This window comes from Microbispora sp. GKU 823 (assembly GCF_002027145.1).
GTDB lineage: Bacteria > Actinomycetota > Actinomycetes > Streptosporangiales > Streptosporangiaceae > Microbispora > Microbispora siamensis.
Window position 1 is genome coordinate 1 of sequence record NZ_MWJN01000062.1, and the last position, 53,013, is coordinate 53,013.

Annotated in this window: 53 protein-coding genes and 2 pseudogenes; 24 read left to right on the forward strand and 31 right to left on the reverse strand. The window is 72.2% G+C overall.

The window, feature by feature from the left end; all coding sequences use genetic code 11:
• A partial coding sequence (locus tag B1L11_RS27850; RefSeq protein ID WP_256862947.1) for a sensor histidine kinase occupies window positions 1-910 on the reverse strand: 910 nt, incomplete at its 3' end.
• A gap of 738 nt (window positions 911-1,648) precedes the next feature.
• Between B1L11_RS27850 and B1L11_RS27855 the strand changes: the two genes are divergently transcribed.
• The 4 genes from B1L11_RS27855 to B1L11_RS52105 all read left to right on the forward strand — a co-directional run bounded on the left by B1L11_RS27855 (window position 1,649) and on the right by B1L11_RS52105 (window position 4,927).
• Window positions 1,649-2,587, forward strand: coding sequence for an ABC transporter ATP-binding protein (locus B1L11_RS27855; RefSeq protein WP_079317632.1), 939 nt, complete (start codon window positions 1,649-1,651; stop codon window positions 2,585-2,587).
• Window positions 2,584-4,134: an ABC transporter permease subunit gene (locus B1L11_RS27860; RefSeq protein WP_079317634.1), complete on the forward strand. Its 1,551-nt coding sequence runs from the start codon at window positions 2,584-2,586 to the stop codon at window positions 4,132-4,134. The genes B1L11_RS27855 and B1L11_RS27860 overlap by 4 nt, the downstream gene beginning before the upstream one ends.
• 13 nt (window positions 4,135-4,147) lie before the next feature.
• Complete coding sequence (locus B1L11_RS52100; RefSeq protein WP_256862948.1) at window positions 4,148-4,393, forward strand: hypothetical protein; 246 nt, start codon at window positions 4,148-4,150, stop codon at window positions 4,391-4,393.
• Between the two features lie 216 nt (window positions 4,394-4,609).
• Window positions 4,610-4,927 (forward strand): hypothetical protein, encoded by a 318-nt coding sequence (locus B1L11_RS52105; protein ID WP_256862949.1) that lies wholly within the window; start codon window positions 4,610-4,612, stop codon window positions 4,925-4,927.
• Here B1L11_RS52105 and B1L11_RS27870 read toward each other — a convergent pair.
• The 4 genes from B1L11_RS27870 to B1L11_RS27885 form a co-directional block, all read right to left on the reverse strand.
• Window positions 4,924-6,672, reverse strand: coding sequence for an NAD+ synthase (locus tag B1L11_RS27870; RefSeq protein WP_079317744.1), 1,749 nt, complete (start codon window positions 6,670-6,672; stop codon window positions 4,924-4,926). The genes B1L11_RS52105 and B1L11_RS27870 overlap by 4 nt on opposite strands.
• Window positions 6,673-6,723: 51 nt before the next feature.
• Window positions 6,724-8,220 (reverse strand): BTAD domain-containing putative transcriptional regulator, encoded by a 1,497-nt coding sequence (locus B1L11_RS54185; protein ID WP_079317636.1) that lies wholly within the window; start codon window positions 8,218-8,220, stop codon window positions 6,724-6,726.
• A 92-nt stretch (window positions 8,221-8,312) separates the two neighbouring features.
• Window positions 8,313-10,337: a sensor histidine kinase gene (locus tag B1L11_RS27880; protein ID WP_079317650.1), complete on the reverse strand. Its 2,025-nt coding sequence runs from the start codon at window positions 10,335-10,337 to the stop codon at window positions 8,313-8,315.
• Window positions 10,338-10,408: 71 nt separating this feature from the next.
• Window positions 10,409-11,614 (reverse strand): MFS transporter, encoded by a 1,206-nt coding sequence (locus B1L11_RS27885; RefSeq protein WP_218671353.1) that lies wholly within the window; start codon window positions 11,612-11,614, stop codon window positions 10,409-10,411.
• A 72-nt stretch (window positions 11,615-11,686) separates the two neighbouring features.
• Here B1L11_RS27885 and B1L11_RS27890 point away from each other — a divergent pair, with 72 nt between their 5' ends.
• Window positions 11,687-12,649, forward strand: coding sequence for a DUF5937 family protein (locus tag B1L11_RS27890; protein WP_079317652.1), 963 nt, complete (start codon window positions 11,687-11,689; stop codon window positions 12,647-12,649).
• Between the two features lie 14 nt (window positions 12,650-12,663).
• On the opposite strand, the gene B1L11_RS27895 is transcribed toward B1L11_RS27890, so the two are convergent.
• On the reverse strand, window positions 12,664-14,718 hold the full coding sequence (locus B1L11_RS27895) for a histidine kinase (protein WP_256862950.1): 2,055 nt from the start codon (window positions 14,716-14,718) through the stop codon (window positions 12,664-12,666).
• Window positions 14,719-14,997: 279 nt separating this feature from the next.
• Between B1L11_RS27895 and glnA (B1L11_RS27900) the strand changes: the two are divergent.
• Window positions 14,998-16,358 (forward strand): annotated as a pseudogene (gene glnA, locus B1L11_RS27900) (type I glutamate--ammonia ligase).
• 159 nt (window positions 16,359-16,517) lie between these two features.
• A complete protein-coding gene (locus tag B1L11_RS27905; protein WP_079317673.1) occupies window positions 16,518-17,288 on the forward strand; it encodes a hypothetical protein in 771 nt (256 codons plus the stop codon).
• A gap of 68 nt (window positions 17,289-17,356) precedes the next feature.
• Here B1L11_RS27905 and B1L11_RS27910 read toward each other — a convergent pair whose 3' ends face one another.
• A complete protein-coding gene (locus tag B1L11_RS27910) occupies window positions 17,357-18,775 on the reverse strand; it encodes an MFS transporter (RefSeq protein WP_256862952.1) in 1,419 nt (472 codons plus the stop codon).
• Between the two features lie 82 nt (window positions 18,776-18,857).
• Here B1L11_RS27910 and B1L11_RS27915 point away from each other — a divergent pair, with 82 nt between their 5' ends.
• The gene (locus tag B1L11_RS27915; RefSeq protein WP_218671354.1) at window positions 18,858-19,340 is read left to right on the forward strand and encodes a MarR family winged helix-turn-helix transcriptional regulator; all 483 of its coding nucleotides are present in this window, start codon (window positions 18,858-18,860) and stop codon (window positions 19,338-19,340) included.
• A 27-nt stretch (window positions 19,341-19,367) separates the two neighbouring features.
• Here B1L11_RS27915 and B1L11_RS27920 read toward each other — a convergent pair whose 3' ends face one another.
• Both B1L11_RS27920 and B1L11_RS27925 read right to left on the reverse strand, forming a co-directional pair.
• Window positions 19,368-20,558, reverse strand: coding sequence for a MalY/PatB family protein (locus B1L11_RS27920; RefSeq protein ID WP_079317675.1), 1,191 nt, complete (start codon window positions 20,556-20,558; stop codon window positions 19,368-19,370).
• Entirely contained in the window at window positions 20,555-21,055 is a 501-nt protein-coding gene (locus B1L11_RS27925) for a DinB family protein (RefSeq protein WP_079317751.1), read from the reverse strand. Before B1L11_RS27925 ends, B1L11_RS27920 begins: the two co-directional genes overlap by 4 nt.
• 83 nt (window positions 21,056-21,138) lie before the next feature.
• Here B1L11_RS27925 and B1L11_RS52125 point away from each other — a divergent pair, with 83 nt between their 5' ends.
• A complete protein-coding gene (locus B1L11_RS52125; protein WP_256862953.1) occupies window positions 21,139-21,459 on the forward strand; it encodes an ABATE domain-containing protein in 321 nt (106 codons plus the stop codon).
• A gap of 61 nt (window positions 21,460-21,520) precedes the next feature.
• Entirely contained in the window at window positions 21,521-21,697 is a 177-nt protein-coding gene (locus B1L11_RS52130; RefSeq protein WP_256862954.1) for a CGNR zinc finger domain-containing protein, read from the forward strand.
• A 4-nt stretch (window positions 21,698-21,701) separates the two neighbouring features.
• On the opposite strand, the gene B1L11_RS27935 is transcribed toward B1L11_RS52130, so the two are convergent.
• Window positions 21,702-22,559, reverse strand: a complete 858-nt coding sequence (locus B1L11_RS27935) for an alpha/beta hydrolase (protein ID WP_079317677.1) — start codon at window positions 22,557-22,559, stop codon at window positions 21,702-21,704.
• Between the two features lie 69 nt (window positions 22,560-22,628).
• Here B1L11_RS27935 and B1L11_RS27940 point away from each other — a divergent pair, with 69 nt between their 5' ends.
• From B1L11_RS27940 to B1L11_RS27955, 4 genes and pseudogenes are all read left to right on the forward strand, one after another.
• Entirely contained in the window at window positions 22,629-23,330 is a 702-nt protein-coding gene (locus B1L11_RS27940; RefSeq protein WP_079317679.1) for a type 1 glutamine amidotransferase, read from the forward strand.
• Window positions 23,331-23,596: 266 nt separating this feature from the next.
• Window positions 23,597-26,604 (forward strand): annotated as a pseudogene (locus B1L11_RS27945) (bifunctional [glutamine synthetase] adenylyltransferase/[glutamine synthetase]-adenylyl-L-tyrosine phosphorylase).
• A 125-nt stretch (window positions 26,605-26,729) separates the two neighbouring features.
• Entirely contained in the window at window positions 26,730-28,043 is a 1,314-nt protein-coding gene (locus B1L11_RS47170) for a hypothetical protein (RefSeq protein WP_179155356.1), read from the forward strand.
• Between the two features lie 79 nt (window positions 28,044-28,122).
• Window positions 28,123-29,361: an MFS transporter gene (locus B1L11_RS27955; RefSeq protein ID WP_143737606.1), complete on the forward strand. Its 1,239-nt coding sequence runs from the start codon at window positions 28,123-28,125 to the stop codon at window positions 29,359-29,361.
• 48 nt (window positions 29,362-29,409) lie between these two features.
• Here the strand turns inward: B1L11_RS27955 and B1L11_RS27960 are convergent, their stop codons facing one another.
• Together B1L11_RS27960 and B1L11_RS27965 are read right to left on the reverse strand one after the other, a co-directional pair.
• Window positions 29,410-29,850 carry a nuclear transport factor 2 family protein gene (locus tag B1L11_RS27960; protein WP_079317685.1) on the reverse strand — a complete coding sequence of 147 codons (441 nt, stop codon included), beginning with the start codon at window positions 29,848-29,850 and terminating at the stop codon, window positions 29,410-29,412.
• A 79-nt stretch (window positions 29,851-29,929) separates the two neighbouring features.
• Window positions 29,930-30,811, reverse strand: a complete 882-nt coding sequence (locus B1L11_RS27965) for a LysR family transcriptional regulator (protein WP_256862955.1) — start codon at window positions 30,809-30,811, stop codon at window positions 29,930-29,932.
• Between the two features lie 108 nt (window positions 30,812-30,919).
• Between B1L11_RS27965 and B1L11_RS27970 the strand changes: the two genes are divergently transcribed.
• The 3 genes from B1L11_RS27970 to B1L11_RS48680 are packed head-to-tail and all read left to right on the forward strand — an operon-like array spanning window position 30,920 to window position 32,913.
• Entirely contained in the window at window positions 30,920-31,327 is a 408-nt protein-coding gene (locus B1L11_RS27970; RefSeq protein ID WP_143737607.1) for a hypothetical protein, read from the forward strand.
• A 54-nt stretch (window positions 31,328-31,381) separates the two neighbouring features.
• Window positions 31,382-32,449: a multicopper oxidase family protein gene (locus B1L11_RS27975; protein WP_218671355.1), complete on the forward strand. Its 1,068-nt coding sequence runs from the start codon at window positions 31,382-31,384 to the stop codon at window positions 32,447-32,449.
• A complete protein-coding gene (locus B1L11_RS48680; protein WP_218671356.1) occupies window positions 32,365-32,913 on the forward strand; it encodes a multicopper oxidase family protein in 549 nt (182 codons plus the stop codon). Before B1L11_RS27975 ends, B1L11_RS48680 begins: the two co-directional genes overlap by 85 nt.
• 50 nt (window positions 32,914-32,963) lie before the next feature.
• On the opposite strand, the gene B1L11_RS27980 is transcribed toward B1L11_RS48680, so the two are convergent.
• Window positions 32,964-33,734: a neutral zinc metallopeptidase gene (locus B1L11_RS27980; protein ID WP_179155357.1), complete on the reverse strand. Its 771-nt coding sequence runs from the start codon at window positions 33,732-33,734 to the stop codon at window positions 32,964-32,966.
• Between the two features lie 111 nt (window positions 33,735-33,845).
• Between B1L11_RS27980 and B1L11_RS27985 the strand changes: the two genes are divergently transcribed.
• Window positions 33,846-34,139, forward strand: a complete 294-nt coding sequence (locus B1L11_RS27985) for a GNAT family N-acetyltransferase (protein ID WP_079317691.1) — start codon at window positions 33,846-33,848, stop codon at window positions 34,137-34,139.
• 50 nt (window positions 34,140-34,189) lie between these two features.
• On the opposite strand, the gene B1L11_RS27990 is transcribed toward B1L11_RS27985, so the two are convergent.
• The 3 genes from B1L11_RS27990 to B1L11_RS28000 are packed head-to-tail and all read right to left on the reverse strand — an operon-like array spanning window position 34,190 to window position 36,098.
• On the reverse strand, window positions 34,190-34,546 hold the full coding sequence (locus B1L11_RS27990) for a hypothetical protein (RefSeq protein WP_079317693.1): 357 nt from the start codon (window positions 34,544-34,546) through the stop codon (window positions 34,190-34,192).
• A 60-nt stretch (window positions 34,547-34,606) separates the two neighbouring features.
• Window positions 34,607-35,221 (reverse strand): bifunctional 2-polyprenyl-6-hydroxyphenol methylase/3-demethylubiquinol 3-O-methyltransferase UbiG, encoded by a 615-nt coding sequence (locus B1L11_RS27995; protein WP_079317695.1) that lies wholly within the window; start codon window positions 35,219-35,221, stop codon window positions 34,607-34,609.
• Between the two features lie 4 nt (window positions 35,222-35,225).
• Window positions 35,226-36,098, reverse strand: coding sequence for a LysR family transcriptional regulator (locus tag B1L11_RS28000; protein ID WP_079317753.1), 873 nt, complete (start codon window positions 36,096-36,098; stop codon window positions 35,226-35,228).
• Window positions 36,099-36,181: 83 nt separating this feature from the next.
• On the opposite strand from B1L11_RS28000, the gene B1L11_RS28005 reads away from it, so the two are divergent.
• Entirely contained in the window at window positions 36,182-37,420 is a 1,239-nt protein-coding gene (locus B1L11_RS28005; RefSeq protein WP_218671357.1) for an MFS transporter, read from the forward strand.
• 172 nt (window positions 37,421-37,592) lie between these two features.
• On the opposite strand, the gene B1L11_RS28010 is transcribed toward B1L11_RS28005, so the two are convergent.
• The 3 genes from B1L11_RS28010 to B1L11_RS28020 all read right to left on the reverse strand — a co-directional run bounded on the left by B1L11_RS28010 (window position 37,593) and on the right by B1L11_RS28020 (window position 40,354).
• Entirely contained in the window at window positions 37,593-37,991 is a 399-nt protein-coding gene (locus B1L11_RS28010; protein ID WP_256862956.1) for a hypothetical protein, read from the reverse strand.
• Between the two features lie 241 nt (window positions 37,992-38,232).
• Complete coding sequence (locus tag B1L11_RS28015) at window positions 38,233-39,351, reverse strand: SGNH/GDSL hydrolase family protein (protein ID WP_218671358.1); 1,119 nt, start codon at window positions 39,349-39,351, stop codon at window positions 38,233-38,235.
• Between the two features lie 85 nt (window positions 39,352-39,436).
• On the reverse strand, window positions 39,437-40,354 hold the full coding sequence (locus tag B1L11_RS28020; RefSeq protein ID WP_079317702.1) for an NADP-dependent oxidoreductase: 918 nt from the start codon (window positions 40,352-40,354) through the stop codon (window positions 39,437-39,439).
• A 173-nt stretch (window positions 40,355-40,527) separates the two neighbouring features.
• Between B1L11_RS28020 and B1L11_RS28025 the strand changes: the two genes are divergently transcribed.
• On the forward strand, window positions 40,528-40,911 hold the full coding sequence (locus tag B1L11_RS28025; RefSeq protein ID WP_079317704.1) for a helix-turn-helix domain-containing protein: 384 nt from the start codon (window positions 40,528-40,530) through the stop codon (window positions 40,909-40,911).
• 383 nt (window positions 40,912-41,294) lie between these two features.
• On the opposite strand, the gene glnA (B1L11_RS28035) is transcribed toward B1L11_RS28025, so the two are convergent.
• From glnA (B1L11_RS28035) to B1L11_RS28045, 3 genes are all read right to left on the reverse strand, one after another.
• On the reverse strand, window positions 41,295-42,719 hold the full coding sequence (gene glnA, locus B1L11_RS28035; RefSeq protein WP_079317708.1) for a type I glutamate--ammonia ligase: 1,425 nt from the start codon (window positions 42,717-42,719) through the stop codon (window positions 41,295-41,297).
• 169 nt (window positions 42,720-42,888) lie between these two features.
• Complete coding sequence (locus B1L11_RS28040) at window positions 42,889-43,509, reverse strand: hypothetical protein (RefSeq protein ID WP_079317709.1); 621 nt, start codon at window positions 43,507-43,509, stop codon at window positions 42,889-42,891.
• Window positions 43,510-43,511: 2 nt separating this feature from the next.
• Window positions 43,512-43,922, reverse strand: a complete 411-nt coding sequence (locus B1L11_RS28045) for a hypothetical protein (protein WP_079317711.1) — start codon at window positions 43,920-43,922, stop codon at window positions 43,512-43,514.
• Window positions 43,923-44,056: 134 nt separating this feature from the next.
• On the opposite strand from B1L11_RS28045, the gene B1L11_RS28050 reads away from it, so the two are divergent.
• Window positions 44,057-44,512, forward strand: a complete 456-nt coding sequence (locus B1L11_RS28050) for an RDD family protein (RefSeq protein WP_256862957.1) — start codon at window positions 44,057-44,059, stop codon at window positions 44,510-44,512.
• Window positions 44,513-44,531: 19 nt separating this feature from the next.
• Here the strand turns inward: B1L11_RS28050 and B1L11_RS28055 are convergent, their stop codons facing one another.
• The gene (locus B1L11_RS28055; protein ID WP_372974738.1) at window positions 44,532-44,930 is read right to left on the reverse strand and encodes a LuxR C-terminal-related transcriptional regulator; all 399 of its coding nucleotides are present in this window, start codon (window positions 44,928-44,930) and stop codon (window positions 44,532-44,534) included.
• A 26-nt stretch (window positions 44,931-44,956) separates the two neighbouring features.
• Between B1L11_RS28055 and B1L11_RS45690 the strand changes: the two genes are divergently transcribed.
• Window positions 44,957-45,232, forward strand: coding sequence for a hypothetical protein (locus tag B1L11_RS45690; RefSeq protein WP_256862961.1), 276 nt, complete (start codon window positions 44,957-44,959; stop codon window positions 45,230-45,232).
• Window positions 45,233-45,250: 18 nt separating this feature from the next.
• On the opposite strand, the gene B1L11_RS28060 is transcribed toward B1L11_RS45690, so the two are convergent.
• The 4 genes from B1L11_RS28060 to B1L11_RS28075 form a co-directional block, all read right to left on the reverse strand.
• Window positions 45,251-46,045 carry a class I SAM-dependent methyltransferase gene (locus B1L11_RS28060; RefSeq protein ID WP_079317713.1) on the reverse strand — a complete coding sequence of 265 codons (795 nt, stop codon included), beginning with the start codon at window positions 46,043-46,045 and terminating at the stop codon, window positions 45,251-45,253.
• Between the two features lie 5 nt (window positions 46,046-46,050).
• Complete coding sequence (locus B1L11_RS28065) at window positions 46,051-46,722, reverse strand: DUF4191 domain-containing protein (RefSeq protein WP_079317715.1); 672 nt, start codon at window positions 46,720-46,722, stop codon at window positions 46,051-46,053.
• Between the two features lie 29 nt (window positions 46,723-46,751).
• Entirely contained in the window at window positions 46,752-47,693 is a 942-nt protein-coding gene (gene lipA / locus B1L11_RS28070) for a lipoyl synthase (RefSeq protein WP_079317717.1), read from the reverse strand.
• 135 nt (window positions 47,694-47,828) lie between these two features.
• Window positions 47,829-48,557: a hypothetical protein gene (locus B1L11_RS28075; protein ID WP_079317719.1), complete on the reverse strand. Its 729-nt coding sequence runs from the start codon at window positions 48,555-48,557 to the stop codon at window positions 47,829-47,831.
• Window positions 48,558-48,814: 257 nt separating this feature from the next.
• Between B1L11_RS28075 and B1L11_RS28080 the strand changes: the two genes are divergently transcribed.
• Window positions 48,815-49,468 (forward strand): TetR/AcrR family transcriptional regulator, encoded by a 654-nt coding sequence (locus B1L11_RS28080; protein ID WP_079317721.1) that lies wholly within the window; start codon window positions 48,815-48,817, stop codon window positions 49,466-49,468.
• Window positions 49,465-49,752, forward strand: coding sequence for a DUF6204 family protein (locus B1L11_RS28085; RefSeq protein WP_256862958.1), 288 nt, complete (start codon window positions 49,465-49,467; stop codon window positions 49,750-49,752). The genes B1L11_RS28080 and B1L11_RS28085 overlap by 4 nt, the downstream gene beginning before the upstream one ends.
• A 3-nt stretch (window positions 49,753-49,755) precedes the next feature.
• Here the strand turns inward: B1L11_RS28085 and lipB are convergent, their stop codons facing one another.
• The 4 genes from lipB to sucB all read right to left on the reverse strand — a co-directional run.
• Window positions 49,756-50,427, reverse strand: coding sequence for a lipoyl(octanoyl) transferase LipB (gene lipB / locus B1L11_RS28090; RefSeq protein ID WP_239108042.1), 672 nt, complete (start codon window positions 50,425-50,427; stop codon window positions 49,756-49,758).
• Between the two features lie 2 nt (window positions 50,428-50,429).
• Window positions 50,430-51,170: a peptidase E gene (locus B1L11_RS28095; RefSeq protein ID WP_079317738.1), complete on the reverse strand. Its 741-nt coding sequence runs from the start codon at window positions 51,168-51,170 to the stop codon at window positions 50,430-50,432.
• Window positions 51,171-51,204: 34 nt separating this feature from the next.
• Window positions 51,205-52,095: a TIGR01777 family oxidoreductase gene (locus tag B1L11_RS28100; RefSeq protein ID WP_079317740.1), complete on the reverse strand. Its 891-nt coding sequence runs from the start codon at window positions 52,093-52,095 to the stop codon at window positions 51,205-51,207.
• Window positions 52,096-52,205: 110 nt separating this feature from the next.
• Window positions 52,206-53,013: 2-oxoglutarate dehydrogenase, E2 component, dihydrolipoamide succinyltransferase (gene sucB / locus B1L11_RS28105; RefSeq protein ID WP_079317742.1), on the reverse strand; the 808-nt coding region annotated here is incomplete at its 5' end.

Consider the following 53,013-nt stretch of genomic DNA (forward strand, 5'->3'; position numbering starts at 1 on the left):
CCCGGCCAGTCCGTGACCGGCCGCGCCCCCGGACATGCCCGCGCCTCCCCATGTACCGCCACCGCCGGACCCACCGCTCGGACATGCCCGCGTCTCCCCATGTGCCGCCACCGCCGGACTCGCCTCCACCTCCCGGTACGCCGGTGCCGGTCGCGGCGCCGGGGGAGAGCGGGATGCCGGGGCCGTTGTCCCGTACGCGCAGCCGCAGCGCGTCGCGGGTGTAGTGCAGCTCCACGTCGACGGCGGCGCCCGGCGCGTGCCGCCGGGCGTTGGTGAGCCCCTCCTGGACGATGCGATAGGCGGCGAGTTCGACCCCGGGGTCGAGCACGGCAGGGGAACCGCTGAGAACGAGGCGGACGGCCGTTCCCGCGGCGTCGCGCGCCTCGTCGAGCAGCGCGTTCAGCTCGGCCAGCCGGAGGCCGGGCTGCGGGCGAAGGTCCGCCGCCCGTTCCCGGTCGTCCTCGCGCAGCACGCCGAGCAGGCGCCGCATCTCGGTCAGCGCCGCACGGGCGGTGTCGCCGATCGCCCGCAACCGCTCCGCCCCCGCGGACGGCATGCCCGGCACGGCGACACGGGCCGTCTCCGCCTGCACGGCGACCATGGAGATGTGGTGGGCGACCACGTCGTGCAGTTCCCTGGCGATGCGTGCCCGCTCGCCGCGCGCGGTGTGCTCCAGCAGGGCGCCGGCGATGACCTGCCGGGCGGCCAGGTTGTCCGCGGCCTCGCCCGCGGCCCGCCGGGCGACTCCGGCCAGGGCCGCCGCCGGGGCGGTGCAGGCCAGCAGCAGGACGAGGACGCGCGTCTCACCCTCGACAGGGACGAGCGTCTCCATGCCGCGGGGCAGCGGCCAGGCGGGCAGGCCGAGCAGCGCCGCCACGACGTACGGCGCGGCGAGTGAGGGCCTAGCCACCGCGCTGCGGTGCGACCGAGCCGGTAGACGCAGACCACCACGACGGCCGCGCCCGCCACGGTGAGCGTCCGGAAGGCCGTGAGCGACAGCAGGCCCGCCGCGCAGACGACCACGGCGGCGGCCGGCTGGGCCGGCAGGAACACGGCCGGCAGCGTGGTGGCCAGGCCGAGCAGGGCGAACGCGACCAGACGCAGCGAGGCCCCGGCGGGATCGGCGCCCGAACCGGCGGGCGGTGTGATCGTCGAGCCCGCGGCCGTGCCCACCGGCAGGGTCGCGCCGTGCCCGAACACGGGCGGCGCCGTCGCGCCGTGCCCGAACATGGGCGGCGGCGTCGCGCCGCGGGCGTGGGCGACCGATTCGGCCAGCGCGAGCAGGGCCGCGAGCACGCCCAGCACGACGGGCGCGTGCGAGGCACGGAGGCCGGACGTCCAACCATACGCACGGAGGACGGACGTCCGGCCATACGCACGGAGGACGGACGTCCGGCCATACGCACGGAGGACGGACGCCCTGTCATATGCCCGGCCACGCATGCGGAGTGCGGATGTCCGCGTGCGCGGGGCCCGCACCCGCATGTTCCTCCGGCCGTCCGCTCGCTCCACGGGAGGTCATTGTCCCAGGCATTCCCTTTCCGGACATCCCTCACAAGAGGGATGGAAGGTCCCTCACGCCGGGGACGGCGAAGATGGCTCCGTGCCGTGACGCCGTGCCTTTCCGCCGCCGCCTAACCTGCCGGGCATGCAAGCCACCATCGAAGTGATCGGGTTGCGCAAGCGCTACGGCCGCACACTGGCGCTGGACGGGATGTCCTTCAGCGTGCTGCCGGGGCGGGTCACCGGCTTCGTCGGGCCCAACGGCGCGGGCAAGTCCACCACGATGCGGGTGATCCTCGGCCTGGACACGGCCGACGAGGGCTCCGCGCTGATCGGCGGCCGGCCGTACCGGAGCCTGCGGGCTCCGCTGCGCCAGGTCGGCGCCCTGCTGGACGCCGCCGCGCTGCAGCCGTCCCGTACGGCGCGCAACCACCTGCTGTGGCTGGCCCACTCGCAGGGGCTGGGCGCGCGGCGGGTCGACGAGGTGATCGAGCAGGTGGGGCTGGGGGCCGTGGCACGGCGCAGGGCGGGCGGGTTCTCGCTCGGCATGCGGCAGCGTCTCGGCATCGCCGCCGCGCTGCTCGGGGATCCGCCCGTCCTCATGCTGGACGAGCCGGTCAACGGCCTCGACCCGGAGGGCATCGTGTGGATCCGCGGCCTGCTGCGGGCACTGGCCGCCGAGGGACGGGCGGTGCTGGTGTCCAGCCACCTGATGAGCGAGATGCAGGACATGGCCGACCACCTCGTGGTGGCGGGCCGGGGGCGGGTGGTGGCGGACACGAGCGTCGCCGGTCTGATCGCCGCCGCCTCCGACGGGCGGGTCACGCTGCGCACGACCGCGCGTCCGGAGGCGATGGAGGTGCTGGCCCGCGCCGGCGCCAGGGTGGCCGTCCAGGACCGCGACACGCTCACCGTCTCCGGGCTGGAGGCCGGGCGGATCGTCGCCCTGCTCGGCGCGAACGACGTGCCGTTCTCCGAGGTGGCCGCGCACCGCGCGTCGCTGGAGGAGGCGTACATGGAGCTGACCCGGGACGCGATCGAGTTCCGCGCCACGGCCCCCCGAGACGAGACGGCGACCTCATGACGGACCACAGGACGGGCGGGCGCGACGGCTTCCGGCACCTGCTGCGCGCCGAATGGACCAAGTTCAGGACCGTACGCGGCTGGGTGGCCGGCATGGCCGTCGCCGTGGCGCTCGTCGTGGCGCTGGGGCTGCTGTCCGCGTCGGGCAGCCACGCCTCCTGCGGCATGAACGGCGTCGAGACCGCCTGCACGCTCACGACCGGCCCGGGCGGTGAGGCGGTGAGCGACCGCTTCTTCTTCGTCCACCGCCGGTTGGACGGCGATGGCTCGATCACCGTGCGGGTGAACTCCATGGCCGGGCAGATCAGGCTCCCCGACGCCGTCCCCGGGACGCGCAGGGTCGTGGCCGGGGTCGTGCCGTGGGCCAAGGCCGGAATCATGGTCAAGGACGGCGTCCGCCAGGGCGCGTCGTACGCCGCGGTCATGGTCACCGCCCGGCACGGCGTGCGGATGCAGCACGACTTCACCGGGGACGTCGCGGGCACGCCGGGCGGCGTCTCGCCGGGATCGCCGCGCTGGCTGCGGCTGACCCGGTCGGGCGGCACCCTGACCGGCTACGAGTCGGTGGACGGCAGGCGGTGGACCGTGGTCGGCACGGCCCGTCCGGCCGCGCTGCCCGCCACGGTGGAGGCGGGGATGTTCGTCGCCTCCCCCGGAGACCTGACGGTGAGCAGAGGCGACCTGGGCGGGGCGTCCGTCCAGGTCCGGTTCACCGAGGCGACCGCCGTCTTCGACCAGGTGCGGGTGGAGGGCCGGGCGGGCGGCACGTGGAGCCACGACGACGTCGGCGTGGCGTACGAGGCCGACGGCAGGACACCCCACCACCCGGGCAGGTTCGCCGAGTCCGGCGGCACGTTCACGATCACCGGGGTCGGCGACATCGCGCCGAGCGCGGAAGGCACCCGGATCGAGAGCACGCTCACGGGCCTGGTCGCCGGGCTGATCGCGGTGATCGTGGTGGCGGTGTCGTTCGTCACCGCGGAACAGCGGCGGGGCCTGATCCGCACCACTTTCCTGGCCGCCCCCCGGCGGGGCCGGGTGGTCGCGGCCAAGGCGCTGGTCGTCGGCGCGGTGGCCTTCGCGGCCGGCCTGGCCGCCGCCGGCGTCACCGTTCCCGTCGGCACGCGCATCCTGCGGGCGAACGGCAACGCCGTCCTCCCGGTGAGCACGCTCACCGAACTGCGGGTCGTGGCCGGTGCCGCGATGCTGACGGCGGCCGTCGCGGTCCTCGCCCTCGCCTGCGGCGTCCTGCTTCGGCGCGGCGCCGCGGCGGTCACCGCCGTCGCCGGGCTCGTCGTGGTGCCCCACATCCTCGCGACCGCCTCGGTCCTGCCCCTGGGCGTGGCGCAGTGGCTGCTGCGGCTCACTCCGGCGGCCGGGTTCGCGGCGCAGCAGAGCGTCCCGGAGTACGCGCAGGTGCTCGGCTACTACAGCCCCCAGGGCGGCTACTATCCGCTGCCGCCCCTGGCCGGGCTCGCCGTGCTCTGCGGCTACGCGGCGCTCGCCGCCGTCCTGGCCGTCGTACGCACGAGCAGGAGGGACGCATGAGCAGGGGGGACGCATGAGACGCGAACTGCACGCGGAGTGGACCAAGACGCGCACCGCCCCGGGCACGGCCTGGCTGCTGTCCGCCGTCGTCGTGCTCACCGCCGCGGCGAGCGCCGCCGTGGCCGCGACCGTGTCCTGCCCGGCGACGGGCTGCGACCAGGACGTCGCCGGCTCGGCCTCGCCGGAGTCCAGGCGGGTCAGGCGGCCGTGGCCGTCCTGGCCGTACTCGCGGTCAGCGGGGAGTACGGCACCGGCATGATCGCCACGACGTTCGCGGCGATGCCGCGCCGTGGCCGGGTCCTGGCCGCGAAGGCCGCCGTCCTCACCGGCCTGACGCTGGCCGCAGGGACGGTCGCGGTGCTCGCGTCGGTGCTCGCCGCGCGGCTCATCCTGCCGGGCAACGGGTTCACGGCCGCCGACGGCCACCCCCGCCCTCCCTGTCCGACGGCCGACGCTGCGCGCGGCGGCGGGCACGGTGCTCTACCTCGCGCTGATCGCCCTGCTCAGCCTCGGCGCCGCCACCACCCTGCGCGACTCCGCGACCGCCGCCGGCGTGGTGTGCGGCCTGCTGTACGTGCTGCCGCTCGTCCCGCTCATGATCGGCGATCCGGGCCTGCGGCGGCTCCTCTGGCAGGTCACGCCGGCGAACGCCGGGCTCGCGGTCCAGACGACCACGCACCTGGACGACCTTCCGATCGGCCCGTGGGAGGGCCTCGGCGTGGCGGCCGCCTGGGCGGCCGCCGCGCTGCTCGGCGCCTGGCTGCTGCTGCGGACGCGCGACGTGCGGGCCTAGAGGCGCTCGCGCCAGCGGGTGGTGATGGGCAGGCGGCGGTCGCGGCCGAAGTTCTTGGGCGTGATCTTCGGGCCCGGCGGGTACTGGCGGCGCTTGTACTCGGCCAGGTCCACCAGGCGGATGATCTGTGTGACCAGCTCGGGGTCGTGCCCGGCCGCGACCAGCTCGTCGCGGCCCATGTCCCGCTCGACGTAGTCGCGCAGCAGCCGGTCGAGCACCTCGTACGGCGGGAGCGAGTCGGTGTCGCGCTGGTCGGGCCGCAGCTCCGCGCTCGGCTCCTTGGTGATCGAGTTTTCCGGGATCGGGGGCTGCCCGGGCTGGGCGTTGCGCCACTCCGAGAGCTTCCAGACCACGCTCTTGAGCACGTCCTTGATCGGCGCGAACCCGCCCGCCGAGTCGCCGTACAGGGTGGAGTAGCCGGTGGCCAGCTCGCTCTTGTTGCCGGTGGTCAGCACCAGGTGGCCGTGCTCGTTCGACAGGCTCATCAGCAGCATGCCGCGCACGCGGGCCTGCAGGTTCTCGGCCGCCAGGCCGTGCAGCTCGATCTCCTTCTCGAACGCCGAGACGATGTCGGCGATCGGGACGACCTGGGAGTTGAGCCCCTGGCGGCGCACCAGCTCTTCCGCGTCGGTGATCGAGTGGTCCGAGGAGTAGCGCGAGGGCATCAGCACCACGTGGACCCGCTCCGGCCCGACGGCGTCGGCGGCGATCGTGGCGGTCAGGGCGGAGTCGATGCCGCCGGACAGGCCGAGGATGACCGACCGGAAACCGTTCTTGCGCACGTAGTCGCGCACGCCGAGCACGAGCGCGTTGTAGATCTCCGCCAGGTCGTCGAGCCGCTCGGCGACGACCGGCGTCTCCGGCTCGTACGGCTCGACCGGCGCGGCCGACAGCAGCACTCGCTCGACCGTGATGACCGTGCCGTCGTGGGCGTCGTGGCGCGACTCGCCGAGCTCGCCCGTGCCCTCCGGGAGCTCCAGGTCGGTGACGAACAGGTCCTCCTCGAACTGCGGCGCGCGGGCGACCAGTTCGCCGGAGGCGTCCACGATGAGCGAGTCGCCGTCGAAGACCAGCTCGTCCTGGCCGCCGACCATGTTCACGTAGGCGAGCGCGCAGCCCGCCTCGCGGGCCCGCCGCGCGCACAGCTCCAGCCGCACGTCGTCCTTGTTCGTCTCGTACGGCGAGCCGTTGGGGACGACGAGCAGACCGGCGCCGGCCTCGGCGACGACCGAGACGGGGCCGCCGTCCTGCCACAGGTCCTCGCACACGGCCACGGCGACGTCCACGCCGTGCAGGCGGAAGATCGGCAGGCGGTCGCCGCGCACGAAGTAGCGGTACTCGTCGAACACCCCGTAGTTCGGCAGGTGGTGCTTGGCCGACTTCGTCACGATCCGGCCCTCGTGGAGCAGGGCGACCGCGTCGAGCGGGGCGCCCTTGGGCTGTCCCACGCGCGGGGCGAGGTCGGCCCGGTCGAGGTAGCCCACCACGACGGGGAGATCGCCGAGCCCTTCGTCGGCGAGTCGCGTGGCCGCCTTCGACAGCGCCGTGATCGACGCCTCCACGAACGACGACCGGAGCACCAGGTCCTCGGCGGGGTATCCGGTCAGGAACATCTCGGGGAACACCACGAGGTGCGCGCCGCGCTCGGCGGCCCTGCGGGTCCACTCGACGAGCATGTCGGCGTTGCCGGCGATGTCACCGACGACCGGATTGGTCTGGGCGAGAGCGATACGCAGTTGAGCCACGGTCCCCACCCTAAGGTGTCCGATTAGTTGTCGTCAAAGCGACGATAAGGGTCAGGCGCCGGGTGACCCGGGGCTGACCAGCCCTCTTTCGTACGCCAGGACCACGAGCTGGGCCCGGTCGACCAGGCCGAGGCCGCGCAGCAGCGCCGTGACCTCGTCGGCGACCTCCTGTTCCGGCACGGCGAGCGTCATCGCGATCTGCCGGTTGGTGAAGCCCCGGGCGACGAGCTTGATCAGGTCGATGTCGGAGTCGGACAGGCCCTCCGGCGCCGCCGGGTCGCGCCGCCCGGCGAAGGCCGCGATGAGGTGCGTGGTGACCGCCGGGTCGAGCAGCGCGTCGCCCGCGACGGCGGCCCGGATCGCCGCGATGAGCTGCTCGGGGGCGGAGGTCTTCAGCACGAAGCCGCTCACGCCGGCCCGCAGCGCGGCGTAGAGGTTCTCGTCGGTGCCGAAGGTGGTCATCATGATCACCTTCGGTGGCGCCTCCGCCGCGAGGATCCGCCGGGCCGCCGCCAGGCCGTCCAGGCGCGGCATCTGGATGTCCATGAGCACCACGTCGGGCCGCACCGACTGGACCAGCGCGATCGCCTGCTCGCCGTTCTCCGCCTCCCCGACGAGGTCGAGCCCCGGCTCGCTGTCGAGGATCACCTTGAGACCGGTGCGCACCAGCGCCTGGTCGTCGGCGATCAGCACGCGCAGGGCCGCCGCACGGGCGGCCGCCCCCTCCGCCGCGGACGGCGTGGACGGCGCGGCCTCCGAGGCCCCGATCGAAGGTCCGCCCGCGGCCGGGTCGGGGGCGTCCAGATGCTCGGCCTGCACGAGGATGTCCTGCTCGAGCCGCTGCAAGGTGGGGCCGAGGTCGAGCCCGAGCTCGTCGCGCAGCGCCTCCCTGGCCCGCCGCAGCGCGCCGAGCGCGTCACCCTGCCGCCCGGCGCGGTAGAGCGCGAGCGCGAGCAGCCGCCAGGCCTCCTCCCGCAGCGGGTGCGCCGACGCGTGCGCCTCCAGGTCGGGGATCATCGGGCCGGTGCGGCCCAGCCGCAACGCGGCGTCCGCGCGGCGCTCCACGGCGAGCAGACGTAGCTCGTCGAGCCGCGTGGCCTCGGCCTGCGCCCAGGCCAGCTCCTGGAACCCGGCGAGCGCGGGCCCGCGCCACAGGGCGAGGGCCGTCTCCATCCGCTCCAGCGTCGCCGCCGGGCCCTCGTGGTCGCTCTTGACCAGATGCTCGAAGCACCAGGAGTCCACGTCCTCGACGGCCGCCCGCAGCGCGTAGCCGGGCGGGGCCGACACCAGGACGCCTGCCTCCTCGCGCGGCGCGCGGTTCGGTTCGAGCGCCCGCCGCAGCCGGGAGACGTACCCCTGGATCGTGGACAACGCCTGGGCGGGCGGCTCGCCGGGCCACAGCTCGTCGATCAGCACGCTCACCGGTACGGCGCGCCCTCCGGCCACGAGCAACCGGGCGAGCACGGCCTGTTGCCGCTGGCCGCCCAGGTCGAGCGTCTCGCCATCGGAAATCGCTTCGAACGGCCCAAGAGCACGAAAAGTCACCATCGCACGGTAAGCGTAGAGGCAGTGGCCCTCCCGGTCGTGCCGTGCGCCTCTCGGTTGGGTCACGAGGCGAGCGAGGCCGGCGGGGCGGACGCTCAGGCGGCGAGGGGGAACCGGGCCTCGACGACCGTGCCGCCGGTCTCGGGCGCGGTGACCACACAGCTTCCGCCCAGCTCGGCCGCGCGCTCGCGCATCGAGGACAGGCCGACCCCCGCGCGCAGCCGGGCGGGCGGGCCGACGCCGTCGTCGGCGACCGTCACCCGCAGCTCGCCGCCGCCGTCCCCGGCCGGGGAGCGCGTGACGCGGACCTTCACCCGGGCGGCCCGCGCGTGGCGGCGCACGTTGTTCAGCGCCTCCTGCACGATGCGGTACACCGCGACCTCCACGGCGGCGGGCAGCCCGGCCAGGTCGCCGTCCACCCGCACCGAGACGTCCTCGACGCCGTCCGTCCCCGCGGGCAGCGTCTCCTCCGCCAGCGCCCGTACGGCTCCCTCCAGCCCGAGGTCGTCGAGGGCCGGGGGCCGCAGGCCGTACACGAGTTCGCGGATGTCGCCGGCCACCGCGTCCATGCCGGTCCGCAGGTCCCGCAGCAGGTTGTCGGCCGTGTCCGGGGACTTGGCCAGGCTGATCCTGGCCATGTTGATCGTCATCGCCATCGCCCCGAGGGTCTGGCCGAGCCCGTCGTGCAGGTCACGGCGCAGCCGCCTGCGCTCCTCCTCGCGGGCGGCGAGGATGCGCTCGCGCGAGCGCTGGAGGTCGGCGGCCATCCGCACGGCGTGGGCCACGTCGGCCACGTAGGGGAGCAGCGTGGCGAGCACCCGCTCGTCGTGGGCGGCGGCGAACCGCCGGGCCCCCGGCGGGCCGACGAGCAGCCGGCCCACCGGCTCGCCGTGCCAGACCAGCGGCACCTCGCGGGGCGACGGGCCGGTCTGGCCGCTCTCGACGTACCGCGGCCTGCCGTCGGCGATCTCGACGGCGACCCCCTCCACGGCCAGGCCCTCGCGCACGACCGTCACCACCGACGCCAGCGCGTCGGCGGGGTCGGCCCGCCGCACCTCCTGCGTCAGCCGCTCGGCGAGCAGCGCCGGATCGCCCACCCGGCCGTACAGCGCGCGGTCGACCACGCGTTGCAGGACGCGGCGCAGCGGCTGGAAGAACGCGCCGGCGAACAGCGCCGCCGCGAGCCCGGCCACCTGGTGATATCCGGAGACGACCAGGCTGGAGGCCGCTCCCACCCCGAAGTAGACGGCGCTGATCATGCCCAGGAGCCCGGCGGTGACGAACGTCCGGCTGATCACCGTGTCGATGCCGTACAGCCGGTAGCGCAGCGCCGCGAAGAGGATCGCGAACGGGATGAGCGCCGTCCACAGCGTCGCTGGCAGCCACATCGCCGGGCCGAGCAGGTACAGCGCCACGTACACGGCGAAGACGGACAGCGGCCAGGCGATCTGCCGCCGCGTCACGGGGTCGGCGTGCCGCAGCCGGAGCGCGAGCGAGGCCAGCGCCGCCACCACGCAGACCTGGATCACGTACTGGAGGACGGTCCAGGCCGTGCCGTAGTACGGGACGAGGCCCCTGACCTGCAGCGGGTTGTGGATCACCGTCGGCCAAGGGTAGTCCGCGGGATCGGGATCGGGCCGCAGCAGCCCCAGGACGACCTCGGCGAGGGTGGCGACGGCGCCGGCGGCGACGACCACGCGCCAGCCACGGGAGGGGAGCCTCCCGGTGGGCGAGTAGAGCGGGACCAGGACCGCCAGCAGCAGGCCTCCCACCGCCCAGCAGGTCAGCTGGACCGCCCGGGCCGTGATGGCCGCCCCCATGTCGCCCTGCGACGCCCAGTGGAACATCAGCGCGGTGAAGGACACGTTGGCCGACCCCAGCAGGCCGCCCACGCTGATCAGCCACGCCATGCTCAGCCGGGGCCGCTGGGACACCAGGAACGCTCCCGTGAGCGGGAACGTGAGCGCGACGCCGAAGTCCGGCGTGAGCGGGGGGTGCGGCTGCCACTCCGCGGGGATGCGGATCTGGACCAGCACCCCCACGAGGGTCAGGACCAGTGCCACGGCCGCCATCACCCAGGCCACCGCCCGCGCGGGAAAGGCTGGGGGGTTCTCGTCCATCCTGGGATGGATTATGTCCTGTCCCGTTCCGCTCTGACCAGGAAACGGCCAGTGGGTGAGCCCCCGTGGGCCTAGGCGGCCCGGGCGGAGCGGCGGCGGACGGCGCGGCCGATGAGGAGCTGGCCCGCTGCCGCGAGCAGGCCGAGGCCGCCGAACAGGGGCCACACCAGCCCGGGGGCGGCGGCCAGCAGCCGGGTGCCCACCAGGGGCGCGAGCAGGGAGCCGGCCGACCAGGCCAGGCCGTACAGGCCCGAGTAACGCCCGCGCAGGTGAGGTGGCGCGAGCGCCGCGACGATCGCGCCGGGGATTCCGGCCGTGAGCACCTCGCCGAGCGTCCAGACGGCCACCGCCGCCGCGTGCCCGGCCGCCGACGACGCCAGCGAGGTCAGCGCGAACCCGAGCCCGACGAGCGCGAACCCGGCCGCGAGCACCTTGGACGAGTCGAACCTGGCCAGCCACGCGTTCGTGAGCGGCTGGACGACCACGATCAGCAGGCCGTTGACCGCCATCGCCATGCCGTACGCGCTCGTGGGCAGCCCCTGCCCGGTCATGGCGAGCGGCAGCGTGCTGTACGCCTGCAGATAGACCAGCGCGTAGGCCAGGTTGGCCAGCACGAAGACCAGCATGAGCCGGTCGCGTAGCACGTCGGCGAACCGGCCGGGCTGCGCGTCCTCGCGTGCCGGGCGGGTCTCCGGGATCGCCCGCCACACGAGAAGGCCGAAGACCAGGCAGGTGACGGCGTCCACCCAGAACAGCACCGTGAAGCCGGAACGGGCGAGCCAGCCTCCGGCCACCATCGCGACCGAGAAGCCGAGGTTGATCGCCCAGAACAGCAGCCCGAACGCCCGGGGCCGGTCCTCCGGCGGCACCAGGTCGGCGACGATCGCCTGCGACGCCGGCCGGTAGGCGTCCACCACGATGCCCAGCACGAGCATGCCCACGACGAGCCCCGGCACGCTGGTCGTGTAGCCGAGCGCGATCATGGTGACGGCCGTGGCGACCATGCCGCCCGTGAGTGTGGCCCGGCGCCCGAGACGGTCGGCCAGCCATCCGGCGACCGGCTGCGACAGCAGCGATCCCACGCCGAACATCGTCATCACCAGCCCGGCGGTGGCGAGGGAGACGCCGCGCGCCTGCGTGAGGTAGATGCCGATGAACGGCTCCACCATCGTGCCGAGCCGGTTGACGAACGTTCCGCCGAACAGCACCCAGAACGGACGGGGCAGGCCGCCGACCTTCGACTGGATGAAGCCGGGCCTGCTGATCACAGTGGTCACGGCGTCCACCCTTGGACAATCGGGATGCGTCGTGCCAATCTTTTAGCCCTGGCTGAAACATGGGGAGCGGCCGTGGCGGTGGAGTGGCGGTTCACGCCGGACGACGTGGCACGGCTGCGCTTCGCGTTCTCCCCGATGTGGGAGCTGGTCGCCAGCCTCCGGGTGCTGCGCGCCCCCGGCCGCCACTCGCTGCACCTGCCGTGGCTGCGGGCCGTACGGCCGCGCCTGCGTGAGGTGGATCTCAGGGATCTGTTCGCGCTGGTCCCGGTGAGCGGCTACATACCCGACTTCCTCACCCCGACGCCCGACACCCCGCTGCCGGACTTCGCCGACGAGCTGGAGCGGGTGCGCGCCACGCCGCCCGCCACGGCGTACGAGGAGATGGTCTGGGTGCAGACGCCCGATCCCGCGGCGCTGCGGCGGTTCGCCGACGACCCGGCGGAGGGCGTGCGGCGGGTGGCCGGCCAGCTGCGGGAGTACTGGACGGTCGCGTTCGAGGAGTTCTGGCCCGGGATCCGCGCGCTGCTGGAGGCCGACGTCATGTGGCGCGCCCGCACGCTGGCGGCCGGGGGAGTGCGCGAGCTGTTCGCCGACCTGCACCCGGGCGTCGCCTGGCACGGCGACCGGCTCGTCACGGCCAAGAACTGCGCCTACGACGGCGACCTCGGCGGGGACGGCCTCGTCCTCGTGCCGAGCGCCTTCTCCTGGCCGGACGTCTGGGTGATGTACGAGCCGTACCTGCCGATGCTGTGCTACCCGGCGCGGGGTGTGGGGACGCTCTGGTCGGACGGCACGCCCTGCACGCCCGAGGCGCTGGCCGCGCTCATCGGCCGCACCCGGGCGCAGGTGCTCACCGCGCTGGCCGAGCCCGGCTCGACCACCGGGCTCGCCCGGCGGCTCGGCCTCACGCCCGGCGCGGTCAGCCAGCACCTCGCCGTGCTGTCCGACGCCGGCCTGGTGGCGCGGCGGCGGCTCGGCCGCGAGGTGCTCTACCGGCGGACACCCGTCGGAGAGTCGCTCGCCGCCGTCTGCTGATCACGCCCTGCCGATCAGACCAGGCCGGGCGGGGCGGGCACGGCGGGCAGCCGGGCGGTGACCGTCGTCCCGCAGCCGGGTTCGGAGGTGACGGCGCAGGTGCCGCCCAGCTCGGCCGCCCGCTCGGCCATCGAGCTCATGCCCACGCCCGACCTGCGGCCCGGCGGCAGTCCCACGCCGTCGTCGGCCACGACGACCCGCAGCTCGCCGTTCCTGTGCAGGACCACGCGCACGCTTCTGGCCCGCGCGTGCTTGCGCACGTTGGTCAGCGCCTCCTGCACGATGCGGTAGGCCGCGACCTCCACGGCGGCGGGCAGCCCGGCCAGGTCCCCGGTCACCTCGACCTCGGCCACCGACTCCGCGCCCGCGGCCAGGCCCGGGCGCGCCTCCTCCGCCAGGGCCCGTACGGCTCCCGCCAGCCCGAGGTCGTCGAGCGCGGGGGGACGCAGGCCGTACACGAGCTGGCGGACGTCGGCGGTGACGCTGTTCATGCCCTCGCGCAGGTCCCGCAGCAGGGAGTCGGCCGTCTCCGGGGACCGTTCCAGACTGTGGCGGGCCATGTTGATCGTCATCGCCATCGACGCCAGCGTCTGCCCGAGCCCGTCGTGCAGGTCGCGGCGCAGCCGCCGCCGTTCCTCCTCCCGGGCCGTCAGGATGCGCTCGCGGGAGCGCTGCAGCGCCGTGGTCAGCGTCACCGTGTGCGCGGCGTCGGCGACGTACGGCGCCAGCACCGCGATCACGCGCTCGTCGTGGGCGGCGGGGAAACGGCGCCCGCCCGGCGGGCCGATGAGCAGGCGGCCGACCGGCTCGCCGTGCCAGACCAGCGGCACCTCCCGCGTCACGGGACCGGGCCGCCCGCTCGTCGTGACGGTCCCGTCGATCTCCACCGCGAGGCCGGTGACCGACAGGCCCTCGCGCAGCACCTCCAGGGCGGCCAGCAGGGCGTGCGCGGGGTCGGCGTGCTGCAGCCGCCGCCGCAGCCCGGCGGCGAGCGCGAGCGGGTCGCCGCCCCTGCCGTACAGCGCGCGGTCGACGAGGCGCTGCAGGCCGCTCCGGATGGGGTGGAAGAACGCGCCGGCGAACAGGGCCGCGGCCAGACCGGCGAACCGGTCGACGCCGGACAGGACCAGGCTGGAGCCCGCTCCGACGAGCACGTAGACGGCGGCCACGACGCCGACCAGGCCCGCGCCGACGAGGGCCCTGCTGATCAGCGTGTCGATGCCGTACAGCCGGTAGCGCAGCACGGCGACCGCGATCGCGGCCGGCACCAGGGGGAGCGTGAGCGAGGCCGTCCACCAGACCGGATAGCCGATCACCCAGGGGATCACCACCCCGGCCATGGCGACCAGCGGCCACAGGATCTGGCGCCGCTCGATCCCGTCGGCCCGGTTGAAGCGGACGACGAGCGAGGAGAACGCCAGCGCCATGCCCACCGCGACGACCGTGTGCATCACCTGCCGGGTGCCCTGGTAGTACGGCGCGAAGGCCGCCACCTCCAGCGCGTTGTAGCCGGTGCGCACGCTCGACGGGGCGATCAGCGAGCACAGCCAGTCGAGGGCGAGGGCCGCGGCGGTCACGCCCCCGGGCACGCACCACCGCTTGGACAGGATGCGCCCGGTGGGATAGAGCAGGGGCAGCAGCACCCCGAGCGCGTACGTCGTGAGGTTCCACACGCCGTCGGCGAACACCCAGAGCGGGTGGACCAGCGGATGGCCCCCGTTGAGGACGAGCAGGGCCGCCGTGTTGGCGGCGAGGATGTTGGCGGCCGAGCCCAGGCCGCCCAGGCACAGCAGCCAGCCGAGCAGCAGCCGGGGCCGCGAGATGACCAGCAGCGCGCCGAAGATCGGGAACGTCGTGCCCGCCACGTCCTCGGGCGCGAACGGCAGCGGCGTGTAGGGGGAGTCCGGCAACTGGGCGGTCACCCAGATGTCGGCCAGTTCCAGGCAGATCGCCACGGCCGCGATCGCCACCGCGACGGCGGGCCCGAGCGCCAGCACCCGGCCCGGCCAGTCGAGCGCCCGCAGCCGCCGCGGCCGGGGTTCCGCGGAGTCGAGCAGCGGTCGTGCCACGGACGGGGGCTCCTTCGGGTTGTGCACCGGCATGCCGGCAAGGTAAGGCGCGCGGGTCGACACGCGATCAACGCCGGATCAACAGCAACGACGACCCGGCCACGCGTTTTGTTCGGTGTGATGTCCGTCACCGTATCCGCCCGGCCCTCCGGGCGCAGCCGCGGTCCCCGCTCCCCGGTGAGCCGCAGGACAGGCGGCTCACACCTCGTCGTAACCCCTGTGAAACACTCAGAGGGCAGACTGGTAGGCGACCAGACCTGTAACTCCGTGAGGTACGCCTTGGACCGCCAGCAGGAATTCGTCCTCCGCACGCTCGAAGAGCGAGACATCCGGTTCATCCGGCTGTGGTTCACCGACGTGCTCGGCTTCCTGAAGTCGGTGGCGATCGCGCCGGCCGAGCTGGAGGGCGCCTTCGCCGAGGGCATCGGCTTCGACGGCTCGGCGATCGAGGGCTTCTCGCGGGTCTACGAGTCGGACATGCTGGCCAAGCCCGACCCGTCGACGTTCCAGATCCTGCCGTGGCGCAGCGAGTCGCCGGGCGCCGCCCGCATGTTCTGCGACATCCTGATGCCGGACGGCTCGCCGTCGCACGCCGACCCGCGCTTCGTGCTCAAGCGGACGCTGGCCAAGGCGGCCGACATGGGCTTCACGTTCTACACCCACCCCGAGGTGGAGTTCTTCCTGCTCCGCAACCGGCCGGAGAAGGGCGACAAGCCCCAGCCCATAGACGAGGGCGGCTACTTCGACCACACGCCGCACAGCGCCGGCCACGACTTCCGGCGCAACGCGATCATGATGCTGGAGTCGATGGGCATCTCGGTGGAGTTCAGCCACCACGAGGGCGCGCCGGGCCAGCAGGAGATCGACCTCCGCTACGCCGACGCGCTGACCACGGCCGACAACATCATGACGTTCCGGCTGGTCATGAAGGAGGTGGCGCTGGAGCAGGGCGTGTGGGCCTCGTTCATGCCCAAGCCGTTCACCGACTACCCCGGGTCCGGCATGCACACCCACATGTCGCTGTTCGAGGGCGACCGCAACGCCTTCTACGAGCCCGGCGCCGACTACCAGCTGTCCAAGATCGGCCGGTCGTTCATCGGCGGCCTGCTCCGGCACGCGGCCGAGATCACCGCGGTGTGCAACCAGTGGGTCAACTCCTACAAGCGGCTGTGGGGCGGCGCCGAGGCGATCGCCGGAGCCGGTGGCGAGGCCCCGCGTACATCTGCTGGGGGCACAACAACCGCTCCGCGCTCGTGCGCGTGCCCATGTACAAGCCGCACAAGGGCGGCTCGACCCGCATCGAGTTCCGGTCGGTCGACTCCTCCTGCAACCCCTACCTCGCCTTCGCCGTCATCCTGGCGGCCGGGCTGAAGGGCATCGAGGAGGGGTACGAGATGCCGCCGGGCGCCGAGGACGACGTGTGGGCGCTGACCAGCGCGGAGCGGCGGGCGCTCGGCATCCAGCCGCTGCCCCAGTCGCTGGACGAGGCGATCGTGGCGATGGAGCACAGCGAGCTGGTCGCCGAGACGCTGGGCGAGCACGTCTTCGACTACTTCCTGCGCAACAAGCGCGCGGAGTGGCAGGATTACCGCCGCCAGGTGACCGAGTACGAACTCGGCCGCTACCTGCCCGTGCTCTGACGGGGATCACTCCGTCACCGCGGCGTTACAGCCTGCAAATCTTCCTGACACTCCCGTCTGTTTAGCTGGTCCCTACGCCGGAACAGTAAAATCGGTTCACTTGTTACGACTTTTGCGGGTGAGCCGTATCAAGACGTGATCAGGGAGGGCGTGGGCCATATGACGGCGGCTGCGGGGCTGCAGACCGTTCTGACCGTACCGAAGCGTTTCCGGGGACCCGAGGGCACCGCCAACGGCGGATGGATCGCGGGCACCCTCGCCGGCACGCTGACGGGACGCGGTCACGACTCGCCGGTGGAGGTCACCCTTCGCAGACCGGTCCCGCTGGAGACCGACCTGCCGGTCGAGCACGTTGGCAACGCCGTCGTCCTCAGCCAGGGCGACAGCCACCTCGTCGAGGCGATTCCCGTCGCGGAGACGCTGACGCCGCCGCCGTTCGTGCGGTTCACCGACGCGGCCCGCGCGGAGGCGGGCTTCCCCGGCAGGAACGGCCACGCCATCGCGGGATGCTTCGCCTGCGGCCTGCGCGAGCCGGGCGACGGGCTGCGGATCTTCCCCGGGCCCGTGAAGGACGCGGCGGAGGACCCCGCGGAGGGCGCCGAGCTCGTGGCCGCCGGCTGGCGGGTGCCGTTCAACGTGACCGACGAGGAGGGCGTGGTTCCCGACTCGATCGTCTGGGCGGCGCTGGACTGCGTCACCGGGTGGGCGCACTACCGCAGCTTCCCGGACCGGCAGCCCATCCAGCCCCCGCTGCTCGGGCGGCTGACCGGGCAGGTGTTCCGCCGGGTCTACCCGATGGGCCGATACTCGGTCGTGGCCCGCGCGGAAGGCCGCGACGGCCGCAAGCTGTTCGGCACGAGCGCCGTCTACGAGGTGGACGGCGCGCTCGTCGCCGCCGCCAAGGCGACCTGGATCCTGCCCCGCCAGTGACCCGGCCCGGCCCTCGGCCGCGGCTCACATCGCGCGGACGTGGTGTCCGGCGGTCTCCGGATCGCCGGTCACTTCTGGCGGCCCCTGGCCGCTCGCGGTAGCAGCGTGGTGAGCAGGGCCGCCACCAGGAACGCGGCGGCGTTGTACCAGAGTGTGGCCGGAACCGCGTGATAGAGGCCCCCGCCGCGCCGGCCGTCGGCCAGGCTGACGAAGACGGCTCCGACCACGGCGATGCCGGCGGCCGCGCCGAGCTGGAGTATCGCGTTGAGCACCCCGGACGCCGCGCCCGCACTGCGGGAGGGGACCTCGGCCACGATCACATTGGTCAGGATCGAGACGCACAGGCCCATGCCGAGTCCCATGCCGAACACGGGCAGAGCGATCATCCAGTAGGAGACGCCGGTCCCGTGCCCGTTCATGAGCGCGATCAGGAGCACCGCGCCCGCCGTCATGACCAGCAGCCCGCTCCTGATCAGAAGGCGGCCGTGGGTCGTGGCGAAGCGCTGCGCCACCCCCGATGTGAGGCTGATGCCGATCGGCCAGCCGATGCCGGTCAGCGCGGAGGAGAGGAGCGACCAGCCGAGGCCGAGCTGGAGGCCGTAGTTGAGCACCAGGAACAGCGAGGCCAGCCCGGTGAACAGAACGAGCAGCATGATTAGCCCGACCACGAACGCCTGTTCGCGGAACAGGCTCGGCGGGACGAGCGGCGATCGGCTGCGCCGCTGGGAAAGGGCGAACAGGCCCAGGATCGGCAGGGCCGCGGCCATCATGACGATCGACCAGGCGGGCCAGCCCGATTCGCGGCCCTGGATGAGCGGGAACATGAGCGCGAAGGCGGCCAGGGTGATGAGGGCGATTCCCGGCAGGTCCACTTTGAGCGGATGCTCCGAGCGGGATTCGGGCATGTAGCGGAGAGCGCCGGCGATCGCGAACACGCCGATCGGGACGTTGACGTAGAAGATCGCTCTCCAGTGCAGCCCGAACACGTCGTATTCGGTCAGCAGCGCGCCCAGCAGCGGGCCGCTGACGTTGGCCACGCTCAGCAACAGGCCGTACAGCGCGAAAGGCCTGGCCCTGCGCTCGGGCTCGAACAGGACCATGATGATCGAAAAGACCTGCGGCACCATCAGGGCGGCCATGAGGCCCTGGACGAGGCGGGCGGCGACGAGCATGCCGGCGTCGGCGGCGGCGCCGCAGACGATGGAGGCGAGAGTGAACCCCGTCACGCCGATCAGGAAGATCCGTTTGTGGCCGAAGACGTCGCCGAGGCGGCCGCCGGTGATGAGCATCAGCGCGAACGTGAGCGAGTAGCCGGCCAGGATCCACTGCGCGGCGGCGAAGCCGGCGCCGAGGTCCGACTGGATCCGGGGGAGCACGACCGTGACGACGGTGCCGTCGACCAGGTCCATGAACGCGGCGGTGAGGACCACGCTCAGGGCCGGCCACGGACGGGATGGCGTGGTGCTCGTCTCGGCGAACGTGGTCAAGACTCCTCCGGATACCTTGCGTAGTAGCACGAGGCTTGAGCATCACTAATTTAGAGCCTCTCTATTTTAGAGAGATTAACACGTGTCGACGAAGCGTGCCGAGGCCGTCGAGGCCCTGTACAACGAGAATCGGCTTGCCGCCACCCGCGCGGTTCTCTTCCATGCCGCGGTGGCGTCCAGGGCCGGGCTCAACGTGACCGACGTGAACTGCCTGGCACTCCTGGACAAAGAAGGGCCGATGACTCCGGGGCGGCTCGCCCAGTGGACGGGGCTGTCCAGAGGGGGAGCCGTCACGGCGGTGATCGACCGGCTGGAGAAGGGCGGATTCGTGCGCCGTCGTCGCGATGCCGCCGACCGGCGGCAGGTCATCGTGGAGCTCGTCCGCGACGGCGCCTATGCCGAGCTCCAGGAGATCTTCGTACGCTTCGGAAAGGCGTACACCGCCTTGATCGAGGAATACACCGACGCCGAGCTCGCCGTCCTGCTCGACTTCGTGCGCCGCTCGAACGAGATCATCCGCGGCCAGATCGCGGAGACGGCAGGGCCGCCGCGCAGCGGCGGGTGACGAGTCTCCTGGCCATCCGCCGGTCGTTCAGGACGAGCCGCAGGACAGGGCCGACGTCAGGCGGCCGAGGATCTCGTCCAGGAGCGCCGGGCTCGTGGCGAAGTTGAGCCGTGCGAACCCGGCGGTGTCCACCGGCGTCTCCTGCGCGAACTCGGCGCCCTCGGCCAGTTTGACCCCCGCCTTCCGCTCCAGGCGCTCGGCGGGGGCGACGCCCCCGAACGGCGTGCCGGTGAAGTCGAACCAGCTCAGGTAGGTGGCCTGCGGCGAGTGGTAGCCGAGGTCCCACGGCAGGTCCGCGGCCCACCGGTCGATCGTCCGCCGGTTGCGCTCCAGCGTCCGCATCAGGTCCGCGTGCCAGTCCGCCGACTCCCGCCACGCCGCGACCGTGGCCGCCCGGCCCACCATGGTCGGCGTGCCGAAGTAGTCGTACGGCATGCGCGCCAGCGCCTCCCACACGCCGTCGTGCCCGACGTGGGCGACGGCGCAGCGCAGCCCGGCGATGTTGAACGTCTTCGTGGCGGAGGTCGCGGTGATCGTCCGCGCCGCCGTCGCGGGCCCGAGCGAGGCGAACGGGACGTGGCGGTGCGGCGCGTAGGCGAGGTCGGCGTGGATCTCGTCCGAGACGACCACCAGGTCCAGCTCCTCGGCCGCGTCGGCGAGCGCTTCCAGTTCCTCCCGGGTGAGGACCCGGCCGGTCGGGTTGTGCGGGTTGACGAGCACCAGCATGCGACAGCCCGCCGCCCGCAGCCGATCGGCCAGCCCTTCGACCGCGAAGCCCCAGCCGTGTCCGGTTCGGATCATGGGCAGCGGCACGATCCGGCGCCCCGCCCGCGCGATGCTCGCCAGGAACGGCGGATAGGACGGCACGTGGATCGCCACCCCGTCGCCGGGCCGGGTGGCGTGCTCGACCATCACCTGGAGGATCTGGATCAGGTCGGTCAGCACGCGGACGCGGCCCGGCCGCGGCGTCCAGCCGTGCCGCGCGGCCATCCGCTCCGCGAACGCCTCGGCCACCGGGTCCTCGCCCCGCCAGAACGGGTAGCCGAAGTCCTCCCGCTCGGCCAGCCGGATCACGCACTCCCGTACGGCCGGCGGCACGCCGAAGTCCATGTCGGCCACCCACGCGCCGAGGACGCCGGGCGGCAGGGAGCCCCACTTGACGCCGTACCCGGACCGCAGCCGGTCGACGTCGACGTGGGCGAAGGGGTCGCGGGTCATGATCGTCCTTTCGTCACGGAGCCGATCCCGGGGTCGACGGCGGAGGCGGCGATCCAGTCGCGCAGGATCTCCATCTGGCCGTGGTGCTGGGCCAGCTCCTCGTACACGTGCAGGAGCGCCGCCCCCTGGGTCAGCTCGCGGTCGGGCCCGAGGAACGCGGCGGGCGGCGTGCCCCGCAGCGGCTCGGCCGGCCGCGCGGCCCGCACGTCCGCCGCCAACTGGTCCCGTACGGCGGCGGCCCGTTCGAGCAGGGGGCCGACGGGCCCGGCGGCGGCGAACTCCGCGTCGCGGTCCCGGACCACCTCCCGGCCCGCCACGAGCGCGCCCGCCCAGTACGAGACCACCCCGAGGCAGTGGGTGAGCAGGGCGTGGGGAGAGTTCGCGCCCGGGAAGGGCGGCCGGACGTTGGCGAGGTCGTCGCCGAGCTCGGCGACGATGCCGGTCATTCCGTCGAGAGCCCGGCGGGCGAAGTAGAGGTAGTCGTCTTTGTCGATCACCACGGCCTCCGGTGCCGCGTCACTGGTTCAGGCGGTGACGATAGCGCTTGCCGTATCGCGTTGTCACCTGCCAAGGTGGTGACGTGGACTTCGTCTTCGTCGGCGGCAATCTGGCGCTGGACTTCGCCGGCACGCTCAAGTGGCGCCGTACCCATCCGGAGGAACTGCTGCGCACGCCCGGCGACCTGGCGCGATGGTCTGTGGAGGCGGGCGTGCTCACCCGGGAGCCGTCACTCGACGGCGAGGACCTGCGCACGCTGCTCGGCCTGCGCGAGGCGGTCTACCGGCTCGTCGCCGCCGCGCTGGACCGCCGTCCCTGGCCAGGCGAGGATCTCGGCGTGCTCAACCGGGCGGCCTCGCCGCGCGCCGCGGCTGACGCTCGGCCCCGGTGGTCTGGCGCGTGACGGAGGCGCGGCGGAGATCGGCGCGGAGGTCGCCCGGTCGGCCGCCACGCTGCTGGCGGGGATGTCCCCGGCGGCGGCCTCGGGGACGTCACCGGTGCGGGTGCGGGAGTGCGCCCGCCCCGAGTGCACCCGCCTGTTCGTCGACCGGTCGCGGGGCGGCACCCGGCACTGGTGCGGCATGGAGGAGTGCGGCAACCGGGTCAAGGCCGCGAACTACCGCTACCGCAAGAAGGGATGAGCTCTCATCCCGTGAGGCGGGCGGCCACGACCGCGGCGCAGCGGGGGTCGAACAGGATCGTGTAGTGGTTGCAGTCCGGCACGACCTCGTCGCGCAGGCCGGGCAGGACGGCGGCCCACCGCGCGGTGAGGTCGTCCGGGAGCATCCCGACGTCCTGGTTCAGCAGCCCCCGCGGCGCGCGGAGCAGGAGCGGCGCCGGTTCTATGGCCTTCAGCGCCGTCCCGATCGCCTCGTGCTCGGTGAGCAGCCAGCGGCCGTCCTGCCGTACGGCGTCCTCGCGGGCGCGCGAGCGGACGGTGCCGTCCGGCCCGGTGGCGTCGTAGCGGACGTACTCCTCGATCAGCGGGGACCAGTCGTGGGCGAGCGCGGGATGGGCGCGGAAGAAGTCGAGGTAGGCGTCCACGCTCGGATAGGTCTGGGAGAGCCGGGCGATGGCCGGGCCGAGCGTCGCCTCCAGCACCTCGTCGGGGTCGGCGCCGGGCGGCAGCGGCAGCGGCAGGCCACCGTCCACGAGCACCACCCGGGCGTAGCGCCGGTGCGCGGCGTGCAGCGCCGCGACGTAGGCGCCCATCGAGTGCCCGGTGAGCACGCTCGTGCCGTCCGCGCCCACGTGCTCGGCGACCCGTTCCAGGTCCTCGGCGTGCCGGTCCAGGCCGTACGGGCCGGGCAGATCGGCGCTGTGGCCGCGCCCGCGCAGGTCCACGGCGACCAGCGACCAGCCGGGCGGCAGCGCCTCGGCCACCGCCCGCCACGCCATGAGGGAGGCGGTGATGCCGTGCGCCGCGATGATCAGGCGGGGACCGCCGCCGAACCTGGCGATCCGCAGCCGTCCGCCGGGGACGGCGACCTCATCGATGTTCATGGTTCGGACTGTACGGTACGACCCTCGCAGGTATCGCCTGTCCCGTTATGTGTCTTTAAGCTCTCCCATATGGGTGAACGTCTGATCGTCATCGAGCACGAGGCCGACGCCGGTCTCGGCTTCTTCGCCGGGTGGCTGGAGGCCGCCGGAGTCGAGGCCGAGGTCGTCCGGCCGTACAAGGGGGAGCCGGTGCCCGGACGCGCCGCCGGCGGGCTGCTGGTCCTCGGCGGCTCCGCGGCGGCCTGGGACGACGAGGGGTACGGCTGGTTGCCGGCCACCAGGGACCTGCTCGCCCGCGCCGTCGACGAGGGCGTGCCGACGCTCGGCATCTGCCTCGGCGCCCAGCTCATGACCATGGCCTGCGGCGGAACCGTCGAGCGCGGCGACGCGGGCCTGGAGATCGGCCTGGGGGAGATCGAGCCGCTGCCCGAGGCCGCCGCCGACCCGCTGCTGTCCGCGCTGCCGGGCGGCACGGTCCGGGCGATCCAGTACCACTACGACGCCATGACCACCCTGCCCGAGGGCGCCGTACGGCTGGCCACCGGCGCGCGGTACGCCAACCAGGCGTACCGGCTCGGCGACCGGGCCTGGGCCGTGCAGTTCCACCCCGAGGCCACGCCCGCGATCTTCGCCTCCTGGACGGCCGGCGGGGAACTGCCGCCGGAGCGGGCCGGAGAGCTGAACGCGCAGGTCGAGGCGGCCGGGGACGAACTGCGGGCGACCTGGAGGCCGCTGGCCGAGGCGTTCGCGGCCCAGCTCACCCGGCGCTGACTCGCTGAAATGGGCTGACATGGGCGGAGGAGCGCGCGGGGAGAACCCGTGATGGGCCGATTACGCGGAGAAACCGCTAAGGACGCGCACAACGCGGAGGGTTAGCGTGTGCGCTGAGCCCGGCACGTGCCGGGCGGCGACATCCGAGGTCGGCTCCCCGGCAGTGAGCCGATCTCTGCGAGGAGGCTTCCGACCCATGTGTACGGTTACTGGGAAGGTTCGTCTCGGGGGGCGACGTGATCGACGTCGGGGTGGAGGAAGGAACGGTGAACGCCGCGCCTCGGATACAGACGACGGCAGGGCGCCTGGCGGCGCTCGGATTCGCCGACGGCGCGCGGGCCGAACGGCTGCTCGACGAGCTCGGCCCCGAGGCGGTCGGCGACTTCGCGCTGCTCGATGACCTCGTCAGGGCCGCCGACCCGGATCTGGCACTGACCGCGCTGAGCCGCCTGGTCGAGCGGGACCCGAGCGTGCTCGGGGCGTTCCGCGCCGACCCGGACCTGCGCCGCAGGCTGCTCGGCGTGTTCGGGCTCAGCGCGGCGCTCGGCGAGCACGTCGTGCGGCACCCGGAGTGCCTGCCGTCGATCCAGTGGACGCGGTGGCCCACGCTCGGCGAGCTGCGTGAGGAGATGCTGCTCGCGGTCGGGGCGGACCCCGACGAGGCCGAGCCCGTGGCCGAGCCCGCGGCCGACGGGATCACCGCCGGGCCCGGCGCGTCCGGGCCGGCGATGGAGGCGCTGCGCGTCGCCTACCGGGGCCGCCTGCTGCACCTGGCCACCCGGGACGTGACCGGCGAGTGCACGCTCGCCGAGGCCGCCGCCGCGCTGGCCGACCTCGCCTCGGCCGCGCTGGAGGCCGCCCTCGCCATCGCCAGGGCCGAGGTGGCCGACGCGGGCGACGTACGGCTGGCCGTGATCGGCATGGGCAAGTGCGGGGCCCGCGAGCTGAACTACATCTCCGACGTCGACGTCGTCTTCGTGGCCGAGCCCAAGGAGGGCGTGGACGAGACCAAGGCGCTGCAGACCGCCACGCGCCTCGCGCAGGGCCTGATGCGGGCCTGTTCGGCGAGCACCCCCGAGGGTTCGCTGTGGGAGGTGGACGCCAACCTGCGCCCGGAGGGCAAGATGGGCCCGCTCGTGCGCAGCATGGAAAGCCACCTGGCGTACTACCGCAGGTGGGCCAAGACGTGGGAGTTCCAGGCGCTGCTCAAGGCGCGCCCGGTCGCCGGCGACCTCGAGCTCGGCCAGGAGTACGTCGCCGCGGTCAACGAGCTGGTCTGGCAGGCCGCCGCCCGGCCCAAGTTCGTGGAGGACGTGCAGGCCATGCGCCGCCGGGTGGAGGCGCACGTGCCCGCGGGCGAGGCCGACCGGCAGATCAAGCTCGGGCCGGGCGGACTGCGGGACATCGAGTTCGCCGTCCAGCTCCTCCAGCTCGTGCACGGCCGCTCCGACCCGCTGCTGCGCCGCCGGGCCACGCTGTCGGCCCTCGCCGCCCTCTCCAGGGGCGGTTACGTCGGGCGCGACGACGCCAAGGCGCTCGCCGAGGCCTACACCTTCCTGCGCCAGGTCGAGCACATGCTCCAGCTCCACCGGCTGCGCCGCACCCACGTGGTGCCGTCGGACACCGCCGACCTGCGGCGGCTCGGCCGGGGGCTCGGCATGACGACCGACCCGGTGGGGGAGTTCACCACCACCTGGAAGCGGCACGCGCTGGAGGTGCGGCGGCTCCACGAGAAGCTGTTCTACCGCCCGCTGCTGCAGGCGGTCGCCCGCCTCCCGGAGACCGAGGCCCGCCTGTCCACGGCCGCCGCCACCGCGCGGCTGGAGGCGCTCGGCTACGCCGACCCCGAGGGCGCGCTGCGGCACATCGCCGCGCTCACCAGTGGCGTCTCCCGCCGGGCGGCCATCCAGCGGACGCTGCTGCCGGTCATGCTCGGCTGGTTCGCCGACGCCCCCGACCCCGACGCCGGCCTGCTCGGCTTCCGCCAGGTGAGCGACAAGCTCGGCACCACGCCGTGGTATCTGCGCCTGCTGCGCGACGAGACCGCCGTGGCCGAGCGCCTCGCCCACCTGCTCGGCACCAGCAAGTACGTCACCGGGCTGCTGCTGCACGCCCCCCGAGGCCGTCGCGATGCTGGGCTCGCCCGCCGAGCTGGCCGTACGGCCGGCCGCGACGCTCGCCGCCGAGGCCGCCGCCGCCGTGGGCCGTCACGCGGAGGACGCCGAGAGCGCCGTCGCCGCCGTCCGGGCGCTGCGCCGCAGGGAACTGCTCCGCACGGCCTGCGCCGACCTGTCCGGGCTGATCGACATCGAGGAGGTCGGCCAGGCCCTCTCGTCGCTGAACGACGTGACGATCCAGGCGGCGCTGGACACCGCGATCAACAAGGTCACGCTGGAGCGGCGGGCGCCGTTCCCGACGCGGCTGGCCGTGATCGCCATGGGCCGCCTGGGCGGCCTGGAGAGCTCCTACGCGAGCGACGCCGACGTCATGTTCGTGCACGCGCCGCTGCCGGCGTGGCCGAGCGGGACGCGACCGACGCCGCCCACGCGGTGGCCGAGGAGACGCGCAGGCTGCTCGCGCGGCCCGCCCCCGACCCGCCGCTGCAGATCGACGCGGGCCTGCGGCCGGAGGGGCGGCAGGGGCCGCTCGTGCGCACGATCGCCTCCTATCGGGCCTACTACGACCGCTGGGCCTCGCACTGGGAGGCCCAGGCGCTGCTGCGGGCCCGGTTCTGCGCGGGCGACGCCGAACTCGGCCGCGAGTTCGTCGCGCTCGTCGACCCGCTGCGCTACCCGGCCGAGGGCATCTCGGCGACGCCGTACGCGAGATCCGCAAGCTCAAGGCGCGCATGGAGGCCGAGCGGCTGCCGCGCGGGGCCGACCCGGCCCTGCACACCAAGCTCGGCAGGGGCGGGCTGAGCGACGTGGAGTGGGTGGCCCAGCTCATCCAGCTGCGGCACGCGGGAGCCGTACCTGCGCTGCGTACGACGCGCACGCTGGACGCGTTGCGCGCGGCGGCGGGGGAGGGCCTGCTCGACCCGGCCGATGAGGAGGTGCTCGCGCAGGCGTGGCTGTTCGCCTCGCGCATCCGCGACGCGCTCATGCTGGTGCGCGGACGCGCGGCCGACAGCATCCCCACCCCGGTGAAGGAGCGCGTCCTGCTCGCGCGGGCGCTCGGCTACCCGCCCGAGGGCACCGAGGACTTCGTCGAGGACTACCGGCGCGCCACCCGGCGGGCCAGGACCGTGGTGGAGCGCGTCTTCTACGAGGACTGAATCCGACCCAAGGAGCCCGATCAAGGGTGGTTGCCGCCTTGGCGCGCGGCTTGTTCCGTATGACGTAAATGTATGCGGATCGGAGCGTTGCCATCGCAGCCCGTAACGTGTATCAACGGGTGCGGGTGATCTCTTTGATCTCGTATTACGCCGATCTTGCCATCGGGCTGATCCTGGCCTTCCTGCTGCTGTCGCTTGTCGTCAGTGGCATCAACGAAGGCATCGTCAGGCTGCTCGGAATCCGCAGCAAGTTCCTGTGGGCGTACCTGCGCGACACCCTCGACGGCGCGGAGACGGCGGACGGGACCTCCCGGCTCGACCGGATCCTGGACGCGCTCAAGAGGTTCGGCCGCAAGGCGCGCACGCCGCTGACGCAGGCGGCGTCGCCGGAGGAGGGCCGCTCGCGCCTGCCCGCCAGCGTGCTGGGGGTGTTCGCGCGGCTGCCGTTCGGCCGGGACCCGCGGCCCGCGTTCAGCCGGCAGCCGCCGCCCGTGGAGAGCCCGCCGCTCGCCGCCGCCGCCGACTCCGTGGCCGCGGAACAGATGACGGCTTCGGCCGAGGCCCCGGCGGACGCGTCGGCGGACCCCGCGCATACGGCGGGACAGGCCGACCCCGAGGAGACCGCCGTCCTCACGGTGGACCCGGCGGCGGACGGCGCGGCGGGCGGCGTGCTGCCGCCGGGCCAGGGCAAGTCGATGGCCGAACTGCTCCACGAACGGCTGCAGGAGATCGACCACGCCAAGCGCGGAAGGACGAGCATCGCCGACATCCCGCCCGCGCGCTTCGCCGTCGCCGTCATGGAGATCGCCACCGAGCACGGCGGCGTGGAGGCCCTCATGCGGGACCTCGACGCGCTCAAGAGCCCCTTCTCCCGGCCGCTCAAGGCCGTGTGGGACAGGGCGAGCCACGACCTCGAGGCGTTCCGGCGCGGCGTCGAGGACTGGTTCGACGGCGAGATGGAGCGGCTCAGCCTGCTCTACCGCCGCTACGTCCGCTGGGTGCTCGTCGCGCTCGGCCTCGTCGTGACTCTCGTGTTCAGCATGGACTCCCTGGAGTACGGCAAGACCCTGCTACGCGACAACGCCTACCGCAGCGCGGTGACCGCCTTCGGCCAGGCGGGGCCCCAGGCGCTGGAATCGATACGTGAGCAGTGCCGGCCGGGCCAGGACACGTACGCGTGCGTCACCGACGTGCTGAGCACCCCGGCGTTCGTGAAGATCTTCACGCACGCCCCGGTGAGCGTCACGATGGACGCGGCCGACGGCCCGGCGTGGGCCTGGCACGGTGGGGACTGGTGGCAGCGCCTCACGTCGCCGGGCCATTGGCCGGGGTTCCTCATCACGCTGGTCGCCCTGTTGTTCGGCGCGCCGTTCTGGTGGGACATCCTGCGCCGCGTCAGCGGCCTGCGCGCCCGGACCTCCGGCTCCACTCCCTCCTGACGCGCGGGCGGACCGGCCACGGCCGGAGGCCGCGATATCCGGTTGCGGCGGCCGGACCTGCGTGCGTACGGTCGGCCGGGTGCGTGGGCGAGGGCCGGCCGGGTCGCTGTGGCGGCACCGGGACTTCATGCTGCTGTGGAGCGGCCACACGGTGAGCCTCTTCGGCTCGCAGATCAGCTGGATCGCCCTGCCGATGGTGGCGGTCGCCGGGCTGCACGCCACCACGTTCGAGGTGGCGGTGCTGGGGGCCATGAGCACGCTGCCGGCGCTGGTCGTCTCGCTCCCGGCCGGCGTGCTGGCCGACCGTCACCGCAGGCGGCGTCTCATGATCGCCTGCGATGCCGGATCCGCGCTGGTCATGGCGTCGGTGCCGATCGCCGCCGTGGCGGGGCGGGTCACGATGGCCCAGCTCTACGCGGTCACCCTGGTCGTCGGCGCGCTCGGCGTGGTCTTCGGCACCGCGGCCGGCAGCCTGACGCCGGTGCTGCTCGGCGGGGACCGGCTCACTGACGCCAACGCCAAGATGAACACCGCGCGCGGCCTGGCCGAAATGGCCGGGCCGAGCGTCGGAGGCTTCCTGGTGGGCCTGGTCGGCGCCGCCCGCGCGGTCGCGGCGGACGCCCTCTCGTACGCGGTGAGCGCCGCGGCCCTGGCGTCGATGCGCCTGCGGGAGCCGAAGCCCGAGCGCACTTCGCACCGCGGGCGCTTCCTCGGCGAGATCGCGGAAGGGCTGCGGTTCGTGCTCGCCCAGCCCGTGTTGCGCGTGCTCGCACTCTCCGGGGCGGTCAGCGCCGTGCTGCTGCGTGGGATCAGCTCGATGTGGCTGCTGTACGTCGTGCGGGAGCTGGGCTGGAGCCCCTGGGCGGCCGGGCTCGTCTACGGCCTGAGCCTGGTCGGCGGGGTCGCCGGGAGCATGGTGGCCGGGCGCGTGACGGCCCGGCTCGGCATGGGCCGCGTGATCGTCCTGGGCGCCCTGCTGTCGGCCCCCTTCGAGCTGGTCACCCCCCTCGTGCCGCCGGGCCTGGCCGGCCAGTGGACCGTCGGGCTGGTCTTCACCTTCCTGACGGCCGCCGGGATGGTCCAGATGACCGCGGCCCAGACCGCGCGCCAACTGCTGTGCCCGCCCGGCATGCTCGGCCGGATGAACGGCTCCACCCAGTTCATGCAGGCGGGCCTGCTGCCGCTCGGGCCGCTCCTGGCCGGCGCCCTGGGCGCCTGGATCGGCCTGCGCCCCGCCCTGATCATCCTGGGCGGCGCGACCCTGCTGTGGCCGCTCCTGCTGTCCCTGTCACCCGTACGCACTCTGGACGTGAGATGACCACGATGGACGACGACCGCCCGCGGCGTCCCGCACTTGAGCGGCTCGTCAGGGCTCGAGGTCGGTCACGCCTCTGCCGCTCGACATGTCGAGCGGCACGGAAACCTGGTCGTGCGCGATCAGCCAGTCGCCGCCGGTCTTCCGGAAGCAGAAAGTGCCCCGGACCCACATGCCGCTCGTCGCCGTCCCGTTCCTCAGCGTGCCGCTGAGCCGGCCGAAGCAGTGGCCGAACGCCACCGTGTCGCCCACGGTGATCGTCAGGTCGCGGACCTCGTAATTCACCTCCTGGAAGAACGCGAACGCGTTCGCCCAGTTCTTCAGTTTCGCGTCGATCCCCACATGCTGCAGCGGCGGCTCGACGTCGAAGGACACGACGTCCGTCGCGTAGATCTTCCTCAGGCCTTCGAGATCCTTGGCCCGGATTCCTTCGACGATCTTGTCGATCTGCTGCCTGATCGTGGCTTCGTCCTCTTCGCGGTGCGTAGGCATTGCTACCGATTCCTTTCATGCGGTGCGGCTTGTTGGCTTCTCACTGGTACGACCGAACAGCCCCCCGGAATGTGAGGTGTCACGGCGTGGTCCAGTTCCAGCCGATGATCGTGGTGCGCATCAGCCGGGCGGCGGTCGACAGGTGACTGTCGGCGCCCCAGTGCAGGGTGACGGTGCGCCGGCAGTCGGGGCTGTCGACGGAGATCCAGGCGATGGGGGCAGGAATGTCGCCGCGGCGGGCGAAGTCGGGGACGAGACCGATGCCGAGTCCCGCTCTGATCAGTTCGGCGATGGCGCTGTGCTCGTCGCTCTCGCAGACGATCTTCGGGGTGAGATCTCGTGCGGCGAAGAGCCGGTCGAGCAGCCGGCGGAGCCAGTGTCCCTTGCGAGCGGTGATGAAGGGCTGGTCGGCGAGTTCGTCGATGCTCACGGACGTACGGCTCGCGAGCGGGTGATCGAGTGGCACGCACACCCCCACGGCATCCTCGAACAGCTGCACCGACTGCAGGCCTTCGGCGTGGATCGGCTGCGAGGCGACACACAGGTCGACGTCCTGGGCCCGCAGGCGGCGCGCCATGTCCTCGGCCAGGGACCAGTGAAGCTCGATCTCGACGGAGGGATGGGCTCGCTTGTAGGCCGCCAGCGGGCCGGTGAGGGTGAGGAAGGTCTCCGACGCCAGCCTCACGGTGCCCACGCCCTCGCTGGTGGCCTCGGCGACGGCGCGTCGTCCGGCCTCGAGCTCGCCCAGGGCGCGTTCGACGTGATCGCGGAAGAGCTTGCCGGCGTCGTTGAGCCGGAGCCGGCCGCTCCGGTCGAACAGCGGTGTGCCCAGTTCGCTCTCCAGCCGGGCGATGCTACGGCTCAGCGACGGCTGGGCGACGTGAAGTTCGTCGGCCGCCCGGCTGAGGTGCTCAAGTCGCGCCACCACCAGGAACTGTTTGAGGGTGCTCAGCTCCATCATGACTCCTCAGGTATAACCACATAGCAATATTGATCTTAGACAAGATAACTCTTAAGCCATAGTGTCGCCGTCGTTCGCGAAACGAGAACGGAGTGAGGAGGGATCCACATGCTCGCCGTGGCCGCGCCCCGGACGACACCCGCGGGATGGACGCTGCGGGCCGTCGTCAGTGCGCACGCGGTGGCGATCGCCGGCCAGCCGGTTTTCGCCGGGATGTATCTGACCGGTGACTACGCCGGTCTGAGCCTGCATTCGGCAGGCGCCGACGTCGTCACCTCCATCGGGTATCTGCAGGTGATCGTCGCGATCGTGGTCTGGGTCCGGCTGCGCCAGGCGTGGCCGTTTCTCGCCACGTCGGCCGTGGTGGCGGCCGAGACGGTGCAGTACTTCGCCGGGCTGGACGGAGCGCTGTGGTTGCACCTCCCGCTGGGAGTGACGACCGTCGTCGCCGTCGTGGTGCAGTTCATCGACGTTTGGCGGCGGCCTCTCCTGCGTCAGGGGGCCGCCGATGCGTAGCGGCCGTGGCGTGACCAGGCGGCAGATGCTGGGCATCGGCGGGCGCTCGGGCTGATGGCGGCCACCGGGCTGACGAGCGCGGCGGCGCTGGCCCGCCGGCCGTCGATCACCGGCGCCCAGCTGCGCAGCGCCGTACCGCTACCGCCTCCGTTCCAGGTGCCGCTGCCGGTTCCCGCCGTGCTGAAGCCGGTCGGCACCTCGGGCGGCGCCGACCGTTACGAGATCACCCAGCGCGAAGCGAGCGCGGAGATCCTGCCCGGGGTCACGACGCCGATGTGGACGTACAACGGGACCTTTCCGGGGCCGACGATCGAGTCGCGCCGCGGCCGGCCGGTCACCGTGTCACACCGCAACGAGCTGCCCGTCCCGACGGTCGTGCACCTGCACGGCGGCCGGACTCCGGCGGCCTCCGACGGGTACCCGACCGACCTGCTCCTGCCCGAAGGCCGGCAGGAGCACTCCATGCACATGGGGCACGGCTCCGAGCACGGTATGCATGACCCGAGGGCCGTGGTGACCGAGCTGACGCGGGACTACACCTTCCCGCTGGACCAGCGGCCGACGTTGCTGTGGTATCACGACCACCGGATGGACTTCACCGCCCCCGCGATATGGCGGGGCCTGGCGGGGCTGCACATCGTGCGCGACGACGCCGAGGACGCCCTCGGCCTGCCCGCGGGGCCGCGCGAGCTGCCCCTCATGATCGCCGACCGGGCTTTCGCCGCCGACGGCAGCCTCTCCTACCCCGCCCTCGACCCCACCCTGCGCGTACGGCCCGGCGTCCGCGAGCCGTACCTCGCCGGGGTCCTCGGCGACGTCATCCTGGTCAACGGCGCGCCGTGGCCCGTGCACGAGGTCGACGCGGCGCGCTACCGGCTGCGCATCCTCAACGCATCCAACGCCCGCCACTACGAGCTCGAAGCGGTCACCGGCGACGGGCACCGCCTCGACCTCGTCCAGGTCGGGCCGACCAGGGACTCCTCGCCGCCCCGGTCGTCCACAGGCTGCTGCCGATCGCCCCCGCGGAACGCTACGACGTGGTCGTCGACTTCTCCGGCGTCCCGATCGGCGGACTCGTCAAGGTGGTCAACCGGCTCGGCTCCGGCCGTACCCGCGACGTGATGGCCTTCCGGGTCGCGCGTAAGGCCGCCGACGACAGCCGCGTCCCCCGCACCCTGTCCACCGACCTGCCGGCCTGGCGGCGCTCGGACGCCGTCAGGGTGCGCGATTTCGCCTTCCGCGCCGGGCGGATGCACTCTGGCCACGGCTGGCTCATCGGCGGCCTGCCGTTCGACCCCGCCCGCACCGACGTCACCACCCGGCTCGGCGACGTCGAGGTCTGGCGGCTCATCGCCGACGTCCACCATCCCGTCCACCTGCACCTGGTCGGTTTCCGGGTGCTCTCGCGCAGCGGCAGGCCGCCGCTGCCCCACGACGCGGGACTCAAGGACACCGTCTCGCTACGGCCCGGCGAAGCCGTTGAGATCATCACCCGGTTCGACGGCTATCGCGGGCGCTACCTCTTCCACTGCCACAACGCCGAACACGAGGACATGGGCATGATGGCCAACCTCGAGATCGTCTAGCCCGCCCGGGCCCTGCGTCCCGGCCACGGCTACGCAGGGCCCCGGCGACGTCACGCCACCTTGGAGGACGGGGCGCTCCACGTGTTGCAGGCCCCCGGGTCGCCGGACTTGAACCCCTCGTTGGCCCAGTAGGTGATCGACTTCCGGCTTCCGTCGTTCTTGCCCGCCCAGCCGCGCACATAGAAGAGCAGATCGTCCCAGTCCTCGCGGTCACGCCGCAAGGATTTCCAGACGCTTCGCAGGGAGACTCCGGCGAAGCAGTCGGCCTGGAGGCTGTATCGCCGGTTCTGTTCGGCGAGTTCGGCCTTGCTCCGGTAGCGGAGGTCCACCCAGGCCCGGTAGATGCCGGCGCGGTTCTGCACGTGCTCCCCGTACTTCGCCGCCAGCAGGTTGAACAGGTAGAGATCCCCCGGGTCCTCCAAGAGGTCCTTGGAGAGCACGATCAAGATCGTGTGAGACGCGTCGCAGTAGTAGGCGGCCCAATCGTCCTTACGCCACTTCGCGCCGCAGAACTTCGCCGGCACCTTGGTCGCGTATGTGAGCTTCACCCGGGACTGCTTCAGACCCGCCTGGCCCAATTCCGCGGTCCAGGCGTCGGTGAGGCAGGCGAATACCTCGTTCAGATAGAGCTTCGCGGACCTCGCGTCCGCCTTCTTCACCCGCCTTTCCCGGCAGTCGGTGTCAGGCAAGGGTCCCGCGCTGTACAGGCGGTTGTCGGTGAGGGTCTTGTCCTTGACCGGGTGGGCGGCGGCCGTGCCGGACACGGCCGGGAGGAGCCCCAGTGCCACCGAACCGGCGAGCGCAATCTTGGCGAGTTTCACGGACGACGAGGCTAAACCACCCAAAAGGCCGTCGGAAGCCTTTTTGTGAATATCGATCCGCTTGTTTCGCGCGTGTGGTGTATAACGGGGCGCCGGCAGCCGAAAGCGTATATGGAGCGTGCATGGTCATCAGACGCGCCGAAGCGGCGGACGGAGATCTCGGCGATCTACCTGTCGGCCGAGGTGTGGGGCGCGGGGGTCGGCAGGCGCCTCATGGCCGCCGCGCTGGACAGCCTCGCCGCCGCCGGATACGAGCAGGCCACCCTCTGGGTCGTCGACGGGAACATGCGCGCCCGGCGGTTCTACGAGCGTGGCGGCTGGCGTCCCGACGGCGCCGTACAGCGGGACGAGTCGGACGGCTTCCCGCTGACCGAGGTCCGCTACCGGCGGGCCCTGCGCCGTTGACCGGTCGGCCGGCCCGATGACAGACCCTCCGAATCCTGAGCGGGACGGCGTCAGTCGAAGTCGACGCAGACCGCGTACCAGCCGTCCGACAGGCGCTCGGCGCTGGAGACGTCGAGAACGCGCACGTCACCGACCGGCAGGTAGACGAAGCCGCACTCCTCCAGCATGCCGCCGGAGCCGGCCACCCGAAGCTGGGTGGCGCCGTTCCAGCGCTGGACGCCGTCGATGGTGAACAGGCCGACGCGTTCTCTCACGCTCGCCCATTGTTCGTCTTCCGGCAGCGACCGCGCGTAGCGGGTGAGGGCCGGTTCGGAGACCAGGAAGGCCACTTTCATGGGAACGTCCAGGCTCACCAGTGCGAGGGTGAGGGCTCCGGCGAGGGGCGGCACGAGGGCCGTGCCGGCCATCCTCGCATCCTGGCCCGGCAACCCCCGTCACAACTCGAAATTCCGGAAATCCGTGGATATCTAGTCGTCGGGCTTCGTCCAGGTCAGGGAGTATCGGCGGAGCACGTGCCGGCGGTAGCGCACGCCGGGCAGCAGGCGGCGTGCCGCCGCCCGCACCTGCCCGTAGCTCATCCGCGGTTCGGCCACCGGCATCCCCTCGGGCCCCCGCGCGCGGCGCAGCAGCTTCGTGATCCGTACGACGGGGGCGGCCGCGATCGTCGCGGCCCACTCCGCGGGGGAGCCCTCGCGGGCCAGGCCGACCACCACCAGCGTGCCTCCGGGGCGCAGCGATTCGCGCATCCGGACGAGGGCCGCGTCGAAGTCCATGTGGTGGATCGTGGACACCGAGCAGACGAAGTCGTACCCCTCGACGGGCAGGGCGGCGGTGAGGAAGTCGCCCTCGACGAAGGTGAGATCCGGCTGACCGGCGGACAGTTCGCGGGCACGCGCGATCATCTCCGGTGATCTGTCGACGCCGGTGACGCGCTTGGCCCGGGTGGTCAGCTTCCGCGCGAGCAGGCCGTCCCCGCAGCCGACGTCCAGCGCGTCACCGCACCCTTCGGGGACGGCGCGGAGGATGCCCGGGTGCCGGGCGACGTTGGTGTTCCAGTACGGCTCCGAGTCGGCCTGGCGCATCTGATCATCCTAGGGCCGGCGTCATGACGAAGTCCCGGAAGCGGGTGGCGGGTGCGGCCGGGGCATGGTCCGTACGCCAGGTGAGTCCGATGGTGCGGCGGGCGGCCTCCGCCGCGATCCTGACGCCGACGGTGCCGGACTGACCGGCGAAGGGCTCCGGCACGATGGCCACGCCGAGCCCGGCCGCGACCAGGCCCTCGATGGTCGCGAGGTCCTGGCTCTCGAAGGAGACCGCCGGGGACACCCCGGCGTCGCGCAGCAGCGCGTCGACCAGGGCGCGGTAACCGAAGCCGACCGGCGTGGTGACGAGATCCTCGTCCGCCAGCTCCTGGAGTCCCACCTCCTGCCGATCGCGTAGCCGGTGGCTCGGCGGCACGACGAGCACCAGCCGCTCCTCCTGCAGGGGATGCCAGCCGAAGTCTCCGGATGGGCGCGGGGAGGTGATCGCGAGGTCGGCGGCCCCGGTACGCAGGTCCTGGACGATCTCGTGCGCCGGTTCCTGGCGCAGCAGGATGCGCATCCGGGGAGCGTGCTCGTGGAAGGAGCGCAGCAGCCGCGGGACGAGGGAGGTGGCGATGGAGTCGAGGAAGGCCAGTCGTACCACCCCGGTGTCCGGGTCGAGCAGGCTCCGCAGATCGGCCAGCAACTGCTCGTAGCGTGCCGTGAGGTCGCGCGCGGCCGCCACCACGAGTCTCCCGTTGGGCGTCAGGTGGACGCCGTCCGGCGCGCGCTCGAACACCCGGGTGCCGAGCTCGTCCTCCACCCGGGCGAGGGCGCGCGAGAGCGTCGGCTGGCTGGTGCGGAGGATGGCGGCGGTGTCGGTCACGTGCTGGTGGTCGGCGAGGGCGACCAGCCAGGCCAGGTCCCGGAGCAGCATGCCCGACATCATACGCATCGCGTATCGGATACGGCTGGTTACGGCATTGGACGCATAGCGCCAGGAAGCGCACAGTCGTTGGGGTGACCGCTGTTCTTGAGACCTCCGCCGTGGAAGGACATCTGCCGGGGACCACCGGGTACCGGCGGGTCGTCGTCGCGCTGTTCGCCGCCGGGGTGGCGACCTTCGCGCTGCTGTACAGCACTCAGGCGATCCTGCCCGAGCTCGCCGCGCAGTTCGGGGTGTCCACCGCGGAGAGCACGCTGAGCGTGTCGCTCACCACGCTCGGTCTGGGCGTCGCGCTGCTGGTGGCCGGCCCCCTGTCCGACGTCGTCGGACGCACCCGGCTGATCCATCTGTCGCTGACCGCGTCCGCCGTCGTCGCGGCGGCGTGCGCGCTGACGCCCGGCTGGCCGGCGCTCATGGTCCTGCGGTCACTTCAAGGCATCACGCTGGCCGGGCTCCCCGCGGTGGCCACCGCCTATCTGCGCGAGGAACTGCATCCGTCCACACACGCCCGCGCCGCGGGCCTGTACGTCGGGGGCACGGCGCTGGGCGGGATGGCCGGCCGCCTCCTGACCGGTGCCGTCGCCCAGGCCGCCGGCTGGCGCTGGGCCCTGGCCGCGGCCGCCGTGCTCGGCCTGCTGTGCGCCCTGACCGTACGCGTGCTGCTTCCGCCCTCCCGGCGCTTCGCCGCGGCCCCCGCGGGCGTACGCGCCCTGCTCCGCGGAAGCCTGCGCGCGGTGTCGGACCGCGGACTGCTGGCGCTGTACGGCATCGGCGGTTGCTCGATGGGCGCCCTGGTCGCGGTGTTCAACACCCTGGGCTTCCGGCTCGCGGGCGCGCCGTTCCACCTCGGTGTCGGAGCCGCCGGCCTGATGTTCCTCGTCTATCCCATCGGCTCCGTCAGCTCCGCCGTGTTCGGCAGGCTGGCGGACGGCTACGGGCGGCGGACCGTGACGCCGCTGGGCTGCCTGCTGGCCGTCGTCGGCGCGCTGGTCACGCTGTCGTCCTCGCTGCCGGTCCTGGTCCTCGGACTCGCGCTCCTCACCGCGGGGTTCTTCGCCGTCCACGGGGTGGCCAGCGGCTGGGTCCCGGCCCGGGCGTACGCGGGAGGGGTGTCCACCGGGCAGGCCGCGTCGCTCTACCTGTTCACCTACTACCTCGGGTCCTCAGTCTTCGGCAGCCTCGCGGGCCGCGCCTGGACGGACGCCGGTTGGCCGGGCGTGGTCTCCCTCGCCGTACTCCTGCTCACCGCCACCGGCGCCCTCGCCCTCCTGCTGCGCAGGACCCCCGCCCTGGGGGAGGGACGCTCCCGATGAGCGCGGCAGGCGGTGCTTCTCAGCGAGTGGCACCGGAACCGGTTGTCCCTTGGGTCTGTGAGCTGTCACGGCTGCCGCCGGCTCGCCGCTGACAGCGAGCGCGCCGGGCCCGTGCCCAAAGCCGGCGGGGAGTCCTGATCTCAGGTCGGCTCGTGCTGTCCAGGTCTCGTCGTCACCCCACTCCATGGCGCAGGCGGAGGTCGCCTCCGAAGGCTTCCGCGATCACGCGTCCCGTCTCGAAGACGAACTCCGCCTCCACCCATTGGGTGGGATCCTCGGCTTCGAATCTCCTGGTCATGCGGACAAGCCGCTCGCCGACATGCCGTACGAAGGGCACCTCGGCGGGGGCGGGCACGATGTCCACTCGGCTGGCGAGCTCCTCCATTGTGTAGCTCTCTCCTGGCTCATCCGGCGTGATGCGCAGAGCCCAGTCGGCGGTGTCACGGACCACGACGGTCGTCGTCTCCAGATGGAGCCACACGTGCAGGAGTTCGGGGGCGTCGGACTTGTGGGTGAACAGGGCCGCGGTCACCGCGACCAGACGCAGGCCCTCCAGATCGGAAAGTTCCATCACCCACCACCTTCGACCCGGTCGTCCGTCTGCGATCAGTCGAGTGCCTCACGAGGCCGCCTGTTCATCGGTCGCAGGCGGCTCAGTTCCTCGCGGAACTCGCGCTCGCCGATCTCGTACGGAGCACCACCAGCCACCTCTCGCGGGACGGATCCCGCCGTACCCAGCGAGATCCCGGCTCAGGTTAGCCGGGCGGATCCGGCATCCGGGGCTTGTCCGCTCGGACCCGTTATGGAGGCGGTCAAGGACGAGGTTTCTCAAGGGCGAGGGTTTCCAGGTCTACGGCGTCGGCCATGGCTTGGGCGCCCTTGTCGTTGAGGTGCATGCCGTCGCCACTGTCCAGAGCAGGATGGATGTAGTCGGGAGCTTCGGGGTTTTCCACAGCTCGGGCTACGTCGAAAACGGCGTCGAAGGTGTCGGTGGTACGGATCCAGTCGTTCACCTCGCGTCGGGCGGCGAGGCCCTCAGGGGTACTGATCCCGGGATAGATGGCGCCTGCGAAGGGCCCGATGGTGGCAGCGAGGATCTTCAGGCCGGCCTTGTGCGCGCGCTGGGCCAGGGCCTGGAAGCCCTCGATGAGGGCGCCGGAGGTGGCGGGAGGCTCGCCGGACATGCCGGGGATCCCGAGGTCGTTTATGCCGAAGTGCACCAGGACATGGGTCACGCCGGGAATCGAGAGAACATCACGGTCGAAGCGCGCCAGCCCGTGCTCGCCCACCTCGTCCCGCAGCAGGCGGTTTCCGGCGATGCCCTGGTTGACGACCCATCCGCGCTTGAGGCGCCGGTTGAGGAAGTCCACGGAGCGGTTGTTCGCGCCAGTCGTGGAACCGACCCCTTCGAACCAGGAGTCGCCGAATGCCACGGCGATCGCGGTGTCGTCCGAGGTGAGCACGTCGACGCCTGAGACGTAGAACCTGGCTTCGACCCGCTCGGCACCAGGCAGCCTGGGAGACATGACATGGTTGCCGCCGATTATGTGAGCGGTCTCCATGGGCATGTGCGAATAGGTGGCCAGACCTGTCTCCTCAGGGAAATAGAGGCTGAGGAACAGGTCGGCGCCGGGGGCGACGGGCAGATCCATCGGGTCACTGGCGGCCTCTTCTCCCGGCGGGATGGTGACCCTTTCGGTGCCGTCGAAGGTGAGGGTGGCCTGTCCGTGCTCGGTAGCGGCCCCCGCGGCGGCGATGACCAAGGGGGTACGGCCATACCGGTTCGTCAGGCGTACGCGAAGGAGTTCTCCGCCGCCGGCCATGTGGATTACCTGACGCACCGTCTGGTCGGCGAAGCCACGCGGTTCGGTGAGCTTTATCTGCTCGTAGGGACTGATCACCGCGGTGCGGAAGCCGGCTGTCCAGATCATGCTCGCTCCATTCATTGTCATGAGGAATAGCGCCGCTCAGGCGAAGGACAGCTGAAGCGCGTATGCGCATGGTTAGGCAAGCTGCTCAGGGCTGGAGCACGTACCGACCGCGCACGCCGCCCTTGGTCATGGCCCGGTGGGCATCGGCGACCTGGCCCAGCGGCACAACCGCGTGCACTCGGGCCGGCAGCTCGCCGGCGGCGGCGCGGGCGAGCAGGTCGCCCAGTCGAGCGCCGTCGGGGTGTGCTACCACGACATCTACGGTGATCCCGCGCTCCGTGGCCGGCTTGGCGCTCGGCTGGACGCCGACGAAGGCCCCGCCGTCGCGGACCAGGGCGAGACCCTGCTCCTGCAGCGCTGCAGCGTCGGCGACCGCGTCCCAGCCCGGCTGGGCGTGCGTGGTGAACGCGGCGCCGAGACCGCGGACGAACTCCTCGTCCTCTGCTCTGGCCAGCCCGGTCACCTGCCAGCCGCGGTCCTGCGCGAGCGAGACGACGTACCCGCCGACCGCACCGGCCGCCCCGGTCACCAGCAGCCGGTTGCCGACGGTGGACGCGTCGCCCAGCAGGTCGACGATCTGGACGGCGGCCAGCCCGTTCAGCGGCACCGTCGACGCCGTGATCAGGTCCAGTACGTCGGGAACGACGGCGAGGTCGACGGCCGGCACGACGAGCTGCTCGGCGTAGGTGCCGAAGTCGCGGTCGAAGCCGTCCACCAGGCCGGCGACCCGAGTGCCGACAGCCAGGTCCACGCCGGTGCCCGTGGCGACGACGATGCCGGCGAAGTCCCAGCCCAGGCCGGTACGTTCGGGCTGGTCGATCAGCCCCATGGAGTGGAAGAGGCCGCGCGCGACCCCGAGGTCGACGGGGTTGACCGCCGCGGCGGCGATCCTCACCCGGACCTCGCCGGGACCGGGCTCAACGACGGGAACGTCGATGATCTCGATCGAGTCGGGCCCGCTTGGGGCGCGGACGACGGCGGTGCGGAAGGTGGCGGTGCTCACGGTTTCGCTCCTCGTGGCGTGTGTTCGACTTGCTGACCCGCATCACTATGGGCGTGTAACTCTCCAATGGGAAGTACGCACTTCGAAGTGTGTAAGTCACCTCTCGGTAGAAAGGAACGGTCGATGCCGACGAGGAAAAGCGGGCACAGGCGAAGGGGGACTACGAAGCGTTCATGGCGAACTGCCCCAGCCGCCAACCGCTCGACCGGATCTCCGACAAGTGGGTTGCGCTGATCCTGGCCGCGCTCGGCAGCGACGGCCCGCATCGCCCCGGGGTCGACTGTTCCGGTGAGCCGCGCTCGATGCGCTATTCCGAACTGTCGCGACGACTGGCTGGAGTCAGCCAGAAGATGCTCACCCAAACGCCGCGCTCCCTCGAGCGCGACGGCCTGCTCACCCGCACTGTGACCCCGACGGTGCCGGTCGCCGTCACTTACGAGCAATCCGACCTCGGCCTCTCCCTCCACCACGTGGTGCGCGGCATCAAAGTGTGGGCTGAGGCGCACATGGACGAAGTGCTCGCCAATCGCGAGGACTACGACACCCGCCTCGCCTGAACGCCGGCCATCAGGGCAGCAGGGCGGCGGCGCGCAGGCCTGCCGGCCCTACGGCTGACACCAGCCCAGATCCGGAGCCCAAGGTGAGATGTGGTCCGCCACGTCTGGCCAGCGTCGTAATACCTCGGCTCTGAACAGGAGCGTGTCCGGACTGGGGTCTACGCCCTGGACGTCTTCGTCGGCCAGCCGATCGCAGACCTCGCTTGCCTCGCCGGTCGCGGACTTCCAGAAATACAGGTCATAGGCCACGAAGCCGTTCATCCCATCACGCATGCGAAAGGCCATCGGCCGTGCCCTGGTGGAGGGCGGCCGATGGCCTTTCGTCACGACGCCGTCGTGTGTCCCGGGCGGGCGTTCCCCGCCCAGGGCAACAGGTCAGCGGATCACACGTCGTAGTAGAGCTCGAACTCGTGCGGGTGCGGGCGGAGGCGGATCGGGTCGACCTCGTTCTCACGCTTGTAGGAGATCCAGGTCTCGATGAGGTCCGGCGTGAACACGCCGCCCTCCAGCAGGTAGTCGTGGTCGGTCTCGAGCGCGTCGAGCACCTTCTCCAGCGAGCCCGGCACCTGCGGGATGTTGCGGGCCTCCTCCGGCGGCAGCTCGTACAGGTCCTTGTCGACGGGCTCCGGCGGCTCGATCTTGTTGCGGATGCCGTCGATGCCGGCCATGAGCATGGCGGCGAAGGCGAAGTACGGGTTGCAGGACGGGTCCGGCACGCGGAACTCGATGCGCTTGGCCTTCGGGTTCGAGCCGGTGATCGGGATGCGGACGCAGGCCGAGCGGTTGCGCTGCGAGTAGACCAGGTTGACCGGGGCCTCGTAGCCGGGCACCAGGCGGTGGTAGGAGTTCACCGTCGGGTTGGTGAAGGCCAGCAGCGACGGGGCGTGCTTGAGCAGGCCGCCGATGTAGTAGCGCGCGATGTCCGACAGACCGGCGTAGCCGACCTCGTCGTAGAACAGCGGCTCGCCGTCCTTCCAGAGGGACTGGTGGCAGTGCATGCCGGAGCCGTTGTCACCGAAGATCGGCTTGGGCATGAACGTGACCGTACGGCCCGCCTGGATGGCCGTGCTCTTGATGATGTACTTGTACAGCATCAGCTTGTCGGCCGTCTCGAGCAGCGTGCCGAACCTGAAGTCGATCTCGGCCTGGCCGGCGGTGCCCACCTCGTGGTGCTGCATCTCGGTCTCGATGCCGGCCTCGATGAGGTTGCGCACCATCTGCGAGCGCAGGTCGGTGAAGTGGTCCATCGGCGGGACCGGGAAGTAGCCGCCCTTGTAGCGGGGCTTGTAACCCAGGTTGCCGCCCTCGGAGGCCTTGCCGGTGTTCCAGGCGCCCTCGATGGAGTCGATGTAGTAGTAGCCGGCGTTCTGCCTCGTCTCGAAGCGGACGTCGTCGAAGATGTAGAACTCGGCCTCGGGGCCGAAGAACACGGTGTCGGCGATGCCGGTGCCCTTGAGGTACTCCTCGGCCTTGCGCGCGACGTTGCGCGGGTCGCGGCTGTAGGCCTCGCCGGTCAGCGGGTCGTGCACGAAGAAGTTGATGTTCAGCGTCTTGTGCTGACGGAACGGGTCGAGCACGGCCGTGGAGGGGTCGGGCAGCAGGAGCATGTCCGACTCGTGGATGGCCTGGAACCCGCGAATCGACGAGCCGTCGAACATGAGGCCGTCGGTGAAGACGTTGGGACCGAAGTTCTCGGACGGGAAGGTGAAGTGGTGCGTCGTCCCCGGCAGGTCCGTGAACCTGACGTCAACGAACTGCACACCCTCGTCCCGGATGAACTTGAGGACGTCATCGGCGGAGTTGAACACTCTCGAACCTCCCAGGGGCATGGGCTAGCAACCCGAAAATAGGCCGATGCCGTTTCCGCCCCATGTCTCGATTGTTTCGCGCGTGTTAAGGGAAAGCGCTACCCGGGCGGTCGCGGCGATAACGTCGGCCCGCCGTTCCCCGGGCTCCATCGTACGGCCTTATCGCAGGTCAGGTGCCCAACGCGGCCGGGCAGCGCGGCCCGGCGGAAACGCCGGAGGCGCGGTCGTAGGGGTCGACCGGCGCGCCGGAGGGCCGCGCTCCCCGCGGGTCGCCGGGGAAGCGCGGATGAACGAATCCGTCATCCGGGTCGCAATTCGCACCGAAGAGCGCAGACTTGTCCGCGGCCAGCCAGACGACGAGCCTGCCGCCCTCCCGGTACGCCGAGAACTCGCTCCTGTGGTGCTCGACGACCCTCGTCACGGTCAGGGGTGCGCCGGGGCGGCTGACCGGGTGGACGAACAGGTAGTCCGTCTCGATCGTGACGCCTCCGCCGGCCCTCTCGGAGATCGTCGTCTCGCCGGAGACCTTCACGACGTCCCCCACCGGCTCGGCCGTGTCCGGGGCGAGGCTGAACAGCCACGACCGGGTGCCGGAGGGGCCGCCGGCGTCCAGGTGGCGCAGGAACTCCTCGCGCTGCCGTGGATGCAGCAGACGGGCGAACTCCTCCGGGCGCTCACCCCGCACGGTGGCCGGATCGAGGTGTGCGGCCGACAGCAACCGTCGTACGCGCTGCAGGGCCTGGCCGACCTCCTTCTCCGTGAGCCCGCCGAGCGCGCGGGCCGCGGGCATGCTCAGCCCCTGCTCCCCGTCGGCGTAGTCGACGGCGGGAGTGCCGGCGAAGGGACGGCGGACGGCGCCGGGACGGGGCCGTGGTCGAACAGCCCCTCCTCGCCGTCAGGGATCGGCGTCAGCACGGGCCCGGGCCGGGCGACCACCGGGCCGGAGATCATCAGGTCCTCGCCGCCTGCGGCCGGGCGGACGATGCCGAGCCTCTCCAGGACGTCGGGCCGCAGGACGACGACGAGCCCCACGAGCACGACCAGGCCCGCGATCACCGCCAGCACGGCCGGGCCGCGCCGCCGTCCCGGCGGTGACGCGACCGACTCCGCCGCCGCGGTCATCCTCCGGATCTCGTCCTCGCCGAACTGCGCGACCAGCGCCTCGAAGCGCGCGTCGATGTCATCGGGGTCCGCCGGCCGCACGGTTCCCTCCAAAGCGCTTAGGTCGGAAACGATTCACGATATCGGGATTTAATGCGATAAGCCTGCCCATGATGTACGGCTTCGCGGCCGGACGCCAGACCGGTGACCCTCCCCGATACGCTGGGAAACCATGAGTGACCGGCAGCCGCGTTGGACGCAGACCTGGATGGGGGGCCCGCGGCCGCCGGGGTGGACCTGGGCTATCCGGGGCAGCGCCTCGGCCTGCCCGAGCAGGGCCCCGGGGCGGTCGCGGGTGGGGGCGCAGGATCGGCGCCGTCGTCGTCGACTGGCTGCTGTGCACCTGGGCCATCGCCGGCGGCCTGCTGCGCTTCCAGGGCAACGACATCGGCGCGGTCGGCCTCGGGATCTTCGCGGCGGAGTACGTCCTGCTGGTCGGCACGATCGGCATGACGCTGGGGATGCGCCTGTTCGGCATCCGCGTGGCCGGGCTCGACGGCGGACGGCCGTCCTTCTTCGGCGTGCTGGTGCGCACGCTGCTGTTGTGCCTCGCCGTGCCCGCGCTCATCTGGGACCGCGACCGGCGCGGCCTGCACGACCGCGCGGGCGGCACGGTGGTCGTCAACCTCTGACTCCGCGGGGCGGCCGCGGTCACGGCTCGACGAGGCCGGCGCGGATGGCGTAGCGGGTCAGTTCGAGCCGGTCGCGCATGCCGAGCTTCTGCAGGATGTTCGCGCGGTGCCTGTCCACGGTCTTCACGCTGATGAAGAGCGTCTCCGCGATCTCCTTGGCCGAGTTGCCCTCGGCGATGAGTTTGACGATCTCCTCCTCCCGGGGCGTCAGGATGCTGTCCGGCATGCGCTCGCCCTGCCGGGCGCGCTGGAGGTAGTCGCGGATGAGGGCGGTGACCGCGCCGGGGTAGAGGAAGGGCTCCCCGCGCATCGCCGCCCGGCAGGCCTCCAGCAGGTCCTGGTCGGCGACCGACTTGAGCACGTAGCCCGAGGCGCCGGCCTTGAGCGCCTCGAAGAAGTACTGCTCGTTGTCGTACATCGACAGGATGAGTATGCGGATGCCGGGTGCGCGCCGCGAGATCTCCCGTCGTCGAGGAGATGGTCGCCCAGGCCCCGGACGCGCGGACCGGGCAGGCGCTGTGGTGGTCCTTCGCACTGGGGGCCGACTTCAGCGGCAACGGCACCGCGGTGGCGGCGAGCGCCAACGTCGTGGCCGTCGGCATCGCCGCCAGGACAGGCCACCGCATCGGCTTCTGGCAGTTCACCAAGTACGGCGTCCTCGTCACCGCGCTGAGCATCACGATGGCCTGGGTGTACGTCTGGGCGCGTTACTTCGTCTGACGCCGCCCCCGCCGGGTCCTACGACGCGGGCCTGACGCACTGGAAGATCGCCGTGCCGGGGAGCAGGCGGCCGCGCAACGGGCTCCAGCCGCCCCACGTACGGTCGTGGCCCGGCGGCCACTCCGGCTCGGTCAGGCCGGTCAGGACGAGGCCGGAGGCGGCGATCAGGCCCACCCAGTCGCCCATCGTCCGGTGGTGCTCCACGTACGACGGCTCGCCGTCCTCGCCGAACTCGACGTACGGTGAGCGGTCGAAGTAGGGCCGGTCGGCGGTCAGGCCGCGCGGGCCCGGATCGTCGGGGAAGGCCCACCGCACGGGGTGGCTGACGGAGAACACGAACCGCCCTCCCGGCCGCAGCACCCGGCGCACCTCGGCCAATACGGCCCCGGCGTCCGCGACGAACGGCAGTGCGCCGTAGGCCGAGCACGCGAGGTCGAACGACTCGTCCGCGAACGGCAGCGTCTCGGCGTCGGCCTGGACGACGGGCAGCCTCATCCCGGCGGACATGTCGATCCGCCGGGAGTGCTGCAACTGCCGGTAGGACAGGTCGACGCCGGCGACCGTCGCGCCGCGCCCCAGCAGCCACCGGCCGCACTGGCCGGCGCCGCACCCGATCTCCAGAATCCGGCGCCCCGCCACGTCGCCCAGCAGCCGGGCCTCGGCCTCGTCCAGGCCCTCGGGGCACCACACGAAGCCGTCGTCGCGCAGGAAGCCGCCGTGCTCGGCCTGGTATTCGTCGGCCGCGCCATCCCACCAGCCCCGGTTGGCCCGTGAGGTCTGCGACCGGGAGACCGGCCGCCTTCCCACATCCAACGCGATCAACGCATCTTGGGGCCGCGCGGCATCCGGGCACCCTTGGGGATGGGGCCCTTCGGCATCGGGATGGCCGGGGTGAGGGCGCGCATCCGGTTGTTGACCTCGGACACCGCGCCCTTCTTCAGGTTGCGGGGCAGCTTCATCATGTGCCGCTGGAGCTTGGCCAGGGGGACCTGGCCCTCCGCGTCACCGCACTGGACGTCGTACACGGGCACGTCGACCGCGACCCGCTGCACGCGCTTCTTCTCCGCGACGAGCATGCGCTGCACCCGGTTCGGCGGGCCCTCGGAGACCAGGATGACCCCCGGATATCCGACGACCCGGAAGACGAGGTCCTGGTCGCGGTTGACCGCGACCGGCTTCTCCTCGACGTACCAGGTGCCGCGCAGGCTCTGCAGGATCGCGTACGTCGCCCCCGGCTGGCCGTAGAGCATCGAATACTGCGCCTTCTGCGCCAGCCGGCTGAAAACGATCATCCCCACCAGTACGGCGGCGAAGACGCCGAACACGATCCACGTCCAGCTGAAGATCACGCCGATGACGACGAACAGGACGAGCGTGCCCAGAGCCGACGCGTAAACGATCGGCATCCCCTTGGGGTTCGCCTGCTGAATGATCTGTGCGACCATCCGGAGCTGCTTGAGGCGTCCCGGAGCCGCTGCGTCTTTCGCCATGGTCTGAAGGATACAAACGCCGAGCTGACTTAATGAAAACGAGACTCTCCCACGCGGGCGGCGATCGCCTGCTGGTACAGGCGGCCGGCCCGGTAGGACGAGCGGACGAGCGGGCCGGACATGACGCCGGCGAAACCGATCTCCTCGGCCTCCCGCTGGAGCTCCACGAACTCCTCGGGCTTGACCCAGCGGTCCACCGGGTGGTGACGCGGGGTGGGACGCAGGTACTGCGTGATGGTCACCAGGTCGCATCCGGCCTCGTGCAGGTCGCGCAGCGCCTGGGTGATCTCCTCGCGCTCCTCGCCCATGCCGAGGATGAGGTTCGACTTGGTGACCAGCCCGGCCTCGCGGGCCAGGCTGATGACCTGCAGCGAGCGCTCGTAGCGGAACGCGGGCCGGATCCGCTTGAAGATCCTGGGCACGGTCTCGATGTTGTGCGCGAAGACCTCGGGCCTGCTGGAGAAGACCTCCTCGAGCTGGCCGCGGTCGCCGTTGAAGTCCGGCACGAGCAGCTCGACGCCGCAGCCGGGCACCATCTCGTGGATCTGCCGGGCGGTCTCCGCGTACAGCCAGGAGCCGCCGTCGGGCAGGTCGTCACGGGCGACACCGGTCACCGTGGCGTAGCGCAGGCCCATCTGGCGCACCGACTCGGCGACGCGGCGCGGCTCGTCCCTGTCGTACTCGGCCGGCTTGCCGGTGTCGATCTGACAGAAGTCGCAGCGCCGGGTGCACTGGTCGCCGCCGATGAGGAAGGTGGCCTCGCGGTCCTCCCAGCATTCGGAGATGTTGGGACAGCCCGCCTCCTGGCACACGGTGTGCAGCCCCGCGCCCTTCACCAACGACTTGATCTCGTTGAAGTTGGGGCCGTTGCGCAGCCGCGTCTTGATCCACGGCGGCTTCTTCTCGATGGGGGTCTGGCTGTTGCGCACCTCCAGGCGGAGGAGCTTTCGGCCTTCAGGAGCGACGGTCATGCGACTTCCTTCGCAGCACTCCGCGGCAGCGGTCCGCGGGCCCGGGGTCCGAGCGGGAGCACGCGGCCCTGCGCCGTACGCGGGCCTGCGTGCCTGTCGGAACGCTCGTTCACGAGCCCAGCTTATTACCTGCCCTCAGGTGATCCGGGACAGCTCCCGGACCGTCCGGGCGAGGTGGCGCGACAGCTCGGCGTCGATCCGGTCGGACTCGCCGGAGCCGAGGCCCACCGAGCCCTCGTCGACGCCGGCCGACTCGAGGAGGACGGCCCGCAGCGCCGTCGGCGGCTCCGCCTGCCAGGCGGCCTGCCCGGCCAGGGAGTCCTCCCGGCGCGCGGCCACCAGGCCGGGGTCGGTGTCCCTGGAGAGCGCGGCATCGCGGATCTCCTCGGCCGTCTCCCCGCGCCTGGCCGCGGCCATCACGGGGGTGAGGCGGCTTTCCCCCATGGTGAGCGCGTCGACGTACTCGACGACGGCCCGCGACGAGACGGCGCGGGCCGCGACCTGGTCGGCGTAGTAGACGGCGTGCTGCGACTGGGCGGAGACGAGCCGGCGCAGCGCGAGCTCGGCGAGGAACAGCGGCCACACCAGCACCCAGCCGGTGACCTTGCCGATCGCCTGCGACGCCATCCTGCCTGCCGGAACGCCGCTGTGTACGTCCAGGTGGGGGTCGCCGAAGTCCCGATACCGGTCCACCCGCATGCCCATCAGGGCGTGCCGCCACTCTCCCGTGGTGGCGAGGGCGGACGGGACGAACAGGCCGCGGACGGGGTCGCCGCTCACCTCGCGCGCGAGCTCCGCGCCGAGCATGCCCGCCCGCTCGCGCGGCGTCAGGCTGAGCAGCAGCGGAAGGCCGACGAGCAGCACGGGTCGCCGCCGTATCCCCGCCCGCAGGTGGGCGCACCGGAAGAGGCGGTCGTGCGCTGGCGGCCGACCGGCCGGGCCTGTCCAGCCGCCGGCCCCGCAGCCGGAGGAACCGCCTCCTGGCGTCACGGGGGAGCAGATCGGCACGGACCTCGCCGGGGGGTGAGGAGAGGGTCATGCCGCGAGTATCTCCGAGGCCAACCCGCTCGGCGAGACGCCGAAAACTGCAATTGATTGCAAATTTGTAGTAGAGTTCAGAAATGGCCGAGGGACTTCGGGAGCGCAAGAAACGGCAGACCCGGCGGCGCATCGCCGAGGTGGCGGTCGGGCTGTTCGTGGAGCGCGGCTTCGACAACGTCACGATGGCCGAGGTCGCCCAGGCCGCCGAGGTCTCCGTGAACACCGTCTACAACTACTTCCAGGCCAAGGAGGACCTGGTGCTCCCGCCCGAGGAGGCGTCGCCCCGGAGGCTCGCCGACATCGTGCGGGAGCGGCCGCCGGGCGAGTCGGCGGCCGTCGCCGTGCTGCAGCGCCTGCGCCGGGAGATACGCGGGCGCGAACGCGTGGTCGGGCTGAGCGCGGGATTCGGGCGCGTGCTGGAGATGATGCGGGCCGCCCCCACGCTGACCGCCCGGCTGGAGGACCTCGGCCGCCAGATGACCGACGCGCTGGCGGTCGCGCTGGCCGAGGAGACCGGCGCCGACGCCGGCGACCCGCTGCCGCGCGTGGTCGCCTGGCACATCGGCTGCCTCCACTCGCTGGTGTACGCCGAGATCGGGCGGCGTACGACGGAGGGGGAGAGCCCGGACGCCATCGCGGCCGCCGTGCTGGAGTTGCTCGACGTCGCCGAGAGCCTCCTGGGCGAGCGCGTCCGCACCTATGCTGTACGAGAGGGACGACCGTGTTCAGAGTGACGATCAGAGGAAAGTTCAAGGGCCTCGACGACGCCGGCCGGGCCGCCGTGACGGCGGCGGGCGGCACCGCCTACACCGAGGGCGGCACGTTCACCCACGACGCGAGCGTGTCCGCCTTCACCTTCCGCTGCCAGGTGCCCGCGGGGCCGGACGACGGCGAGGACGAGGCCGCGCTGGGAGCGATGGCCGCGCTGGACGCGCACGGGCACCCGTACGAGATCCTGCGGGTCGCGGTGACCGACATGCGCCAGATCAAGATCCGCAGGAAGGGGCGCGGCGCGTAGCCGTCAGGCGAGATCCTCCTCGTACAGGTCGTACGGCTCCTCGCCGAGGGCCTCGGCGAGGCGCTTGCCGGCGAACGGGATGACCTCGTCGACCGTGATCCGCCGGCCGGTCTCGGCCGCCAGCGACGTCACCCCGGCGTCGTCACCGGCGATGCGGGTGTACCAGCTCAGGTCGTTGACGCAGTTGAGCGCGAAGCCGTGCATGGTGACCCCGCCGGAGACCCGGATGCCGATCGTGCCGAGCCTGCGGTCGGGCAGCCCGTGCGCGGGGTCGCCGGGCACCCACACTCCGCCGCGGCCCTCGACCCGGCGCGCGGTCAGCCCGAAGTCGGCGCAGACCTGGATCAGGACCTCTTCCAGCAGCCGGATGTAGGAGACCACGTCGCCGATGCGGATGATGGGGTAGCAGACGAGCTGCCCCGGACCATGCCAGGTGATCTTCCCGCCCCGGTCCACGTCGATGACCGGCGTGCCGTCGACCGGCCGCTCGTGCGGCAGCGTCCGCTTGCCCGCCGTGTAGACGGGGGCGTGCTCCAGCATGAGGCACAGGTCGGAGATCTCGTCGGCCGCCCGCCGGGCGTGCAGCCGCCGCTGCAGGGTCCACGCCTGCTCGTACGGTACGTCGACGCCCAGGCGGACGATGGCCACGCCCTTCACGTTCCCATCGGCCTTCACGTTCACAGGGTAGAGGTCAGCAGCCGGGGCTCGATACGCAGCTCCTTGACGGCGGGGCCGTCCCGCTCGATCCGGTAGGCGTACCCCTCGGGGTCGGTGGTCACGGCCTGGATGAACTCCGTGCCCACGTAGTGCAGCGCCACGCCCTCGTCGGCGGCGTACCCCTCGGGCAGCTCGCCCGACGCGACCGACTCGTGCAACAGCGCCCGTCGCTGGGGGTCGGAGTTGTAGTGGACGCCGCAGGAGTAGGGGAGCAGGCCCAGCCCCTCGGCCCAGGGCCGCAGCCTCGGCCCGAACGAGTCGGTGTTGCCGCCGACGTGCCAGCACAGCGCGCCGGCGCTCTGCCCGGACAGCACGACCCCCGCCCGCCACGCCTCGGCGAACGCCTCGTCCAGGCCGTGCAGCCGCCACAGCGCGGCGAGGTTGGCGACGCTGCCGCCGCTCACGTAGATCGCGTCCTGCTCCAGGATCCACTCGCGGGGGTCCTCGACGTTCGGCATCGGGAAGACCGTCAGGTGGCTCACCTCGACGTCCCAGCGGGAGAACGCGCCGTACATCTTGAGCAGCCACTCGGCGTCGTCGCCGGTGGCCGTGGCGAGCAGCCCGAGCTTGGGGCGGTCCTGACCGGTCAGGTCGAGGACGTAACGCAGCAGCGCGGTCGGCTCGATGAACCCGTACCGCTCCGACTGCCGGAATGATCCGCCTCCGATGGCGACGATGTGCGACTGCCCGATGCGGCTCATGCGCATCACTCCTGTTCCCGGATCGAATGACTCTTTAGAGTACGGCGGCCAGCGCCTCGCCGATGGTGGGATGGGCGAACCGGTGACCTGCGTCGAGCAGCCGCCGGGGGAGCACCCGCTGACCGGCGAGCAGGGCCTCCTCCGCGAACTCCCCGAGCGCCAGGCGCAGCGCGAGGCGCGGGGCCGGCAGCGGCATCGTCGGGCGGCGCAGCGCCCTGGCGAGCGCGGCGGTGTACTCGGCGTTGGTCACCGGCTCGGGAGCCGTGAGGTTCACCGGCCCCGCCAGTTCGTGCGCGAGCAGGAAGCGGACCGCGTCCACCCAGTCGGGCAGCGAGATCCACGAGACGTACTGCCTGCCGCTGCCGAGCACGGCGCCCGCGCCCATCTTGAAGATCGGCAGCATCCGGGCGAGCGCGCCGCCCCGGCCGCTGAGCACGAGGCCCGTGCGCAGTGGCGTCACCCGCACGCCCGCCTCTGCCGCGGGCGCGGTGGCGGCCTCCCAGCCGCGCACCAGATCGGCCAGGAAGCCCGTGCCCCCCGGCGCGGACTCGTCCACCGCACGGTCGCCGGTGTCGCCGTAGAAGCCGATGGCGGAGGAGGACAGCAGCACCCGCGGCCCGCCCTCGGCGCGGGCCAGCGCCTCGGCGAGGGTGCGCGTGCCGCCGACCCGGCTGTCCACCAGTTCCCGCTTGTACGCCTCGGACCACCGGCGGTCGCCGATCCCGGCGCCGGCCAGGTGGACGACGGCGTCCGCGCCCTCCAGCGCCCCGGGGTCGAGCACGCCGCCCGCCGGATCCCAGAAGCGCTCGTCCGGCCCGGCGGGCGGGCGCCGTACGAGGCGGCGCACCTCGTGCCCGTCGGCGCGCAGCGCGCGCACCAGGGCCGTTCCGAGCAGTCCCGAGGAGCCCGTCACCACTGTCGTCATCGTCTCCACGCACGGGTCACTACCCGGAAACGCAGGGGGCCGCCCCGCGAAGCGCGGGACGGCCCCGATGGCGTCCGGGCGGTACGGCTCGCGCCGCCCCGGGCGTACGGCTACGCCAGGCCGAGCTGGGCCTCGAAGCGGCCCTCCTCGAGACGGTGCTTGATCGTCGTGAGGAAGCGGGCCGCGTCGGCGCCGTCGACCAGGCGGTGGTCGTAGCTGAGCGCGAGGTAGACCATCGAGCGGACCGCGATGACCTCGCCCTCCGGGGTGTCCACGACGACCGGGCGCTTGACGACCGCGCCGGTGCCCAGCATGCCGACCTGCGGCTGGTTGAGGATCGGCGTGTCGAACAGCGCGCCCCGGCTGCCGGTGTTGGTCAGCGTGAACGTGCCGCCGGTGATCTCGTCCGGGCTCACCTTGTTGGTGCGGGTGCGCTCGGCGAGGTCGGCGATCTTACGGGCGAGCCCGGCGATGTTGAGGTCGCCCGCGTTCTTGATCACCGGGACGAGCAGGCCGCGCTCGGTGTCGGTCGCGAAGCCGAGGTGCTCGACGTCGAAGTAGGTGACCTCGTTGGTCTCGCTGTTGATCGTGGCGTTCAGCTTCGGGTGCTGCTTGAGCGCCTCGACCGCGGCCATCGCGAAGAACGGCATGAACGACAGCTTCACGCCCTCGCGCCGCAGGAACTCGTCCTTGGCCCGGTCGCGCAGGCGCGCGATGCGGGTGACGTCGACCTCGACCACGGTGGTGAGCTGCGCCGAGACCTGCAGCGACTCGACCATGCGCTTGGCGATGGTCTGCCGCAGGCGCGACATCTTCTCCGTACGGCCGCGCAGCGTGGTGTCCACCCGCACCTCCGACGCGGCGGGCGCGGCGGCGGCCGGGGCGGCGGGCGCCTGGGCCGGGGCGGGCGCCGCCTGC

Excerpts from the sequence above, each read along its gene's own strand:
- B1L11_RS27905 (WP_079317673.1), top strand. The coding sequence starts at position 16,518 with ATGACGGCGGCTGCGGGGCTGCAGACCGTTCTGACCGTACCGAAGCGT.
- B1L11_RS27960 (WP_079317685.1), bottom strand. The coding sequence starts at position 29,850 with ATGCCTACGCACCGCGAAGAGGACGAAGCCACGATCAGGCAGCAGATC.
- B1L11_RS27935 (WP_079317677.1), bottom strand. The coding sequence starts at position 22,559 with ATGAACATCGATGAGGTCGCCGTCCCCGGCGGACGGCTGCGGATCGCC.
- B1L11_RS28025 (WP_079317704.1), top strand. The coding sequence starts at position 40,528 with ATGGCGAACTGCCCCAGCCGCCAACCGCTCGACCGGATCTCCGACAAG.
- B1L11_RS27965 (WP_256862955.1), bottom strand. The coding sequence starts at position 30,811 with ATGATGGAGCTGAGCACCCTCAAACAGTTCCTGGTGGTGGCGCGACTT.
- B1L11_RS27995 (WP_079317695.1), bottom strand. The coding sequence starts at position 35,221 with ATGCGCCAGGCCGACTCGGAGCCGTACTGGAACACCAACGTCGCCCGG.
- B1L11_RS27880 (WP_079317650.1), bottom strand. The coding sequence starts at position 10,337 with ATGGACGAGAACCCCCCAGCCTTTCCCGCGCGGGCGGTGGCCTGGGTG.
- B1L11_RS27940 (WP_079317679.1), top strand. The coding sequence starts at position 22,629 with ATGGGTGAACGTCTGATCGTCATCGAGCACGAGGCCGACGCCGGTCTC.
- lipA (WP_079317717.1), bottom strand. The coding sequence starts at position 47,693 with ATGACCGTCGCTCCTGAAGGCCGAAAGCTCCTCCGCCTGGAGGTGCGC.
- B1L11_RS54185 (WP_079317636.1), bottom strand. The coding sequence starts at position 8,220 with ATGGTGACTTTTCGTGCTCTTGGGCCGTTCGAAGCGATTTCCGATGGC.
- B1L11_RS28000 (WP_079317753.1), bottom strand. The coding sequence starts at position 36,098 with ATGCTGCTCCGGGACCTGGCCTGGCTGGTCGCCCTCGCCGACCACCAG.
- B1L11_RS28010 (WP_256862956.1), bottom strand. The coding sequence starts at position 37,991 with ATGGAACTTTCCGATCTGGAGGGCCTGCGTCTGGTCGCGGTGACCGCG.
- B1L11_RS27855 (WP_079317632.1), top strand. The coding sequence starts at position 1,649 with ATGCAAGCCACCATCGAAGTGATCGGGTTGCGCAAGCGCTACGGCCGC.
- B1L11_RS27920 (WP_079317675.1), bottom strand. The coding sequence starts at position 20,558 with ATGACCCGCGACCCCTTCGCCCACGTCGACGTCGACCGGCTGCGGTCC.
- B1L11_RS27990 (WP_079317693.1), bottom strand. The coding sequence starts at position 34,546 with ATGGCCGGCACGGCCCTCGTGCCGCCCCTCGCCGGAGCCCTCACCCTC.
- B1L11_RS28040 (WP_079317709.1), bottom strand. The coding sequence starts at position 43,509 with ATGCCCGCGGCCCGCGCGCTCGGCGGGCTCACGGAGAAGGAGGTCGGC.
- B1L11_RS28065 (WP_079317715.1), bottom strand. The coding sequence starts at position 46,722 with ATGGCGAAAGACGCAGCGGCTCCGGGACGCCTCAAGCAGCTCCGGATG.
- B1L11_RS28100 (WP_079317740.1), bottom strand. The coding sequence starts at position 52,095 with ATGACGACAGTGGTGACGGGCTCCTCGGGACTGCTCGGAACGGCCCTG.
- B1L11_RS28095 (WP_079317738.1), bottom strand. The coding sequence starts at position 51,170 with ATGAGCCGCATCGGGCAGTCGCACATCGTCGCCATCGGAGGCGGATCA.
- B1L11_RS27985 (WP_079317691.1), top strand. The coding sequence starts at position 33,846 with ATGGAGCGTGCATGGTCATCAGACGCGCCGAAGCGGCGGACGGAGATC.
- B1L11_RS28080 (WP_079317721.1), top strand. The coding sequence starts at position 48,815 with ATGGCCGAGGGACTTCGGGAGCGCAAGAAACGGCAGACCCGGCGGCGC.
- B1L11_RS27975 (WP_218671355.1), top strand. The coding sequence starts at position 31,382 with ATGGCGGCCACCGGGCTGACGAGCGCGGCGGCGCTGGCCCGCCGGCCG.
- B1L11_RS28015 (WP_218671358.1), bottom strand. The coding sequence starts at position 39,351 with ATGATCTGGACAGCCGGCTTCCGCACCGCGGTGATCAGTCCCTACGAG.
- B1L11_RS28055 (WP_372974738.1), bottom strand. The coding sequence starts at position 44,930 with ATGTACGACAACGAGCAGTACTTCTTCGAGGCGCTCAAGGCCGGCGCC.
- B1L11_RS27860 (WP_079317634.1), top strand. The coding sequence starts at position 2,584 with ATGACGGACCACAGGACGGGCGGGCGCGACGGCTTCCGGCACCTGCTG.
- B1L11_RS52100 (WP_256862948.1), top strand. The coding sequence starts at position 4,148 with ATGAGACGCGAACTGCACGCGGAGTGGACCAAGACGCGCACCGCCCCG.
- B1L11_RS52130 (WP_256862954.1), top strand. The coding sequence starts at position 21,521 with ATGTCCCCGGCGGCGGCCTCGGGGACGTCACCGGTGCGGGTGCGGGAG.
- B1L11_RS27970 (WP_143737607.1), top strand. The coding sequence starts at position 30,920 with ATGCTCGCCGTGGCCGCGCCCCGGACGACACCCGCGGGATGGACGCTG.